The sequence below is a fragment of the Bradyrhizobium monzae genome (assembly GCF_021458635.1).
GTDB lineage: Bacteria > Pseudomonadota > Alphaproteobacteria > Rhizobiales > Xanthobacteraceae > Bradyrhizobium.
The window spans coordinates 1-55,686 of sequence record NZ_JAIRDQ010000017.1; the positions used below are offsets into that span (position 1 = coordinate 1).

At 62.2% G+C, this 55,686-nt stretch carries 55 protein-coding genes and 1 pseudogene (1 of these 56 only partly in view); 28 read left to right on the top strand and 28 right to left on the bottom strand.

Going from position 1 to position 55,686, the window contains the following annotated elements; translation table 11 throughout:
• Positions 1–785 precede the first annotated feature (785 nt).
• Together K3F49_RS37110 and K3F49_RS39565 are read left to right on the top strand one after the other, a co-directional pair.
• Positions 786–1,061, top strand: coding sequence for a response regulator (locus K3F49_RS37110; protein ID WP_234685816.1), 276 nt, complete (start codon positions 786–788; stop codon positions 1,059–1,061).
• A 128-nt stretch (positions 1,062–1,189) separates the two neighbouring features.
• Positions 1,190–1,947 (top strand): annotated as a pseudogene (locus K3F49_RS39565) (sensor histidine kinase).
• Between the two features lie 344 nt (positions 1,948–2,291).
• Here the strand turns inward: K3F49_RS39565 and K3F49_RS37120 are convergent.
• The 4 genes from K3F49_RS37120 to K3F49_RS37135 form a co-directional block, all read right to left on the bottom strand.
• Positions 2,292–3,590, bottom strand: a complete 1,299-nt coding sequence (locus tag K3F49_RS37120; protein WP_234685817.1) for a glycoside hydrolase family 130 protein — start codon at positions 3,588–3,590, stop codon at positions 2,292–2,294.
• A gap of 41 nt (positions 3,591–3,631) precedes the next feature.
• The gene (locus K3F49_RS37125) at positions 3,632–5,908 is read right to left on the bottom strand and encodes a glycosyltransferase family 4 protein (protein WP_234685901.1); all 2,277 of its coding nucleotides are present in this window, start codon (positions 5,906–5,908) and stop codon (positions 3,632–3,634) included.
• Positions 5,896–6,813, bottom strand: coding sequence for a class I mannose-6-phosphate isomerase (locus K3F49_RS37130; RefSeq protein WP_234685818.1), 918 nt, complete (start codon positions 6,811–6,813; stop codon positions 5,896–5,898). Before K3F49_RS37130 ends, K3F49_RS37125 begins: the two co-directional genes overlap by 13 nt.
• Before the next feature lie 309 nt (positions 6,814–7,122).
• Positions 7,123–7,863, bottom strand: a complete 741-nt coding sequence (locus tag K3F49_RS37135; RefSeq protein ID WP_346657398.1) for a transglutaminase family protein — start codon at positions 7,861–7,863, stop codon at positions 7,123–7,125.
• Positions 7,864–8,088: 225 nt separating this feature from the next.
• Here K3F49_RS37135 and K3F49_RS37140 point away from each other — a divergent pair, with 225 nt between their 5' ends.
• The 4 genes from K3F49_RS37140 to K3F49_RS37155 all read left to right on the top strand — a co-directional run bounded on the left by K3F49_RS37140 (position 8,089) and on the right by K3F49_RS37155 (position 9,834).
• On the top strand, positions 8,089–8,271 hold the full coding sequence (locus K3F49_RS37140; RefSeq protein ID WP_234685819.1) for a hypothetical protein: 183 nt from the start codon (positions 8,089–8,091) through the stop codon (positions 8,269–8,271).
• Between the two features lie 725 nt (positions 8,272–8,996).
• Positions 8,997–9,248, top strand: coding sequence for a type VI secretion system-associated protein TagO (locus K3F49_RS37145; RefSeq protein ID WP_234685820.1), 252 nt, complete (start codon positions 8,997–8,999; stop codon positions 9,246–9,248).
• A gap of 96 nt (positions 9,249–9,344) precedes the next feature.
• Positions 9,345–9,587: a hypothetical protein gene (locus K3F49_RS37150; protein ID WP_234685821.1), complete on the top strand. Its 243-nt coding sequence runs from the start codon at positions 9,345–9,347 to the stop codon at positions 9,585–9,587.
• A 40-nt stretch (positions 9,588–9,627) separates the two neighbouring features.
• Positions 9,628–9,834, top strand: a complete 207-nt coding sequence (locus K3F49_RS37155; protein ID WP_234685822.1) for a hypothetical protein — start codon at positions 9,628–9,630, stop codon at positions 9,832–9,834.
• Between the two features lie 575 nt (positions 9,835–10,409).
• Here the strand turns inward: K3F49_RS37155 and K3F49_RS37160 are convergent.
• From K3F49_RS37160 to K3F49_RS37180, 4 genes are all read right to left on the bottom strand, one after another.
• Positions 10,410–10,775: a hypothetical protein gene (locus K3F49_RS37160; RefSeq protein ID WP_234685823.1), complete on the bottom strand. Its 366-nt coding sequence runs from the start codon at positions 10,773–10,775 to the stop codon at positions 10,410–10,412.
• Between the two features lie 397 nt (positions 10,776–11,172).
• Complete coding sequence (locus K3F49_RS37165; protein ID WP_234685824.1) at positions 11,173–11,391, bottom strand: hypothetical protein; 219 nt, start codon at positions 11,389–11,391, stop codon at positions 11,173–11,175.
• An 854-nt stretch (positions 11,392–12,245) separates the two neighbouring features.
• A complete protein-coding gene (locus K3F49_RS37170; RefSeq protein WP_195790363.1) occupies positions 12,246–12,425 on the bottom strand; it encodes a hypothetical protein in 180 nt (59 codons plus the stop codon).
• Between the two features lie 364 nt (positions 12,426–12,789).
• A complete protein-coding gene (locus K3F49_RS37180; protein ID WP_234685825.1) occupies positions 12,790–13,059 on the bottom strand; it encodes a hypothetical protein in 270 nt (89 codons plus the stop codon).
• A gap of 192 nt (positions 13,060–13,251) precedes the next feature.
• Here K3F49_RS37180 and K3F49_RS37185 point away from each other — a divergent pair, with 192 nt between their 5' ends.
• Positions 13,252–14,058, top strand: coding sequence for a transglutaminase-like domain-containing protein (locus tag K3F49_RS37185; protein ID WP_234685826.1), 807 nt, complete (start codon positions 13,252–13,254; stop codon positions 14,056–14,058).
• A gap of 134 nt (positions 14,059–14,192) precedes the next feature.
• Here K3F49_RS37185 and K3F49_RS37190 read toward each other — a convergent pair whose 3' ends face one another.
• Positions 14,193–15,983 carry an adenylate/guanylate cyclase domain-containing protein gene (locus tag K3F49_RS37190; protein WP_234685827.1) on the bottom strand — a complete coding sequence of 597 codons (1,791 nt, stop codon included), beginning with the start codon at positions 15,981–15,983 and terminating at the stop codon, positions 14,193–14,195.
• Between the two features lie 301 nt (positions 15,984–16,284).
• Here K3F49_RS37190 and K3F49_RS37195 point away from each other — a divergent pair, with 301 nt between their 5' ends.
• From K3F49_RS37195 to K3F49_RS39770, 3 genes are all read left to right on the top strand, one after another.
• Positions 16,285–18,387, top strand: coding sequence for an alkyl/aryl-sulfatase (locus tag K3F49_RS37195; protein ID WP_234685828.1), 2,103 nt, complete (start codon positions 16,285–16,287; stop codon positions 18,385–18,387).
• Positions 18,388–18,473: 86 nt separating this feature from the next.
• Positions 18,474–18,770 (top strand): AMP-binding protein, encoded by a 297-nt coding sequence (locus tag K3F49_RS37200; RefSeq protein ID WP_234685829.1) that lies wholly within the window; start codon positions 18,474–18,476, stop codon positions 18,768–18,770.
• 26 nt (positions 18,771–18,796) lie between these two features.
• Positions 18,797–19,174, top strand: coding sequence for an AMP-binding enzyme (locus tag K3F49_RS39770; protein ID WP_452101157.1), 378 nt, complete (start codon positions 18,797–18,799; stop codon positions 19,172–19,174).
• 224 nt (positions 19,175–19,398) lie between these two features.
• Here K3F49_RS39770 and K3F49_RS37205 read toward each other — a convergent pair whose 3' ends face one another.
• From K3F49_RS37205 to K3F49_RS37240, 9 genes are all read right to left on the bottom strand, one after another.
• Positions 19,399–19,608 carry a MerR family transcriptional regulator gene (locus tag K3F49_RS37205; protein WP_234685830.1) on the bottom strand — a complete coding sequence of 70 codons (210 nt, stop codon included), beginning with the start codon at positions 19,606–19,608 and terminating at the stop codon, positions 19,399–19,401.
• Positions 19,609–20,869: 1,261 nt separating this feature from the next.
• On the bottom strand, positions 20,870–21,094 hold the full coding sequence (locus tag K3F49_RS37210; RefSeq protein ID WP_234685831.1) for a hypothetical protein: 225 nt from the start codon (positions 21,092–21,094) through the stop codon (positions 20,870–20,872).
• An 816-nt stretch (positions 21,095–21,910) separates the two neighbouring features.
• On the bottom strand, positions 21,911–23,155 hold the full coding sequence (locus K3F49_RS37215; protein ID WP_234685832.1) for a c-type cytochrome: 1,245 nt from the start codon (positions 23,153–23,155) through the stop codon (positions 21,911–21,913).
• Positions 23,156–23,165: 10 nt separating this feature from the next.
• Positions 23,166–23,777: a c-type cytochrome gene (locus K3F49_RS37220; protein ID WP_452101158.1), complete on the bottom strand. Its 612-nt coding sequence runs from the start codon at positions 23,775–23,777 to the stop codon at positions 23,166–23,168.
• A gap of 248 nt (positions 23,778–24,025) precedes the next feature.
• The gene (locus K3F49_RS37225; RefSeq protein ID WP_234685833.1) at positions 24,026–24,454 is read right to left on the bottom strand and encodes a hypothetical protein; all 429 of its coding nucleotides are present in this window, start codon (positions 24,452–24,454) and stop codon (positions 24,026–24,028) included.
• Between the two features lie 74 nt (positions 24,455–24,528).
• Entirely contained in the window at positions 24,529–25,092 is a 564-nt protein-coding gene (locus K3F49_RS37230) for a hemerythrin domain-containing protein (protein ID WP_234685834.1), read from the bottom strand.
• Positions 25,093–25,620: 528 nt separating this feature from the next.
• Positions 25,621–25,746, bottom strand: coding sequence for a hypothetical protein (locus K3F49_RS39325; protein ID WP_276575459.1), 126 nt, complete (start codon positions 25,744–25,746; stop codon positions 25,621–25,623).
• A gap of 400 nt (positions 25,747–26,146) precedes the next feature.
• Positions 26,147–26,776, bottom strand: a complete 630-nt coding sequence (locus tag K3F49_RS37235) for a TetR-like C-terminal domain-containing protein (protein ID WP_234685835.1) — start codon at positions 26,774–26,776, stop codon at positions 26,147–26,149.
• 19 nt (positions 26,777–26,795) lie between these two features.
• Positions 26,796–26,951 (bottom strand): hypothetical protein, encoded by a 156-nt coding sequence (locus K3F49_RS37240; protein WP_234685836.1) that lies wholly within the window; start codon positions 26,949–26,951, stop codon positions 26,796–26,798.
• 148 nt (positions 26,952–27,099) lie between these two features.
• Between K3F49_RS37240 and K3F49_RS37245 the strand changes: the two genes are divergently transcribed.
• The 6 genes from K3F49_RS37245 to K3F49_RS37270 all read left to right on the top strand — a co-directional run bounded on the left by K3F49_RS37245 (position 27,100) and on the right by K3F49_RS37270 (position 32,683).
• On the top strand, positions 27,100–27,675 hold the full coding sequence (locus K3F49_RS37245) for a cytochrome c oxidase subunit 3 family protein (protein WP_234685837.1): 576 nt from the start codon (positions 27,100–27,102) through the stop codon (positions 27,673–27,675).
• Position 27,676: 1 nt separating this feature from the next.
• Positions 27,677–27,943 (top strand): cytochrome C oxidase subunit IV family protein, encoded by a 267-nt coding sequence (locus K3F49_RS37250; protein WP_234685838.1) that lies wholly within the window; start codon positions 27,677–27,679, stop codon positions 27,941–27,943.
• Between the two features lie 103 nt (positions 27,944–28,046).
• Positions 28,047–28,499 (top strand): c-type cytochrome, encoded by a 453-nt coding sequence (locus K3F49_RS37255; RefSeq protein WP_234685839.1) that lies wholly within the window; start codon positions 28,047–28,049, stop codon positions 28,497–28,499.
• 39 nt (positions 28,500–28,538) lie between these two features.
• Entirely contained in the window at positions 28,539–29,885 is a 1,347-nt protein-coding gene (locus K3F49_RS37260) for a cbb3-type cytochrome c oxidase subunit I (protein ID WP_234685840.1), read from the top strand.
• 61 nt (positions 29,886–29,946) lie between these two features.
• Entirely contained in the window at positions 29,947–30,756 is an 810-nt protein-coding gene (locus K3F49_RS37265; protein ID WP_234685841.1) for a CbbQ/NirQ/NorQ/GpvN family protein, read from the top strand.
• Positions 30,757–30,766: 10 nt separating this feature from the next.
• Positions 30,767–32,683, top strand: coding sequence for a nitric oxide reductase activation protein NorD (locus tag K3F49_RS37270; RefSeq protein WP_234685842.1), 1,917 nt, complete (start codon positions 30,767–30,769; stop codon positions 32,681–32,683).
• Between the two features lie 199 nt (positions 32,684–32,882).
• Here K3F49_RS37270 and K3F49_RS37275 read toward each other — a convergent pair whose 3' ends face one another.
• The 4 genes from K3F49_RS37275 to nirK form a co-directional block, all read right to left on the bottom strand.
• Entirely contained in the window at positions 32,883–33,554 is a 672-nt protein-coding gene (locus K3F49_RS37275; RefSeq protein ID WP_234685843.1) for a DUF6544 family protein, read from the bottom strand.
• 42 nt (positions 33,555–33,596) lie between these two features.
• The gene (hemN, locus tag K3F49_RS37280; protein ID WP_234685844.1) at positions 33,597–34,949 is read right to left on the bottom strand and encodes an oxygen-independent coproporphyrinogen III oxidase; all 1,353 of its coding nucleotides are present in this window, start codon (positions 34,947–34,949) and stop codon (positions 33,597–33,599) included.
• An 89-nt stretch (positions 34,950–35,038) separates the two neighbouring features.
• Complete coding sequence (locus K3F49_RS37285; protein WP_234685845.1) at positions 35,039–35,902, bottom strand: SUMF1/EgtB/PvdO family nonheme iron enzyme; 864 nt, start codon at positions 35,900–35,902, stop codon at positions 35,039–35,041.
• A 61-nt stretch (positions 35,903–35,963) separates the two neighbouring features.
• The gene (gene nirK / locus K3F49_RS37290; protein ID WP_234685846.1) at positions 35,964–37,085 is read right to left on the bottom strand and encodes a copper-containing nitrite reductase; all 1,122 of its coding nucleotides are present in this window, start codon (positions 37,083–37,085) and stop codon (positions 35,964–35,966) included.
• A gap of 189 nt (positions 37,086–37,274) precedes the next feature.
• Here nirK and K3F49_RS37295 point away from each other — a divergent pair, with 189 nt between their 5' ends.
• The gene (locus tag K3F49_RS37295) at positions 37,275–37,460 is read left to right on the top strand and encodes a DUF1858 domain-containing protein (RefSeq protein WP_234685847.1); all 186 of its coding nucleotides are present in this window, start codon (positions 37,275–37,277) and stop codon (positions 37,458–37,460) included.
• On the opposite strand, the gene K3F49_RS37300 is transcribed toward K3F49_RS37295, so the two are convergent.
• The gene (locus tag K3F49_RS37300) at positions 37,457–38,179 is read right to left on the bottom strand and encodes a Crp/Fnr family transcriptional regulator (protein WP_234685848.1); all 723 of its coding nucleotides are present in this window, start codon (positions 38,177–38,179) and stop codon (positions 37,457–37,459) included. The genes K3F49_RS37295 and K3F49_RS37300 overlap by 4 nt on opposite strands.
• Before the next feature lie 186 nt (positions 38,180–38,365).
• Here K3F49_RS37300 and K3F49_RS37305 point away from each other — a divergent pair, with 186 nt between their 5' ends.
• Complete coding sequence (locus tag K3F49_RS37305) at positions 38,366–38,761, top strand: plastocyanin/azurin family copper-binding protein (protein WP_234685849.1); 396 nt, start codon at positions 38,366–38,368, stop codon at positions 38,759–38,761.
• Positions 38,762–39,016: 255 nt separating this feature from the next.
• Here the strand turns inward: K3F49_RS37305 and K3F49_RS37310 are convergent, their stop codons facing one another.
• Positions 39,017–39,202, bottom strand: coding sequence for a hypothetical protein (locus K3F49_RS37310; protein WP_234685850.1), 186 nt, complete (start codon positions 39,200–39,202; stop codon positions 39,017–39,019).
• Positions 39,203–39,365: 163 nt separating this feature from the next.
• Between K3F49_RS37310 and K3F49_RS37315 the strand changes: the two genes are divergently transcribed.
• The 10 genes from K3F49_RS37315 to adh all read left to right on the top strand — a co-directional run bounded on the left by K3F49_RS37315 (position 39,366) and on the right by adh (position 52,916).
• A complete protein-coding gene (locus tag K3F49_RS37315) occupies positions 39,366–40,544 on the top strand; it encodes an NnrS family protein (protein ID WP_234685851.1) in 1,179 nt (392 codons plus the stop codon).
• Between the two features lie 7 nt (positions 40,545–40,551).
• Positions 40,552–41,889, top strand: coding sequence for a hypothetical protein (locus tag K3F49_RS37320; RefSeq protein WP_234685852.1), 1,338 nt, complete (start codon positions 40,552–40,554; stop codon positions 41,887–41,889).
• Positions 41,890–41,901: 12 nt separating this feature from the next.
• Entirely contained in the window at positions 41,902–42,411 is a 510-nt protein-coding gene (locus tag K3F49_RS37325) for a DUF2249 domain-containing protein (RefSeq protein ID WP_234685853.1), read from the top strand.
• The gene (locus K3F49_RS37330; protein WP_234685854.1) at positions 42,408–42,722 is read left to right on the top strand and encodes a metal-sulfur cluster assembly factor; all 315 of its coding nucleotides are present in this window, start codon (positions 42,408–42,410) and stop codon (positions 42,720–42,722) included. The genes K3F49_RS37325 and K3F49_RS37330 overlap by 4 nt, the downstream gene beginning before the upstream one ends.
• Positions 42,723–42,726: 4 nt before the next feature.
• Positions 42,727–44,154, top strand: a complete 1,428-nt coding sequence (gene ccoG / locus K3F49_RS37335) for a cytochrome c oxidase accessory protein CcoG (protein WP_234685855.1) — start codon at positions 42,727–42,729, stop codon at positions 44,152–44,154.
• A 190-nt stretch (positions 44,155–44,344) separates the two neighbouring features.
• Positions 44,345–45,202, top strand: a complete 858-nt coding sequence (locus K3F49_RS37340; RefSeq protein WP_234685856.1) for a copper chaperone PCu(A)C — start codon at positions 44,345–44,347, stop codon at positions 45,200–45,202.
• 11 nt (positions 45,203–45,213) lie between these two features.
• Positions 45,214–45,783 (top strand): DUF2478 domain-containing protein, encoded by a 570-nt coding sequence (locus K3F49_RS37345; RefSeq protein WP_234685857.1) that lies wholly within the window; start codon positions 45,214–45,216, stop codon positions 45,781–45,783.
• A 605-nt stretch (positions 45,784–46,388) separates the two neighbouring features.
• The gene (locus tag K3F49_RS37350; protein ID WP_234685858.1) at positions 46,389–48,194 is read left to right on the top strand and encodes a methyl-accepting chemotaxis protein; all 1,806 of its coding nucleotides are present in this window, start codon (positions 46,389–46,391) and stop codon (positions 48,192–48,194) included.
• 2,042 nt (positions 48,195–50,236) lie between these two features.
• Positions 50,237–51,205, top strand: a complete 969-nt coding sequence (locus tag K3F49_RS37355; protein WP_234685903.1) for a GAF domain-containing protein — start codon at positions 50,237–50,239, stop codon at positions 51,203–51,205.
• Positions 51,206–51,398: 193 nt separating this feature from the next.
• Positions 51,399–52,916, top strand: coding sequence for an aldehyde dehydrogenase (adh, locus tag K3F49_RS37360; protein WP_234685859.1), 1,518 nt, complete (start codon positions 51,399–51,401; stop codon positions 52,914–52,916).
• 654 nt (positions 52,917–53,570) lie between these two features.
• On the opposite strand, the gene K3F49_RS37365 is transcribed toward adh, so the two are convergent.
• The 4 genes in view from K3F49_RS37365 to K3F49_RS37380 are tightly spaced (at most 34 nt apart) and all read right to left on the bottom strand, a layout consistent with a single transcriptional unit that may run on beyond the window.
• Positions 53,571–53,960 (bottom strand): c-type cytochrome, encoded by a 390-nt coding sequence (locus K3F49_RS37365; protein WP_234685860.1) that lies wholly within the window; start codon positions 53,958–53,960, stop codon positions 53,571–53,573.
• Between the two features lie 34 nt (positions 53,961–53,994).
• On the bottom strand, positions 53,995–54,990 hold the full coding sequence (locus tag K3F49_RS37370; RefSeq protein ID WP_234685861.1) for an FAD:protein FMN transferase: 996 nt from the start codon (positions 54,988–54,990) through the stop codon (positions 53,995–53,997).
• A gap of 10 nt (positions 54,991–55,000) precedes the next feature.
• Positions 55,001–55,552 (bottom strand): nitrous oxide reductase accessory protein NosL, encoded by a 552-nt coding sequence (locus K3F49_RS37375; protein ID WP_234685862.1) that lies wholly within the window; start codon positions 55,550–55,552, stop codon positions 55,001–55,003.
• Positions 55,549–55,686: the 3' portion of an ABC transporter permease gene (locus K3F49_RS37380; RefSeq protein ID WP_234685863.1), read on the bottom strand. It continues 690 nt past the right edge of the window; 138 of the gene's 828 nt are visible here — the last part of the coding sequence; its start codon lies off the right edge, out of view; it ends in the stop codon at positions 55,549–55,551. Before K3F49_RS37380 ends, K3F49_RS37375 begins: the two co-directional genes overlap by 4 nt.

The window sequence follows — 55,686 nt, forward strand, 5'->3', positions numbered from 1 at the left end:
CGACCAATACTGCGACGTGAAGATTCTCCTTGCCAACCCGGAGCCGTCCACACATGGGCCCATCAGCGAAGTAGCAGCGCACTTCGCTGAGGTCCGCGCGGACTAGATTTGCTCAGGTTGAGTTCTTCGCATTTTGAACCTAATGAGACATTCGACTGTCAATTCGAAGCCGCGTCCCGGAGCGGCTTATCGAATGTCGCGATCAGAACGGCAACCGTGGAGGCAAGCCAGAGATAGAAGCTTGCCCAAAGCCGCACACTCTATTGGCGCCGATGCAGCGTGTGACCCCGGCGATACAGCGCAGCGACAACGGCTCCTCAAATATAAGTTGTGCGACCGGAACTGTTTATCAGTTGGGTTGTTGTAAATGTTCAAGCGCAGCGGGATCGGCGATCAGCCAAGTAGAAATCCCCAAATGATCAAATCTCTTATGGCGCTGGCCATATTGGATCTGCTAGGCGGAGCGGCGATTGCAGTACCCGGTTTTGCGCCTCAAGCAAATGCGGACGAAGCAGTCACCTTGGCGAGTCGGACCGGCTTCCTAGTCCCCTTATTGTTCGAGGCTGCTCTAGCCAGATTTGGCCGCGCATTGAGGCATCCTGCTTGCACGACGTTCGGTCAGGCATGCCGGTGCGAGAAGCTAGCCTGATAGCGGAGCGCTGATCAGGCGTTTCGCGCGAACGTCCGTATTCGCATTCCGCCTGCGATGGATACAGCGTTGTTAGCCTGACGCCACTGAGCAATTGGCGTGGGCCTCCATTTTGGCTCCCTCCAGGAGCGGCCCTATGTCATCAGATTTAACCGGTCCGCCAGCCAACGTTCTCGTCGTCGAGGATGAAATGGTGCTGCGCATGCGCGCGGTGGACATTGTTGAAGATGCGGGCTTCACCGCCGTGGAAGCAGTCAATGCGGACGAGGCAATCTCCATTCTCGAAGCGCGCTCAGGTATCTCGCTGTTGTTTACAGATATTCAGATGCCAGGGAGCATGGACGGCCTAAAGCTCGCTCACGCGGTCCACGACCGTTGGCCGGGGATCAAGATCATTCTGCGGGTCAGGTGAAGCCATCGGAAGCGGAAAGGCCAACGGACAGCAGCTTCTTTGGAAAGCCGCTGGGTGTCCAGGAAATGGCTGCTGAGCTGCAAGTGATGATTGGTGTGGGGGCATTAAAGATTGTCCCGAACGCAGCGATGGTCGTAGCGGATGAGAGGTCTCATCCCTCAGCGCAAGAGGCGGTTTTGACGGCAGAGAATGACAGCCTTCGGCTATTGCTGGAACAAGCTGGAATTGACGCCAAAACCCTGCTTGCCCAAGCCGGCATTGACGCCAAGGAGCGCGAGGCAGCCGACAAGCTGCAGAAGCTTATCCTTGGCGAACTTCATCATCGCGTTAAGAATACCCTGGCCACGGTGAACGCAATCGCGTCGCAAAGTTTCCGAGCCGCGCCGCTGTAGAGCACGGACAAAAAGCCATGGAGGGTCGATTGATCGCGTTGGGACGCGCCCATGATCTGCTCATGCAAGTCAGTTGGGCAAATGCCAGTCTCACGCATACCTTAAGCGGGGCAACCGATCCCTATGATAGTAACGGCGGCAGGCGGTTTCATTTCAATGGGCCTGACATTCGAATTACTTCCGGTGCCGCTATTGCGCTTGCGATGACTTTCAATGAATTGTGCACCAATACCACAAAATTCGGCGCTCTTTCCAACCCGGCAGGCCGCGTAGAGGTCGCATGGACGATTGACGAGACGAAGCAGCGCCTTCGGCTGACTTGGACCGAAAGCGGCGGTCCTGCGGTCGAGGTGCCGACACGACGAAGTTTCGGTACCCGGATGATGGAGTCTCTCGGACAGCAATTGAGTGGCCAGGTTCATCTCGCTTACGAGCGATCCGGGTTTGTCTACTTGTTGGATGTCCCGCTCAACTCAGTCATCGCGGCTGTGTGATGCGCCACGGTAGCTCGCTCACCGCGCGGCAAGGAGCAGCCTGGTGCTCATAGATGACAGAAAGCGGCGTTACTGCATGGATCAGTTCGATCGTCTCGACGAGGAAGAGCACATGAAAGACGGCTGGATCGAGAAGCTAAGTGTCCGTCTATTGGCGCTCATGAACCGCGTAGCTCGCAGGCAGTTCGGAATTTGAATTCTGCCAGCCTCAGTTGGTGGCATCCTTCCTCTTGTCGGGATGTCTGTTTGCAAGGCACTTCACCGACATGCCGGCCGACCGATCTGCCTTTGGGGCTTGAACTCTTCCAGTCGAGATCAAACAAGATTAACGAACCGATTATCGTTCATTCCATGGCGGTTATCAGGTTGGCGACGTTGATTGTCGCGAAGTTGGAGAAGGTATCCGAGACGGCGTAAGGGAAGATGATCTTGTCGTGATGCCGCAATGCCCCACAGGTGTACACGACGTTTGGGACATATCCCTCGCGTTCGGACGGATCGGGCCGAAGCAAGGGTTCACGCAAGCGCAAAAGCACTTTCGAGGGATTGTGCTTGTCCAGCAACGCTGCCCCGATCGAATATTTCCGAAGCGGCCCGACGCCGTGGGTAAGCAGCAGCCATCCCTCATCCAGTTCGATCGGCGATCCGCAATTGCCGATCTGCACGAACTCCCACGGGAATTCGGGTTTCAGAATCGCTTGGCCGCCATCGTCCCATGTATGGAGGTCGTCGGAATAGATGAGATAGAGATTTTCATTGTCTTGCCGGGCGATCATGGCATATCGGCCACCGATTTTCTTCGGAAACAGCGCCATACCCTTATTGCGCGCGGCGCTGCCCTTCAGGGTGGACAGCCTGAACGACACGAAATCCGACGTCTCGATCAGCTCCGACCGGATCGCCCTGCCGCTATAGGCAGTGAAGGTCGCGTAGTAGATCTGCCGTTCGCCATCGCTGAACTGCACGAAGCGCGCATCCTCGATGCCATTCGACTGAGATTCGGTAATGGGAAAGATGACCCGTTCGCTGATATCTTCGCCGCTTTGGAAGGCGACCTCGACATCCTCCCCGGCCGGCCCCTGCGTCTGCGCGAGAATGGCAGGGCTCGAGGCCAGGCGCGTCGTCGGGTCGACGCTGACGGTTCCGTCTGCCGCGATCATTCCGGACCGAAAGGTCAGCGACGAAATGTGGCCTTCGCCGACGGCACGAAGGCTCAGGATGAAGCGCAACCCACCGGGAGGCGCGCCGGATTGATCGGGATGCGCTACGATACTCGGGTTGAACAAGGCAGACGCTTCGAACGAATATTCGTTGAGAAAATAGGCACCGACCAATTGGCGTTGCGCTTGCGTGAACGAGGCGTGGACGGCCAACGCATCTTCCATTTCGTTGGCGCGCGCCTCGAACGCCCGCAGCAAATTGCGGTGCCGCCCGAGGAAATTCTCGAGAACATCGTCGAGTTGGCGGGCTCCCGCATCGGCACTGAGTGCCAGAACTCGATCGACGATGTGGTTCGCACGGGTCTTGTCCGTGGGGTTGAGATCGCGCGGCTCAGTCGCCGGCTTGAAGGGGCGCACGATGACCCGTGTTGGATCGGGCCGCAAATAAAGCGTCTGACGGTTCAGGAATGGAGATTGCGACAAGGTGTCCTCGGATTGTTTTCAAGGAGAGGGAAAATAATGCGTCAGGCAACCAGCGGCGCGGGCTGCGCGCGGTTTTCACTCAGGCGGGCGAGTTGCCTGATCTCACAGAGGCCGAGCAGATACGACACGACCGATTCCCCGCCGCGGTTCTCGTTCGGACGCTCCGGATGCAGGCCGTCCCGGCAACTCCCGGTTTCCAGATCGACCAGAGACATCGAAAGGTCGTTGCTGCCGAGAAACCACGCGAACACACGCGCGGCTTCGGCCTTCCACTCGACATCATGGTCGGCGCGCCATGCTGCGAGACAGGCGGCGATGGTGGCCGTAGCCTCGAGCGGCTGTTGATCGAACGGCCTCGGCTTCTGGCGCGTCTCGCCAAAACCTGCGGTGCCGACGGGCCGGAATTGACCGCTCGGGGCAGTCTGCTGTTTCACCAGCCAGCGCAGCGATTTCAAGCCGGCGTCCAGATAGACGGCACCCTCGGTCGCGATGCCGGTCAGGATGAGGGCTTGCGGCAAACGGGCGTTATCGTAGGCAAGGCCTTGTTCGAACCAGGTCCAGTCCTGAGTCTCGACCGCATTGAAGATCGCGATCAATCGATCCGCCAGGCGAAGCCGGAGATCTGCGGCGTCGGCATCGCCCGGGACGGCGGCACAGTAGCCGTCGAGCCCGAGCAGGACGAAAGCCCAGGCACGCGGCGAGCGAAAGACTTCCACATTCCGCGCAGCCTCGGCGAACAGCGCCGCAGCCCATCTCCGCCGTGACAGGCTAGCGTCGGTCAATGCGCACACGCCGAGAGCCCATAAGGTCCGGCCGTGGCTGTCTTCCGAGCCGCTATCCTCGAGCCAGCAGCGGTTAAAGCCCATGAAATTGCGAAACCGCTTTGTGTCGGGATTCCATGCGTGCTGGACAAAGCCGGCAAACCGCGCCGTCAACACCTCCGGCAATCGTTCCTCGCCGGGAATGTTGAGCGCGCACGCCAGTAGCAGCGCGCGGGCGTTATCGTCGACACAATAGCCATGGGAGCGATCCGGCACGCAATGTACGGCGTGTTGAAACAATCCGGTGTCGTCGCACATCGACAGGAAATGATCGATGCGCATTTCCGGCGGCGCGCGGCTATCGCGCAGCAGCGTGCTGGTGTCCGAGCGCACGATTGCCTTTAAACGATGCCTGCGACCGGCATTATCGAACGTCGATACGTAACGTTCGGCTGTCCGCTCCCACGTCATGGGACGACTGCTCGAATAGGCGCGCTTCCGCATGGCCTGCCGCAACACCGCGTTGGTCAGCAGCTTCGCGATTTCATGGCCGATGGCTGCGGTATCTCCAAACGGAACCAGGATACCACGGCCGTCGGCCAACAACTCGCGCGCATGCCAGTACGGTGTGGAGACGACCGCCTTTCCCAGGCCAAAACTGTAAGCCAGCGTGCCCGACGTCATCTGGGCTTCGTTCAGATACGGCGTAACATAGACATCGCACATCGAAATGAAATCGAGCAGCGTCGGCTGATCGACGAACTGGTCGAGAAACACGACGTTCTTGTCGATATCGAGCTTGCGAACACGCGCCACGAGGCTGTCGCGATAGGCCTCGCCCTGGTCGCGTATCAGGTTCGGATGGGTAGCGCCGAGCACGACATAGACCGCATCAGGACGGCTTCTCAGGATCGCCGGCATGGCATCGATCATGACTTCGATGCCCTTGTTGTGCGACAGAAGGCCGAAGGTAAGAATGACCGCCCGGTCGCTGAAGCCTCGCCTGGCTTTGGCCTCGTCCGGTTCAACGAACGCAAATTCCGGAATTCCGTGCGCGATGACCTCGATCTTTTCGTCGACCACCTGATAAACGGTTCGGAGCAATTCGCGGCCCTTTTCGGCCATCACCACGATCTTGGACGATATCTCGGAAATCCGGACGATGACTTCGCGTTGCACCTTCGTCGGCTCGGTAAGCACGGTATGGAGCGTGGTCACGACTGGCATATTCAGGCGCGACAGCAGGGCCAGGATGTGACTGCCGGAGTCGCCGCCGAAAATGCCAAATTCATGCTGAAGAGAAACAACCTCGAATCGGCCGTCGTTCAAGAACTCTGCCGCACGAATATAGTCCTCCGGCTGATCGTCGTTGATCTGAAATCCGACCGTAGAAGGATAGTCATAGGCCTGGCCGTGGTCGGTCATCGCGACGACGACCGTCTCCAGATCAGGCCGCGAGGCAGCGACAGCGCGCTGAAGGTCGGTCGTGAACGTGGCTATGCCACACCGGCGAGGCAGCGAATTGCCGATGATTGCGACCCGATTTAGCGCGACCACGTTTGTACCTCCTCCGTTTTCGGCCGGGGATGCCCGGGCATGTCTGGGTATTGCTCGACGAGTGCAACTGAATCTGCATGTGGGCCGGGATAGGCGAGGAGTGCCCTCAAGCCTTCGGGGCCGACCTCGATCTTGAGCTGATCTGCCTCGAGAAAGACGGCCTGACCGGCGGACATTGTCGCTGCTGCCATCTGGCCTTGTCCTTTGATCAAGATGATCCACGCCTCGTTGTGGGCATCGAGCGTCCAGACCGAGCCAGCGGCAAGATCAATTTGTTCGAGGAAAAAATGGGCACTGGTGACGAGGGCCGTTCGCGTCTCATTGAGTCTTCGCGAAGGCGATTGACGCGGTGCCGGCGCCGCCTTTGCAGCGGCAACGGCATTTTCGAGATGCAGCTCACGCTGCCGTCCGTAGTCGAAAAGGCGGAACGTGGCGTCGCTGTGCTGCTGGATTTCGGCAAGAACGATACCCGCGCCGATCGCATGAATAGTGCCGGCGGGAACAAAAATAGCATCACCGCAGCGAACCGAACGCCACTGGACAAGGTCGACAATCGAGCCATCGGAAATGGCGGTTCGCAGCTCCGTCGACGAGAGCGAACGCTTCAATCCGATCGCAACCCGCGCATCAGGCACAGCGGAAAGAATGTACCATGCCTCGGTCTTGCCATTGGCCAGACCGATTGATCGGGCGAAAATATCGTCGGGATGAACCTGAATGGACAGCGGCTCGGTCGTGAAGAGCAGCTTGAGCAGCAGCACGCTCTCCGGAGAAGTCGTGTCCGCGCGCCGAAACCATAATTCGCCAATCGGATCGTCACCGGCTGCGATGTCGCTCCAGGGAAGCAAATTGCGGCTTCCCCACGGCTTGCGTCGGGCCTCTACGATGGCGCGCTCGATCGACACTCGGTCTCCCTGGCCTCTGCGGCGCAAGCCGTATCGCGCGCGATTCAGGCGTCGCTCTCTCTTCGAGAATGAGAGCGGCGTGGGCTTGGCCTCGGTGATGTGGTTGCGCTAATCTCGTTCGCTGCCAGCACCGTTTACGGCGACTCGCATGGCAGCTCAGTTCCGCAAGCCAGTTCTGCGAAGGATGACGTCCGGATTGGCATCATCGTTCGACGGGCGACGAAAACGTCACCGACTGTGCGCCCTTTCCTCCCGGATAGATATGACTATCTTCGGTCATGCCGCAGTCGATAGTTCGGCATGTTCTGGCTATGAGGTGACCGACACCGCGACATCCATGCTCAGGAAGCTGTCACCGCCGCCAAAGAAACTCCCTGTCACCGGCGTGCACTGGCTGATATCGCGGCCGACCGCAACCGGGATCAGGTTGCGGCCTCCGACGCTGCGGTTGGTCGGGTCGAAAGTGATCCAGCCCGCTCCTGGGACAAAAACCTCGCCCCAGGCGTGGGTCGAGCCCGCTTCGGCAGAGCCGAGCAGGTCGTGGTTCGGATCGTGCAGATAACCTGACACGACGCGCGTACCGAAGCCGAGCTTGCGTGCTGCTTCTGCAAACAACACCGCGAAGTCACGGCACGAGCCCCAGCCACGGTCGAGCGTCTCGGTGGGCGATTGGGTGCCCTCGACTTCACGGCTCTGGTACTGGATGCGTTGCGCGACACCTGCATTCAGGTCCTTAAGCAGGGAAAGCGTATCGGTCGGATTGCTGCGGACGAAACCTGTCGCCCAGTTCTGCAACCGCTCGGCCGGATCGGGGTATTGCGCAGTAGTCAGTGCTCCGAGGTCGGTCCATTCGTCGGCGGAGTAGCGGAATGGGTAGGAGATGGCCGAAGCTGCGATGGCAAAAATTGGCCAATCAGCCGTGTTGAGCGAGATATTCGCCACGCTATCGATAGCGAGCATGTCGGTCATGCCCGCGAAATTGGCCACAGCGACTGCATTACCGAAGACGTCATGTGCCCATGTCAGCACCGCTGCCGGCGTTATCGTCAAGTCATGCGATGCCAGACGAAGGTCGCGACTTTCGCGTGGGCGGAAGCATCAAGCGGTGTGGTCCAAGGCTCACCAACCCACGGAAACGATAGATGGTTTTATGTTGAATTCGAAGCGCAACCAACAGGAGCTCCAATAATCCGCCGGCAAGCAGTTCGCGACAGACTATGCGATCGCGGCGCACGGCGCACTTGTATCTGCGGAACTCAGGCGCATATTGCTGTGATGGCCAAATTCCCAGTTCGCCTGCTCGACGTCGCCGTGTCGCAATCCGGTCAGGGACGTTGGAAGTGGAACGTTTCAGACGGTACAACAGAGATCGCGGCGGGTTTTGAAACTACGCGGGAGGCTGCTCAAACTCAGGGTGATTCTGCCCTGTTCGCGCTGCTGTCCATCAACCGGCAATAAAAACGGCTGAGTATGGCAAACAGCGGTCTCCTGCGCGCGAACAATTACCTCCCGCCAACGGTCGCGCGGAGGTGCCGTATGTCTTTCTACCTGCATTGATCGCGCTTACAAGAGCGGAGAGGTTTCGGCCGGACCTCGACGGGACTTCGGCCTTCGGATTGCGCGGCGCGCATTTTGGGTGCCGACGCTCCGAGCCGATTCCTTTCATGGGCGACAATCTACTCTCAAGTTCGGGGCGCGACACGACGGGCGCTGATTGCGGAGTCCACGACGGCGGCCGCGTTTTAAAGTTCGCTATTCTCACTGGGGAAGCGTAGGGTTGCGACATCACCGCCCTTCCCACGGCTTCGACCGGTGACTGAGGGTGACGAGCGCTCCCGCCGAAGAGGAGGAGCGCGCATGTCGCGGTTTCGTCTGGCCGACTGGATCGTGCCCCCGGTGATCGTTCCGCTCTTTCTTTTGTTCCTGGTGTTCGCGGCGGCCGTCCTGCATGGATAGGGCGACACAGCTGCAATTCCTGGTCAGCGGGGACCATCAATCGGGCCGCGTCATTTTGGCCACGACACGACCGCTGCGGCCTTGAAGAAGGCGAATGAGCTCCTGGATAGGGGTATTCGGACGTGCGGATTTGCACGCCGCGAGGCCGCATCCTGCTGTCCGACGAGTTCGATCAGCTCAAAGCATGAGGGCCGCATTGAACCTCATGAGCGTTGTCGGAAAGGCACATGATGAAGATGTCTCTTGCGGTGTTTGTGCTCTGCACTTTTGCGCAAAACGCTCTCGCCCGGGAACTCGACTGCCGAGCGATCGAAAACACAAGCGGGCGCCTCGCTTGTTATGACGCTGCCTTTCCTCCAAAAATCAAGGCGCCCGTGACGGTCGAGAGCGACGCATCGCGAGCGGCATACAAGGACCCGTTCACGGCGGAAGAGGCCCGAACCGCAGCGAAGCTGAAGAATATCTGTCGCGGCTGCTGAGATTTGCGACATGGCAGTGGGGAAGCGCGAGACAGGGAGCGGGGCGAAACGACCCGTCGCGGCCGTTGGCGTTTGTCAGCACTCAAGGGAGCCTTTATGGCCCGCGAAACGACCTATATCGTGCAGGCGTTCAACGCCGGCAACGGCGGACATCTGAAGCCGGACTCTCCGATAGTCTGCAAAACGGAAAGTGCCGCGCTCCGAACGGCGGAGCGCCTCGCGTTGAGCAAGCTTGCTGTCGTTGCATTCTCGTCGAGTGGCGATCCCGAAATGGGCGACTATGACGATGAGCCTACGGTTATCTTTCGCGAAGGTGAGCTACCGGCGGCCTTCAATTGAGTCTTCGGTTCGGATCAAAGCGACAAGAAGGCGAATATTGATGAGTGCGCGACTTGAAATACTCAAGAAAGCCCGTAGTCGCATGATCGAGGATAGGGACGCGTATGCGACCGTGCTGGCCGCTCCCTTTGATCGCGACAAAGCCGAGCGTGCACGCAACAAATTCGTCGAGCTGCAAACGCTGATCGACGCCTTGGACCGCGCCATAAGCGGAGAGATGTCGATGTCGTCGGAAAACTCGCCCTAGAACTGATCCGCCGTAAGCCGACGTTCACCGGGATCACCGTGCCCGCGATGTACCGCGCGCCGGTGACGCCAGACACATCGCAAGCTCGGCGAGATCTTCCGGCTCGCCCCAATGATGGGAATGGTTGGCGATCGGAAGTGAAGCGCGTCCATTGCGGTCATTGTCGGCTCATTGGCTAGCCGAACTGACTACGAGGGGCCGCATAGTCCGCTCTCAGAGGAGAACCGGACCTGACAAACAGAACGGCCGGACTGCTGCTTGTGACCGCAAAGCGAACATTCTCGGGGCGGGCACCGATGTACGCTATCGGATGCAAGCCGATGGATCGCCGCCTGCGTAGCCTTCCAGACAAACGAGGCGGCGGATTCACTCGCCGGCGTGGACGTGCCCGTGTGGTTCCCAATGAAAAAACGCGCGAGGCGTCAACGATTGAGTGTCAGGGCCGGGGCCATGGTTGCGGAATTCGTTTTGACCGCCGAATAGGATGACGGCCAACAAGCCATATACAAGGTAGGACGGCCGCCCGGACCCAAGAGCGCTCATTTCGCTGGACCCCTTCTTGGCGAAGCGACCGCTCAGCTCTTTGTGGCCGTCTTTGAGAGTTCAGCTTCTACGCCGGCTGCGCACGCCTTGGCGAATGAATAGTCCATACTCGTGGAGGCAACGGTCTTCACAAATTCGCCGATGACGTTGTCCCTTGAATAGGAGCCCGCCGCCTTGAACTTGGCGACGGCGCCGTCGGCCGCTGTGAACTGCGCGACACATATCGGGACCAGGACAGACATCCGACCGTTGGTCTCCGCCATTGCGGTCATGGTTTGGGCGGTACCGCCGGTGACCCAGCCGCCCCAGGAAAATCCGATCGTTATCGCCGCAACAGCGCCGAAAGCGATTCCCTGGAGGAAGCGAGTCCGCGCCTCACCTTGCAAAATGTCGGGCATTCTCATGATGGTCTCCTTATTTTGCGCACAAGCGGGTTCGCAGCCACAGACGCCGCTCGCGTCCGCGCTTGGCAAACATCCAGCTGTGTGAGATTGCGCCTTCCGATGGCACGCTAGCTGCCGCTACGACGACGAGCAGCGACTTCGGAAGTCACCGCTTCATGGACAGCTTCAAGGCGAACAACTGCCACCTTCCCATTCAACGATAGTCTGTTGGCCTAATGCTGTACAGCACCTTCTTAGTTCCAGTCCTAAGGTAGCAGTGCCGTCGTCTCTGAGCGCGGTCTCAGGCCGTGATTGCAGCTATCAGCGGCTTGGTCCCGACGACGTTCATGACCGCTCCAGATTATGGGCCAGGCAGAGAGGTGTCTCGGCGATCACCATTGTGGCAGGGCCTTTAAGGACTGACTCTGGCGGAGAATAGCTTGTCAGTGGAACGATCGAGCCGCCTATCGGTGCCTTGCGTCCCGTTTAGATGGCCGACCAACTCGCCGGAAAGTCGATAGATGTTGATCCCTTTTAGATGATAAAGTTCTTGGCGGTTAAGGCTGAATATAGTCGCGCCATCCACCACCCCAACGCGGGTGCCATTGCTATTAAAAATATTGCCGCTCATGACTGACCTCCCAGAGGCCCCAGAACCAAGCTGCGCTTGTTGTAACCAGATAGCGAGACAATTCGGACGCCACGTCGGACACTTGGGAATATCCAGGCGACCATCGCCATAACCAACGGAGGCAATTTAGCTCGGGATGCTAATTCGACCGTGAGAAGCTGTGTGACCTCCAGCAATTTAAGGAGACCTGTTACATCGCAATCGACGCAGCGGAATTTGCGCCCTCCCGTTTTCACGAGCACAAATCGCATAGGCCTGCTGCACCTCGGGCAGATGGGAGGCGGGGTATTCTGGGGCATAGGATCTCCCTTTCACCACGGCGGGAGCTCAACACTGTCAGTCACCGACAACAGCCGAAAGCGCGAAACGGTGATAAATCACCCTGCGCCTTTTAACGGTCTAGTAACGAGACAACTCCGAGCAATCGACACGGTATTCAAGCACTCCGCCATTTTTAGATCGGCGCAATCACGGTTTCGATCCGCAGGGTCAGAATTGCGCGGCTGGCGGCTTCTCAACGATCAACATTGATTGGCATCGACAGTAGCGCCGCGATATCCGATCTCATCTTTACCGATATCCGTCATTGGCACCAAAGCGGACACGGCGGTTATGGTGATGCTGCTGATAGCGTTCGTCGAGATTGGCATCTGTATCGGCTAACCACTCTTTACGGACCTTCTTGGCGCGCTCGGGCAACGTCCCTTGTCTCAAACAATAGCAAGAGGCGATCAACGGCCCTTCACTTCCCTAGCGCCGTTCAGCATAAAAAGCAGCAGGCCCATCTGTTCGTCGTCATACCCCGGATGTTGCCGCGTGCGAGCATCAAACCTTTCTCCCGAAACAGAGCGGACTTAGGTCTTCTTTTTCGCTGTTGGCGGATTGATTTCTGCGATCCTGCGCAAGCAGTCGGCTTCGGAAGAATGCGGGCCCGAGACGAAGGTTCCGCTGACTTTGGTCGAGTACCAGCCGGATTCCACACCGAGACGAAGCGATTCTTCTGTCATGACGTGACGAGGCGAGAGATTTTGCATCATGGTGCTTTCGGTTAGGCCGTCCCATCGTGGCACGAACGGGCAGGATGAAGTGCTCACTTGAGCGAAACACTGGTTTGTTCAGATCTCTTCCCCGAAAGTCGGGTAAGGTCCGCAAGCACCGCGGACCCAGGTCGCGGTGATGGGTGTCGGCGGCCAGTAGGCCGGCGGAATACAGATTGAGCACGAAACGCGCCTTGGCCACCGCCTCGGACCACGAGGTGGCCGGAGCGGCGAGGATCTCACAACGCCCTGCTTGTCACGCAGCAGCTTCGCATTGGCCTCGACTTCGGCGATTACGCGACGGATATCGGTGGCTTTCTGCGCCGCCATGCCGTGATGTTTGTCGAACTCGATCGGGGTCTCAGTCACGCGGCGCACTCGCATCGATGCGTTGCGCGTCGGACAGATCGATCGAACTGATCGAGATCATCTCCATCGCGGATCGTTGCGGCGGCGCGCCGGGCACCATGATCATGGTTGCGACCCGCCGGTAGCACGGAAACGAAAGGCCTTCGATCATCTCCTCGTCGGTGATGATTTCGTAAGCTCCCGATGCGAGCTGCCGGTCGATACCCTTGATGCGGAAGGGATGCCTGAAATGAACCGTTTCCCGTCGCGTGCGCGTGGTCATGCCGGCAGCCCGGCGAATCTGCGCGCGAAGTCATGAGGTTTTGCGGACATCGTCACAGCCTGCGCGCTTTTGCGGCAATTAGCTATCGTTTTTTCCGCTGCCGGCCGCATTTGACCGAATAACCCAGTCGAAGCCTTGTACTGGTTCGTTTCGTAGCCATTTCAACTGTAAGGAGTTTGAAAGGCATTTCGAATGAAGATTCGCGTCGGATTCGAAATGCTCTACGATTTTCCGCAACCGACGCCGATGATCATGGTGCTGGGCACACACTTCACGCGTGCGTCCGATGTGATCGTGCCGGACTTCCTCATTACCGACCCCGCCATCGAGATCGGCCCCTATCGCGACATGTTCGGCAATTGGTGCAGCCGCATGGTTGCGCCCGCCGGTCGTGTGCGTCTCGCGGCCGATGGCGTCGTTCGCGACAGCGGCCTGCTCGATCCGGTGCTTGCTTCTGCAGTTCAGCATGCGGTCGAGGACCTGCCCGCGGATACCCTGGTCTATCTGCTCGGCAGCCGCTATTGCGAAACCGAGCGGCTTTCGGAAATCGCCTGGCAATTGTTCGAGAAAACACCGCCGGGTTGGGCGCGGGTCCAGGCGATCTGCGATTTCGTGCACCGTCACATCGCATTCGGATACGAGCATGCGCGCGCCAGCAAGACGGCGTGGGAGGCTTACGCGGAAGGCAAGGGCGTCTGCCGCGATTACGCCCATCTCGCCGTCGCGTTCTGCCGCTGCATGAACATTCCCGCGCGCTATTGCACGGGCTATCTCAGCGACATCGGCACGCCAAAGCCTTGGGCCGCGGGCGATTTCGCCGGCTGGTTCGAAGCCTATCTCGGCGGCCACTGGCGCACCTTCGATCCGCGCAACAACGTGCCGAGGATCGGCCGCATCCTGATCGCGCAGGGCCGCGACGCCTCCGATGTGCCGATCACCCAGACGTTCGGGCCAAACACACTGGTCAGCTTCAAGGTCTGGACCGAAGAGATCGTGTGACGAAGGAAGATCTCACTTCCGAGATTGGCCCATCAGCGAAGTGACACCCCGTCTGGTGCAGGTCTGCTTATTGGGGCATCGCGGACCAGATTTTGCTCACCCTGAGTTCTTCGCATTTTGACCCAAAGGCGACATCACCCCTCCGGCACACCGGCCTTGCGCATACCCTCGCAGATGCGATCCCGCCCAGCAAGGTAAGTTGGATTATCGCTCAGTCGCGTTGCGAGGAGGCGCCGGATAGTAAAGTTCGGGTCCAGCGCAAGTCCTGCCGTCACGGCGGCGCGCGCTTCATCGAGAGCACCGAGCAGACCAAGGGCGGCGGCCAGTCCAAACTGACCGAAAGCAAAGTTACGGTTCGCCTCAATACCTCGCCGCAGCCAACCGGCGGCTTCGGCATCTAAGCCGAGCTGTATCTTGGCCACGCCAACAACGGCCATCCACGCAGCGGCGCCACTGTCCCGAGGAGAGAGACGGAGGGCATCGAGTACATGACCTTCGGTCTGGGCAGGACGACCCAAGTAGTATTTTGCCAACCCTATTGAACTATGCGCGTAGGCCTCATTGCGATCAAGTCGCAATGCCTGTTCGCACTCTGCGATCCCTTGGACAGCGCGGTTGGTATAAATGCAGACGCTACCCAACATCATGTGAGCCGATGAATGGTCGGGCGCTATCGACAACGCTTCGATCACCTTTGCTTCAGCTGCTGCAAAGCACGCGATGCGATCATCAGCCAGCAGACTGGACGCCATGCGAAAGTCGCTCGCTGCCATACCGAGCAATGCTCCGACATTTCGGGGATTGATAGCCAATGCACGTTCGAAAAAGCTACGCGCTTGGATTAACTGCTTGGCGGTGGTCGCCTCGTACAAACATGCCTTGCCCTGAAAAATTAAGTCCGTCGCGTCGGGATGCATCGACCTCTCTGCCAGACGCGCTTCTACCGTTATGAGCTTCGAGGTCAGTGTGTTAGCGAGCTGCGATACGATCTCATCCTGCATGTCGAACAAGTCGGAGACGGGTTTGTCGAAGCGATCGGCCCATAGATGTGTGCCAGTTTCGGCGTTGATTAGCTGCACGTTGATGCGCAGTCTGCTGTCGCGGCGCTGCACTGACCCTTCAAGCGCGTACCGAACGTTTAGCTCGCGACCGACCTGCTTAAGATCGACTGCCTTGCCCTTGTACGTGAATGCGGTGTGTCGGCCGATAACGAACGAGCCACTGATCCGCGATAGGTCCGTGGTCAAGCTTTCAGTTACACCATCAACGAAATATTCTTGCTCCGGATCACCGCTAAGATTGGTGAAAGGCAGCACAACAATAGAAAGACGAGGCGGAGAAAGCGGCTTAAGCTTCGGGCGCGTAGCTTGTGCCGCCGAGCTAGGCCCATTCGGGACTGCCGCATAGACCCGAACCGGCCGGGCGATGTTTTTGAGGTTCTGCTCACCTAGATCAATGAACTGAACGCCGACCTTGCCCCGGATATACTCGTAAGCAGAAGACGAGATGCAGATGCCTCCGGGCTCTGCGATGCTCTCAAGTCGCGCCGCAATATTCACCCCGTCGCCGAAGATGTCATGCGGCTCTACAATTACGTCCCCGATATTGATGCCCATGCGGAAAGCAATGCGATTATCTTCCGCCTCATCGATTGTAAGTTCATGAATGCGGGTTTGGAATTGCAAGGCAGCTCGAACCGCTTCGACCGCGCTCGGAAACTCCGCTAAGAACCCATCGCCAGTGTTTTTGACAATGCGGCCTCCGTGTTCACCAATTGCCGGGACGATAACCTCGGTGAGGAGCACCGTTAGTTTGGCGTGCGTAGCCTCTTCGTCATTGTGCATGAGCCGCGAGTAGCCAGCGACGTCGGCGGCCAATATCGCCGACAATCTTCGCTCGATCCGGACTGGCCGCTCCTGCACCATCGCTCGCAACCCAAACCACAGCCTACGACGGATCGGACAACACGGCCATGCGAATTTGACGTATTAGCCACCTAGGCGATATCGGCAGTTGGCCCATCGGCGAAGCAGCGATGTCCATCCACGAGGTCCGCTCATTGGGGTACGGCAGACTAGATTTGCTCAGGTTGAGTTCTTCGCATTTTGACCCCAAGCCGACGTCCCGGTGCCCATCGAGCCCTCAGGAATGTCCTTTCTGCCGACTTTGCATAGTCGATGTGCTAAAATGTGGTAGCCACAGTCTCAGCATCATAGCGGGGTTCAAATGACAAGAATCGCTCAATTGCTGCTCGGCTTGCCGCTCTTGTTTGCCGGTCTGTTATCAGTTGGCGCTGGCGCGCAAGGCCAGACCCCCGGTACCTCATTGCTTCCGCCGGACGGCGGAGCGACTGCGCATTTCGATCCGCTTGGAAAGCCGCCGTCGAAGTTCACGCTCGAACTGCGCAACGGCCAGAAGGCCGAGCTTCCGTTCGCCGACAAGCGCGATTTCGACGAGGCAAAACGAGGGTTCATCGCCGAACCGCCATACACGAAGATCATGGCCGATGCCGGGCACGTCGCGTGGGACATGGCCAGCTACGGCTGGCTCCTGACGGGGAAGGATTTCGAGAGCATCCATCCCTCGCTGCAGCGGCAGGCCGTCCTGAATATGGCCTACGGCCTATACGAGGTCGTCCCCGGTCGTATCTATCAGGTGCGCGGCTATGACCTTGCCAACATCAGCTTCATCAAGGGCGATACGGGTTGGATCGTCTTTGATCCGCTGACTGCGCAGGAAACTGCGCGCGCGGCGCTCGAGTTCATCAATGAAAAGCTTGGCAAGCGCCCCGTCGTTGGTGTCGTCTACTCGCACTCGCACGTCGACCATTTTGGTGGAGTGCGCGGCGTAGTCGACGAAGCCGATGTCGCCATCGGCAAGGTGATGGTCATCGCGCCTGACGGTTTCTTGCAGGAGGCAATCGCCGAGAACGTCTTCGCCGGCAACGCGATGTCCCGCCGCTCGCAGTGGCAATACGCGGTACTGCTGCAGCGCAGTCCGTTCGGCCATTTCGACCAGGCGATCGGGAAGAACGTGGCCAACGGCAACACAGGCCTGATCGCGCCTAATCGGCTGGTCAAGAACGAGAGCGAGGAGATCACGCTCGACGGTGTGAACATGGTGTTTCAAAACGCGCCCGACACCGAGGCGCCCGTGGAGATGAACACCTACTTCCCGCAGTTTAAGGCGCTCTGGACCTCGGAAATTGTTACCGGCACGATCCACAATATCTACACGCTGCGTGGTGCGCAGGTGCGGAACGCCCTGAACTGGTCGAAGGAGATCAACCGGGCGCTGTACGTGTTCGGACAGGAGGCGGAAGTGATGTTCGCGTCGCACAGCTGGCCGCGCTGGGGCAACCCGCGTATCCAGGAGGTGCTCCGGGCGCAGCGCGATGCCTACGCGAACCTGAACAACCAGGTACTCCACTACGCCAACCAGGGCGTGACAATCAATGAAATCCAAAACGTATATGAGGTACCGAAAAGCCTGCGCGACCAGTGGGCTGCGCGCAATTACCATGGCGATGTGCAGAACAATGCGCGTGCGGTGATCAACCGTTTCCTCGGTCACTACGACGGCAATCCAGTTAACCTAATTCCGCTGTCGCCGAAGGATTCCGCGCCGCTCTATGTAGAGATGATGGGAGGCTCGGCGAAGATCGTCGCCAAGGGTGAGGAACTGATGGGGCAAGGCAAGTACCTGCTCGCCACCGAGATCCTGAACAAGCTGGTTTTCGCCGAACCGCAGAACCAGCGGGCGCGACGGCTACTCGCCGACGCTTACGAGCAGCTTGGATACCGGTCGGAAAGCACAAGCGTACGCAACAGCTTCCTGCAGGGTGCGTTCGAATTGCGCAATGGCCTGCCGGGGGGCGTCCCGCCGCGCAGCACGGGCCCGGATGTAGTGCGAGCGATGTCCACCGAGCAATGGCTCGACTTCATTGGCATTAGCATGGATCCCAAGAAGGCTGAGGGCATGCGATTTACCTTCAACCTTGTGACGCCGGACAACGGCGAGCAGTACGCGGTCGAACTGAGCAATGCGACGCTCACCACCATCAAGGGTTTCCAGGCGAAGAACCCGGACCTAACTGTGACCCTGAACCGCGCTGATCTCAACCAGGTGATGATGGGGCAAGCATCATTTGATGATTTGCTCGCGTCCGGCAAGGCTCGGTTCGAGGGCGATCGGGGTGGATTCGATAGCCTTCGCGCCATCCTTGTTCCGTTCACGCCCGACTTCGAGGTTCTGCCGGGCACCGCCGGGAAGGTATCTACGCCCGCGCCGAAGCCTTTTGAGGTTCGCGATCTCGTCGAATATGACTGAACGCTGGCGCGGCGCTGGAAGGCTGCTTCTGGCCGATTTTGTTGCAAAAGTCGGCTGTAACCGACGGATGCTCTTTCGGCCAATCGGTGACCGAGAATATCCTCGTTAGCGCAACTAAGCCGGATGATCCCGAGCACAAGGTCTATGAAACAGATGGATATCCGACCGTCGGCCTGGCGCTCCGCGTCGTCGATGCCGAAGGCGAGCCGCTGCAGGCGGGCAGCGCCGGTCGCTTGCTAACGCGCGGCACGAGCACTTTCGTTGGCTATCTCAAGCGCCCGGAACTCTACAACGTTGATGCCGACGGCTGGTTCGACACCGGAGATCTCGCCCGTCTTGATGCAGAGGATACGTCACCATCACAGGCCGCTCGAAGGATGTGATCATTCGCGGCGGCGAAAATATCCCGGTGATCGAAATAGAGAACGTACTCTACCGCCACCCTAGCGTGCGGCAAGCGGCGATTGTCGCGATGCCGGGTCGGCGACTTGGCGAACGCCCTTGCGCGTTCGCCGTCTTGCAACCTGAGAAATCATTCAGCTTCACCGAGATGCAAGCTTTCCTGAGGGAGTCGGGCGTAGCCAGATCCTACTGGCCGGAGCATCTCGAATTGGTCGGCACGATGCCAATGACTGCGACGGGAAAGATACAGAAGTTCGTTCTTCGCGAAATGGCGGGGACGTTACGATCCGCTGCGGATCATGCGCCGCGAATTGGCTCCGGCGGCAACCCCTCCGCGCATGCTTGCCGCTCGCCTAAGTCGACCCTGTTCAGGGGGTGCGTTTGACGGCGATGGAATGGAAGCCAGCTTGCCCGTGACACGAAGAAAAAAGTACCTGCGATGCGACGAGATGGGTGCGGCGCCAGCATGACAACGACAAGGAAGGGACCTGCAGCATCCATAATGGTGCTGCCCATTGAGCGGAACGCTGCGTTGAATTCAGCGCTAGCCTGGCCGCCTCGATAGCTTGGGCAAGGTGTGTCCGCCATCTCGCTGCGCAAACTGGCTTCCTAGCTTGCTCTCGTTTCGACCCTCGGCAGCGAAGCGTGATATTCATCCACGCTGTCGAGATCGATCATGGTTTTGCCTCCCATCTTGTAGGCCCTGATCCTCTCGTGAGCGATCAGCTCATAGGCCTTAGTCTTTCCGAATTTGCCATAGCGGCAACCATCCTTGAACTCGACGAGCCGGCGCCGGCTGTTGTTATCATTGTCAACCATAAGTCCCTGCATGCACTTCGATGATTTCCCGCAATCGGGATCAAAACCCCACTGAGTGAGATGCGCATAATCCATGGCGCGACGCTGTCGATGCGGGCTCGCCAGAAGGCCTGCCGTTGTGGTGGCTGACGAGGTTCCTCCTAACCCACTTTGGCGTCATTTGGGCGTTATCCAATTGCGCGAGCTGCACCGATCTAAGTTGCCCACGATGCCAAACAAAGGGAACAAGATGTGGCCGCCGAGTCCAGAGTACCGTAGGGTGCGAATCGGACGGGCGTGGAAGCGCAGCTCGCGGACGCTTGTCTTGTCACCTAGTGCTTTTGACTTGAGAGGTTGAACTGCAGGTCGGTGGTTCGAGCCCACCCAACTGTACCACCGTTGCGGATAACCCCGCATTCTCAGCATCTTATTGATAGACCTGACCTATTTGCGCCGCCTAAAATACAAAAGGCGCTACAAATGGCATTGCGTATGGTCGGGTTGAATAGAGCTTCTGATGGTCGGTGATTTGCGCGCAAAGGCATCCCCGAGGATGTCCGCGAAGACTACCAACGTCTTTACGGGACCAAGCGTGAAGCGCATCTCAAACTCGCGGCTGGCACACCTAAGCACGAAGCTAAGGCCCGACTTGGCGAGTGGGAAGCAGAGGTCGAAACGCGCATTGCGACCCTGCGAGCCCAAAGAAACGGCGAGGGTCAACCACTCACGAGGCTAAACGCAATCGCTCTTGCGGGACGTTGGTACAACTGGTTCGTGAAGCAGCATGAGGACGACCCGCGCCGCGCAAGCCATTGGCGAGAGCTAAGCGACCTCTGGGTATCGGACGTGTTGCTTCCCCATAGGCCCGATGACCACGAAGAGCACCACCACCGCTATAACGATTGGGAAAAGGCCCCAGAGGTTCGAGAGGCAGTGCGGCCCCAAGCCGCCGAGTGTGCGCGGGTGGCGACGTTTCTCGCCAGCGAAGGAATGGCACTCAATTCCAGCGCCTATGCTCTCTTTGTGGATGCCGTTAGCGACAACCTCCTGCAAGCACTTTCGGTGCTAGAGCGGCGCGCCAATGGCGATTACTCCCGTGACGATACGCCGGACAGCTTCCCGCTGTTCACAGAGGGGCAAGCCCGCGCGGCAGGCGTGAGTTGCTGGGAATTGTTCGAGGCTTTCGTTACGGCAACGACGCCCGCCCCTAACACTGTGTCGCGCTGGCGAGCCGTATTCCTCGAAATGCAACGCGAGTTTGCCGAGGTGGGGGCGGATGGGATCACCGAGGACGCTGCGCGCAAGTGGGTGCGTGGTCTATCCGTTGGGACTGACTCATGCAGATACTGCCGCTCCCCTGCGTGCTGCCATTTGGGACTTCGTCGAGTTGCTGGTTGGCCTCAATGACCGCCCTTACGGCGACGGCCATGTCGCTGCATTCCAACACGGGCAGCTCATCCGCAAAAATGAGGAATGTCTCGCCTTTCGGCTTGATGCTGATTGCCATTGCACGTCCAGTCCGACCAAGTCTGCGACCTTTGGTCTTGGACGGTGTCTGGGTGAGGGCAAGCGTCCTTGTCCCCAGTTCGCGTAGTTGAATTGCCCTTACGCGATTGGCGGCATTTTGATCCAACTGAAACCGCGGGGATCACGCGTCAGCCTCTCTGTCCGCAACCGCCCGCACGAAATTCTCGGCGCCCTTAATCGTCGCGATGGGCTGCGGGTGGGCGAACTACCGATCGCCAGGCTCCCGATGCCGGAACGGGTCGGCGGCGTCGCATGACCGCTACGGCTGCTGAAAAACAGCAGGGCCGTGAGGCCGCAGCCGATGAGGAGAGAAAAGAAGGTTCCGAGGCCAAATGCTATCCAGCCGTGCTTGCCCATTTCGACGCCGCCTGGGCCTCTTCGTGTTCCCGATTCGAATGAACTCGCGCCTGATGGAGGCGACGCCGGAGTAGCGACGTGCGTTCGGACTGATGCCGAAGCATCCGCTGGTCGAAAACTGGGAGACGACTAAAGGTTAGTTCGATTGCGCTTGCCGTGCGATTCAACCCGTGAGACGATTCTGCTGTTTTCATGCGCGAAGCCAATCGAAACATCGTCTAAGACACAACGAAACGGGCAACGGAGAAAAAGCGCAGGTTTTTGGACGACATCGAAAGCGTATGGGATCTGACTGCGCCCGCTTGAGGTCCATCACCACCTCCGGGGACTCTAGCCAGAATGATTCTGCTAATTTGGTCCGGCGGCCACGATCCGGTTCACGCGATCATCGGCCGTGTGGTCGATCTGTTCAGGGAGTTCCGAGTTGATCATTTCGGCCTCAGTTCAGGGGCACCGAGCGCAGTTCGTTGGCTTCCCGGGCGCTCACGGGCGCGCCGCGGTTGCCCCAGGCGGTGCGGATGTAGGAGACGACGGCAGCCACCTCGTTGTCCGACAGAAGGCCTGCGAAGGGTGGCATGCCGTAGGGACGGGGATTGCCTTCCGTGCCCGGCGGATAGCCGCCGTTCAGCACCATCCGGATCGCGTTGACGGCCGATTCCATCTCGATCGACTGGTTGTTGGCGAGCGGCGGCCAGTGCGGCGGCTGGCCTTCTCCTTGCGCGCCGTGACAGCTCGCGCAGCGGGCGTCGTAGACCGTCTTGCCGAGGCTGATCAGCAAGCTGCTCTCGGTCGTCGGTAAAGCCGTCGAACTTGCGGCGGGCCGCGTTGTCGGCTCGGCGATGCTCTTCAGGTAGACCGCCATGGCGTTCGTATCTTCGTCGGTCAGGTACTGCAGGCTGTTGTGCACGACCTCCGCCATCGGGCCGTAGACGACACCCCGTGCCGAAACGCCGGTCTTCAGGAGGTCGGCGATGTCCTTGAGGCTCCAGTCGCCGAGTCCGGCCTCGCGGTTGAAGGTCAGCGACGGCGCGTACCAGTTCTGCATCGGAATGAGACCGCCCTTGAACGCGTCGGACTGCGAGGTGCCGCCGAGCGCGTTGATCGGCGAATGGCACATGCCGCAATGGCCGAGTCCCTCGACGAGGTAGGCGCCGCGATTCCATTCGTCCGATTTGGAGGGGTCGGGCTTGTACTCGCCCTCGGTGAAGAACAGCGTGCGCCAGCCCAGGATCAGTTGGCGGTTGGAGTAGGGGAAGCGGAGATCGTGCTCGCGGTTCCTCTGGTTCACCGGCGGGATCGACTTCAGGTAGGCGAAGATCGCGGCGCTGTCGGCCTGCGTGACCTTCGTGTAGGAGGCGAACGGCATCGCGGGATACATCAGACCGCCGTCGGGGAAGCGGCCGGTATGCATGGCCTTGTAGAAGTCTTCGGTCGTCCACTTGCCGATGCCGGTCTCGCGGTCGGGCGTGATGTTGGACGAGTAGAGCGTGCCGAACGGCGTCGGCATCGCGCGCCCGCCGGCGAAGGTGCGGCCTTCCGGAGCCGTGTGGCAGGCGATGCAGTCGCCGGCACGCGCGAGGTACTCGCCGCGGTTGACGAGGTCGCCTGGTTGCTGCGCGCGAGCGTCGGGGCCCGCGAGGAGCGGAAGCAGGAGCAAGCCAAGGATTCGTGCGCGTGAAAGCATCGCCGTCTCCTCAGTCCGGCTCGCTTCCGCACGCGAAGGGCAGCACGTAGGCTCCCTTCGGTGCGGGCGCGATGGCAACCGGAGCCGGTCGGTTTGCGAGGTAGGCCGCCACCGCGGTCACGTCCGCCTCCGTCAGACGGGCGGCAACCTGCTGCATGCAATCCGGAGACTTGGCCGTGCGCGTCCCGTAGCGCCAGGCGCCGAGTTGCGAGCTGATGTAGTTCGGCCGAAGACCCAGCAGGCCAGGGATTCCCGGCTCCATGCCCGTGAGTCCCGGGCCATGGCAACTGCCGCACGCGGGAATCTGCCGCGCGGGATCGCCGCGCCCGACCAGGGTCTGGCCATGCTGGAGAACCTCTTTGCTGACGTCGTTTGCGGCCGGCGCGGGTAGCGGTGGACGCTGCTCGGCGAAGTAATCAGCCATCTCCTGAAGGTATGGGTCGCCCAAGTATTCGAGCAGGTAGTTCATCGGCGGGTATTTCCGCCGCCCGTTCTTGAAGGCGAGAAGCTGGTTGTAGAGATAGCCGGCGGGTTTGCCTGCGAGCCGCGGAAAATAGACGTCGCTGGTGCCTTGACCCTGGTTGCCATGGCATGGCGTGCAGGCTTCGACCCGTGCCGCCATCGTATCCGGCGGTTGCCCAGGTGCTTGAGCGGAAACGGGAAATGTCAGGGCGAAAAACCCCAGTCCCAGCCCGATGATGATGACCCTTAGCAACACGCGGCCTCCCCAAAGCAGCGCAATGAGGGAAGCTAAACGGCTTAGGAACGCGTTTGTTCCGCAACGGAACTAAAGTCGAAAGCTTGTGTCGCGCGGGGCGGTCGCAGCGGGACTCCGGAGTACCTAGGAGTCCAGAGCCGCGCCATTTCAGACTATCCGCAAGGTTTCTGCCGACGCGGGAGCGCTTTCAGCGCGTCGATAGCGAAGGCGTTGGCGCAATATTCGTGAATGTGGTGCGTGGCGCTCCCAGACTTCAGCTCGCGATTGCACCGCGATTTCGCTACGCAGAGCGAGCATACGAGCGTCATGTCGCGCAACACGCCCGGCTCCTCGCGGGCGAGCTCCGACTCGACGATGCCGCACGATGCAAGCAGCTTCGGCAGCTCATCCGCCGTCTGGCGTCCGCGGGAAACGAGGGTTTCGAGCTCGGCCCGAGACACTCGAAGATCTTGGGCGATTAGGTCCACATCGCCGGGGCGGAGGCCGCGACTACCCGCGTCATCATACAATCGCCAGAGCCAATCCGAGAAACCGCTCAAGATCCTGCCTGCGATCCGATCCGATTTCATCGCCGATTCCATAGCATCCTCCCATCGTAGTTCGTCCCGCGGTCAGCATCGACAGACAACAAGTCCGGAGCCAGATGACCCTGCCGTCATTTTCGTTCGAGCTCGGCCTCTTGCTCGAGCCGAAGGATATGTGCCCGTAGCGCATCGAAGCGTTCTTCGGCCACATCGCTGAACAGCGGATCCTTGTGAACGGTGACGGTCGAAGCGATCTCCGCCCAATCCTGCGGTTCGAGGGCTTTGATCGCGGCCGGAAAGGAGTCACGATCCTCCATCGCCATGTGACGCCGTTCATGTTCGATGAACTCGCGAACGACGGCATCCACGTCATCGCGAAGAAGCTCACGGTCCGCGAGCACGCTGTCCACCGTCCGAGCGACTTGGCGCAACCGGTCGGCCCCTTTCCGATGTTCGCGAGCGAGATCTCCGACCCCCGCGGCCGCCACTGGATCGCGCGTTTTCAGTTTGGCAAAGACCAAATCCTCCTGGGGGTGATGATACACCTCCGGATGGACTTCGAAGTAGCTGATCACAGCGTGAATCACTTCGTAGTCGGGACGATTTCCGCGGTCGAACACCTCGAGTTCTTGCTCGAGGATGGCGAGCAACTTCTCGATGTTTCGGTGCTCTTGGGACAAGCGCTCGATGATCATGATGGCGCTCCGCAATCCACCTTGAAATATAGTCTCGAGCGCTACCTCGGTCTTTGAGCCAGATCAATGATCATGTCGGGAGGCGAGCACTCGCCCCGCCACGACTGGTGAATGAGTTTACGCGATGAGCAATTGAGCCGCATTCCGACAAACGAACGGCCTCGCCTAGTGCGGCCGCCGCACGATAGGAGCGTCCGTCATCGGGGCGTCGCAACCGAGAAGCTTATGGGTCCGCCGATTCATGACGTGCCCCATTGCGCAGGCTGGACACTCGATCTACTCGAACGAATCCGCGGGTGCATCGGGGGTCTCGTCCGCCCAGCGCTGAACATTCAAGCCGGTCTTGGGACAACGGAAGATAACGGCGGTCATGCTGCCAGCATGACAGGATTGCCGAGATCGAATCTGATCCGGCGCAAGGATTCCTATCCTACCCTGCGTCCAGACATGCGGCGCGAAAGGGCCGAGGCTCAGTTCCCGTCGTCGGCTTCGCCATCGGCGTTCTTGCCGACGGCCCGGGACCGGACTTCAGATGTCGTACGCGCGCGCGATTTGCTTGAGCATCGTGGCGGCGGCATCGGTGATTTGGCCACGATTGGCGACCTGACCCGCACCTAGCGGCACCAAGAGTGCGATTGCGGCGCCTTTGAACATGTGGGCCTCTCCTTCGGAAAGGACCGCCAACTGGGCCGGTCATTAAAGCATTTCGAAATTCGCTGCCGCTGATCGCGACCTATCGCAATGCCGGAATGCTGGCAGCAATTGGTAGCCCAATTGTTACTTGAGAGAGGCGATCGAAAAAGATCGGTCGGGAACCTAGTTTGGTAATGTTTCGTCGGGAAGCGCGAAAACGGCGGCTGGAGGATCCTCAAAGGTATTGGGTCGTGTTGATCTCGCAGAAGCTCGGGGACATCACGCTTAGGCCGTCCCCCCGTCGGCGAGAACGGGGGCTGCGGATGCGACCCGCACTCTTCTGCGAAAGAGAGTTCATTTCCCGTCGTCGGCGTTGCAATCGGCGTCGTTGCCGACGACCCGATGCGGCAATCGCGCTTTTCTACACCGGTCGGAAACGGAAAGCCGACGGATCGTCCCGCTCGGCTGGAGCCCGGCGTCCGCGCCCCGTCACTTGGGCGGGCTCCGGCGGAACGAGAGCCGGGAGGCCACGGATCAATACCCTGACGGCGCTATCGAAGGACTCGTCGTATGAGGAGACCCCGATGAACGTATGCATGACTTCATGGAGGACGTAGCCTCGAACGAGGCTTCGGAGCATGTCGAGAGCGTTTTCCGCCGCGTCGCCGACCAGTCCGCATTCCGCCAGAACGTCGCTCATGAAGGCATGCAGGTCCTCATGCGCCTCCCGCCACTCGGGACAATCCGCAGCGGCCGTCCGGAAGGCGGCGGCGGAAAGTGCCGGCCTCTCCAGCGCATAGTGGCGCATCGCGTGGACGACTGCCGCGAGCGCATCTTCGGCGTCCTTGCCTTCGCGCGCCTCACGAAGACGTCCAAGCAGTTCCCGATATCCCTTGAGCGCCAGAAAACGGCGCATCTCGTGCACGGTGCCCAGCCTGTCGCCGGTACAAATCCCGATCTCGTCCGCCAGGTCCTTCGCCAGCTTCCTGTCCCAGGACGTCGCGAGGATTTCGTCCACCGGGTATCCGGTGCCATTGGCGGTCATGGTCATGCGCTTCAACTCCGAAGGTCTATTGCGTGGTGAACAGCACCACGGCGATCGCGGCCGACAGCGCTACCGCCGAGACCGTCGCCACCGTGGACAGGACTCCCTTCGCCCTGAGCACGCCCGCGAAGACGATGATGATGGGCGTGGCGGTGAGAAGGCCCAGCTGTGCTTCGCTCATGATGTCGCTCCGGCATCAGATCGCCGCGATCTGCGATCGTACACAGCGGAACTTCGTTCAGCGGACCGGATCTGTCTTTGTCCGGCGACAAAGACCGCCCCAATCGTTCTCCGTAGTGATCAAGCCGTGCGCCGTGCCCGGAGGATCAATGTCGGCTCAAGAATTGGAACTTCAGGACGGCGGCTGGGGCATTCTCGCCGAACTGCCCGGCCACCCGATGATCTGGATCCTCATCTTCAGCGAACTCGCCGTGTTCGGTCTCCTGCTCGGCGCGTTCGCGGTCGCCCGCGCCATCAATCCGTCCGTGTTCGCCTCCGGACAGGGGCTGCTGGATCCACGCCTCGCTGGCTTGAACACCGTCGTCCTGGTGACGAGCGGCTGGACGGCAGCACGCGGCGCTCTGGCCGCGCGGGAAGACCGGGCGCCGGCCTGCCGGCGCTGGCTTCTGATTGCGATCGGACTTGGCTCCGCGTTCGTCGCGATCAAGCTTGTCGAATATGCCAAGGAAATCTCCATGGGTGCGGGGCTGGAGACCAGCACGTTCTTCACCCTGTATTTTCTGTTGACGGGCTTCCACCTGCTGCATGTCGTGCTCGGGATGGCGATCCTTGCGGTGGTCCTGCGCGGAGCGGATGCGATCGCCGTCGAGACCGGGACGTCGTTCTGGCACATTGTCGACATCGTCTGGGTCGTCATGTTTCCGATCATTTATCTGGTGCGCTAAGATGATGAACCGACACCCGCTCGAAATCGCGCTTGCCGTCTTGCTCGGTCTTGCGATCGCGACGCTTCTGGCGTCGTGGCAACTGATGGCGGGACCACTCGCGACCGCCGTGGTGCTGGGGTTGGCCGCACTGAAAGGCCGCCGGATCCTGCTCGACTTTCTGGGGCTGCGCACGGCGCCGTCGGTCTGGCGCGGCCTGGTCACCGCGTGGGTGTTCGCCGTGGTGTCGTTCGCCTGGGCGGCCTCCGCCGCCAGGCTGTTCATCTGAGGCCGCAACGGCTTCGGTTGTTGCGCCAGCACAAAGAACGGTTTCTGCCGCTGCTTAGGTTGCCGGACACGCTCGCACCAATCAACACCGGAAAGGATGGGCGATGGCTGAACGCCTCACGAAAACGGCCGCGCGGAACGTCTTCTACGGCGGCTCCGCGTTCTTCCTCGCGATCTTCCTCGGGCTGACGGCCCACAGTCACTACTACATGGTGACCAAATCGACGGATAGCGCGACGCTGACGGACTCCGTCGCGCGCGGCAAACACGTCTGGGAGAGAAACTCCTGCATCAACTGCCACACCCTGCTGGGCGAGGGCGCCTATTTCGCCCCCGAGGTCGGCAACGTCTGGGACCGCTGGGGCGGCAAGGAGGACCCGGCGGCGGCGCGCGAGACGCTGAAGGCCTGGATGCAGTCGCAGCCCTCGGGCGCGGAGGGCCGGCGGCAGATGCCGCAGTTCAACCTGACCGACCAGGAGCTCGACGATCTCGCCGACTTCCTGCAATGGGTCAGCACGATCAAGCGTCAGGATTGGCCGCCGAACAAGGCGGGCTGAGCGGCCTGCATTCTTCTTTCAAGACAGAGAGAACCCGAGATGAAATATCAGACCCAGAAAGTCGCGATGCTGTATTTCTACGGCGCGCTGACGCTGTTCCTGGCCCAGGTCGTGTTCGGCCTGCTTGCCGGAACCATCTACGTCCTGCCCAATACGTTGTCGGTGCTGCTGCCGTTCAACATCGTCAGGATGATCCACACCAACGCGCTCATCGTGTGGTCGCTGATCGGCTTCATGGGCGCGACCTATTTCCTCCTCCCCGAGGAAACCGAGACCGAGCTGTACAGCCCGCTGCTGGCCAAGATCCAGTTCTGGATGTTCTTCGGCGCAGCAGGCGTCGCCGTGGTCGGCTATCTCTTCCACTATCACGAGGGTCGTGAGTTCCTTGAGCAGCCCTTCGTCATCAAGGTCGGCATCGTCGTGGTCTGCCTGATGTTCCTGTTCAACGTGACCATGACGGCGCTCAAGGGACGGAAGACCACGGTGACCAACATCCTGCTGTTCGGCCTGTGGGGCGTTGCGATCTTCTTCCTGTTCGCCTTCTACAACCCGGCCAATCTCGCGGTCGACAAGATGTACTGGTGGTACGTCGTTCATCTCTGGGTCGAGGGCGTCTGGGAGCTCATCATGGCTTCCGTGCTCGCCTATCTCATGATCAAGCTCAATGGCATCGACCGCGAGGTCGTGGAGAAGTGGCTCTATGTCATCATCGGCCTTGCGCTGTTCTCCGGCATCCTTGGCACCGGTCATCATTTCTACTGGATAGGCGCGCCCGGCTACTGGCAGTGGATTGGTTCACTGTTCTCCACGCTGGAGGTCGCGCCCTTCTTCACCATGGTGATCTTCACGGTGCAGATGACCTGGAAGGCCGGCCGCAAGCACCCGAACCGCGCCGCGCTGCTGTGGTCGGTCGGCTGCTCCGTGATGGCGTTCCTGGGAGCGGGCGTCTGGGGCTTCCTGCACACGCTGTCGTCGGTGAACTACTACACCCACGGCACGCAGGTCACCGCCGCGCACGGCCATCTCGCCTTCTTCGGCGCCTATGTGATGCTGAACCTGTCGGTGATGGCCTACGCGATCCCGCAACTGAAGGGACGTGCGCCCTACAACCAGTGGCTCTCCATGACGAGCTTCTGGATCATGTGCACGGCCATGATGGTGATGACCTTCGCGCTGACCTTTGCCGGCGTGGTCCAGGTCCATCTCCAGCGTGTGCTCGGCCAGGGCTACATGGACGTGCAGGACCAGCTCGCGATGTTCTACTGGGTCCGGCTCGGCTCCGGCGTGTTCGTGGCGATCTCCGCGCTGATGTTCGTCTGGGCCGTGCTGGTGCCGGGTCACGAGAAGCGGGCCGCCATTCCCGCCGCGCTGCAACCGGCTGAATAAACGCAAACGGCGGTCGCGGTTGACCGCGGCCGCCTGCTTCCTGGAATTCCGGAGAGACATCATGAAACCAGCTCTTCACGCCGTGACCTCGGCGCCCGCACTGCCGGCCTACGTTCCGAGCGGCAACGAATGCGCGCTGTTCGAGCACGCCTGGCGGCATCAGCTGCCGGTTCTGCTGAAGGGGCCGACCGGCTGCGGCAAGACCCGCTTCGTCGCGCATATGGCGGCGCGGCTCGGCCTGCCGCTCCACACCGTTGCCTGCCACGACGATCTCACCGCGGCTGATCTCACCGGCCGCTATCTCTTGAAGGGCGGCGATACCGTGTGGACCGACGGCCCGCTGACGCGGGCGGTGCGCGAGGGCGGCATCTGCTATCTCGACGAAGTCGTGGAGGCGCGTAAGGATGTTACCGTCGTCCTGCATCCGCTCACCGACGACCGCCGCATCCTGCCGCTGGAGCGGACCGGCGAGGAGCTCACGGCCCCGAGCAGCTTCATGCTCGTGGTCTCCTACAATCCCGGCTACCAGACGTTGCTGAAGGCGCTGAAGCCGTCGACGCGGCAGCGCTTTGTCGCCATCGAGTTCGGCTTCCTGCCGCCGGAGCAGGAGGTTGCGGTGGTCGCGGCGGAAAGCGGGCTCGCTGCGGAGCGTGTGCGGCCGCTGGTCGTGCTTGCCGGTCGGCTGCGGGCGTTGAAGGGCCAAGACCTGGAGGAGGGCGTCTCGACCCGCCTCGTCGTCTATTGCGCCACCCTTATTGCGGCAGGCGTCTCGATCGCCGATGCCGTGCTCGCCGGCATGATCGAGCCTTTGACCGATGATGCCGACGTCAAGGCGGCGCTGCTCGACGTCGCGCGCGCCGTGATCTCCTGAGGGCAGTCCCATGCTCGACTTCCTCGAGCTCGAAGAAACCGTTGGCCGTGCTTGGCATCGCCTTGTCGGCGGCACCACGAGCTATCCGGTCCATGCCGACCACGCGGTTTCGCTGGCGGACGTCCGTCCGCGTATCGCCGTGATGTTCCGCGCGCTCGGCGGCGAGACGGGCGTCCAGATCGCGAGTGCCGGCGCCCGTCGGTCGGGTCATCGACTTGGCTGGCGGCAGCGCATCGGACTCGGCGACGAGCGCATCGAGCAGCCGGGGCGGGACGCTGCGACCATCTTCCTGCCCGATAGCATCGCGATCTTTGCCGACCATGCGCTGAACGCCGCGCTGTACCGGTGGCTCGCAGCGTGGTTCGCGTTTGCGCCGACCGAGGCTATCGCGGAAGCCGATCCATTGCGTCGCGATCTCCTGAACTTGCGGCGGGTGAGCGAGATCGCGGTCCTCGTGTTGACTGAATGCCCGGGCCTTGCCGAAGACTACGCGCGGCTGGCTGCGGCAATGGCGACGGCTCGGCCGCGCCGGCCATTGCCGCGCATCGAGCAGGACATGGAGCAGATCGTGCTCGCGCTGCTCGGCGCCGATGCGCCGCCGGCGGGCAAGCTTTGGCCGGCCATGATGGGCACGGGGCCGCTGCCGGACAAGGCCCCGCCGGGATATCAGGCCATCCTGCCTTGCCCACTGTGGGGCGATTACTGGACCCGCGAGGCGGTCGCCGCCCAGGATGACGATGACGACGTGCAGGCGCCGGACGCGCAGGAGCAAGCCGGGACCGACTCGCGCAAGCGCTTCGCGGTGCGCGAGCGCGAGGACAGCGCCAAGCGCGACCCGTTCATCCTCAACCGCTTCGAGAAGATCCTGGCCATGGCGGAGATGGTCAACGTCGATCGTCCCTCCGACGACAGTGACGACGATGATGCACGCAAGGCGGCCGACGATCTCGACGAACTTGCGGTCTCCCGGCGCAAGGGCAAGCCCGCGAGCAAGCTGAAGTTTGATCTCGATCTGCCGCCGGAAGCCGTCGACCCGGCGCGGCTCGACGCCGGTCGGCTGTACCCGGAATGGAACTACCGCAACGGCAGCTACATGCCCGACCATTGCCGCGTGCTGACGTCAGACGCGAGCGAGATCGGCGAAGCTTGGCAGCCGGACCATGCCACGCGCCGCCGGATCCGTCAGGTGCGGCGGCAGTTCGAGGCGCTGCGGCCACGACATGAACTGATGAGGGCGCAGCCCGACGGGCACGATCTCGATCTCGACGCACTGGTGCGCGCGCGCTGCGACTTGCGCGCCGGCAGCGGCGCGCTCGACCGCGTGCATCTGGCGATGCGCCCTCAAGGTCACGATCTCGCGGTCACGTTGCTGGTCGACGTCTCGCTCTCCACGGACGCCTGGGTCGACGGTTATCGTGTGCTGGACGTGGAAAAGGAGGCGCTCCTCGTGCTGGCGCATGGGCTCGCCGCCTGCGGCGACCATCACAGCATCCTCACCTTCACCTCGCGCCGGCGCTCATGGGTGCGGCTGGAGACCGTCAAGGCGTTCGGCGAGCCGATCAGCGAGCAGGTCGAGCGGCGCATCGGCGCGTTGAGGCCGGGGTACTACACCCGCATCGGAGCCGCCGTCCGCCACGCTGCGTCCGATCTGGCCGCGCAGCCGCAGCGGAAGAAGCTTTTGATCGTCCTGACCGACGGCAAGCCGAACGACGTCGATCACTACGAAGGGCGCTTCGCCGTCGAAGACACGCGCAAGGCCGTCCAGGAAGCGCGTCGGGTCGGCATGGCCGTGTTCGGCGTCACGATCGATGCCGCCGCCCAGAGCTACTTCCCGACGCTGTTCGGAAGAGGTGGGTACGCGATCGTCGGCAACGTGCGGCGGCTGCCGGCCGCCTTGCCAGCGCTATATCGCCAGCTCACCCAATAGCGCGTCGGATCCGCGGGGCGGCGTAGACTTGCGTGCGAAAAGGGAAGGCCCGGCGCGGAGTTGGCCGAGCCTTTTGAGTGTCGAGACAACCTCAAGGGCGTGTGCTCGTTTCATCGACGGTCATCAAGCGCAACGTGATCGGATTCGATTTAAGCCAGCGCAAACAAGCCCGCCAATTCCGGCATCGACCAACAATCGGTCAGCCGCAGGCTTCCCATTCGGTGATCGTTCCCTCCCAAACCTTCGAGGGGATGCCATCGATGATCCACGCGACCTCACCTCGAAAAGGAATCCATCGGGATTGACGCTCGCGGTAGTCCCAGAATCGCCCCTGCCATGGGCGCTCGATGAATTTGCCTTTCTCCATGCAAGGCCGTCCGTCCGCCGTGGCACGGCGGATGCGCCCCTCCTCGTCGAGCTCGAGCTCGACGCACCAGGGTCGGGAGTGTCCCGGACTCGAAACACGGATGAGGGCTCCCTTCGTCTCCCAATGTAGCGATGCGTTCCGTAGTATGGCGTCGGGCGCCCAGGCGATCTCGGCAAGGTAGCGGAGCGTTTGCCCTTTGCGGAGCGCGTCCTGGTCGGGAGGCGGCCGAGACAGGGGGACGACGCCCAAGAACCGCAGTTCGGATCTAGTCTCGTCGCTCGACAGGCGATCGACCACGGTGAGCGCGGACAAGGGTCCGATCCGGGCGCGCCAATCGAACATCACCGTGGTGAGGTCGATGGTCTCCGTCGCACTGAACCGCATCCAAGGCTTGCCCCGTCCGGCGCTCATGCTGCCGGACTGCTTCAATCGGACGCGCTTGAAAGAGCCGTCGGCCCCCAGCCGGGCAGCCAGCGCGCGGACCGGTTCGGGGAGATCTACCACAGCCGTTCTCATTGTTGGGCCAGGCTCGCTGTCCGGACGGCTCTAGACCGCCCGGCTATGCGTGGCGGCGGAGCGCGCCAGATGCGCGTCGAAGGCTGACGCGACGCTCCGGACCAGGAACTCTGCGCCGTCGCTGACGGATATCCTGTCGTCGATCATCGTCACCGCCCCGTCGGCGACGAGACTGTCGATCCTCGATCGATCGACGATCGCCGATCGCGGATCCCGACCATGAAGACGGGACACCTCGGGCAGATCGACGGCCATGTCGCACATGACGCGCTCGATGATGTCGGCGCGGAAGCGGTCTTCCTCGGTGAATGCATAGCCCTTCGTGGTCGCGAGACGGTCCTCGGCAATATGCGCGAGATAATCTTTGGTGGCGACGACGTTCTGCACAAACCCCTGCGGCATGCGCCCGATCGAACTCGCGCCGAGGCCGATGAGAGTTTCGGCGGTATCGTCCGTGTAGCCCTGGAAGTTCCTGCGCAACCGGCTCTCCCGCTTTGCCACGGCGAGGTTGTCGTCGGGCAACGCGAAGTGATCGAAGCCGATACGGACGTAGCCGGCATCGATCAGCGCCTCGGCGATGGTCTCCGAGTGCAGGTGGCGCTCGATGCTGTCGGGAAGGGCGCTTTCGTCGATCTTGCGCTGATGCTTCTTGAAGGACGGGATATGGGCATAGCCGAACACCGAGAAGCGGTCCGGACGCAGCTCGATGCACTTGGCGACGGTGTCCAGACAAGAGTCGACGGTCTGCAGCGACAGGCCGTAAAGCAGATCGAAATTGAGCTTGCCGACGCCGGATCTCCGCAGCCGCTCGACGCACTGGGCGGTCTGCTCGAAGCTCTGCAGGCGATTGATGGCTCGCTGGACTTCGGGATCGAAGCTCTGCACGCCCAAGCTCGCGCGGTTGACGCCGCTAAAACCCAAGGCCTCCGCCATCGGCTCGGTCAGGGTGCGCGGATCGATCTCCACCGCAACTTCGGCGTCCGGCAACACGAAGTACGAGTAGCGCAGCGTGCCGACGAGGTCGGCGAAGGTCTCCGGCGTCATGATCGTCGGCGTGCCGCCGCCGAAGTGGATGTGCGAGATCGGAAGCCGGTGGCCGATCGTCTCGGCCACCATGTGCGCCTCGGTGCGCAAGCCCGAGGTGTAGACAGCGATCGGATCGTCCTTCTTCGTGATGGAGGTGTGGCAGCCGCAGTACCAGCACATGGACCTGCAGAAGGGGACGTGCATGTAGATCGATGCGGGCTGCCGGGCCGGCAGCGATTTGAGCCATTTCCGATAGTCGGCTTCAGCGATCGTCGTGGAAAAGTGCGGGGCCGTGGGATAGCTCGTGTATCGGGGAAGCCGGTCCTGTCCGTACGATTGCGCCAAGTCCGATCTCATCTCAAGTCTCTCCTTCGTCTTGCGGATCGTGTACCGACGTTGGGAAGGAACGACGTTGCTCTGGCGCAATCCAGTCAGGGATAGGAACCTCAGGTCCGTCCCAGCAGCTTGGTCACGTTCCTGAAGGTATCGGCGACGACCGAGTGCGGCGCTTCGATGACGAGGCGGAAGCCCAGATTGGTCGGCGGCACACCCGCTGCGCAGCCGCCCGACTTCGGGTCGCGTATGAAGTCGGTCATGTAGGCGCGATGAGCGCCCTGCACGACGCGAACTCCGCAGTTCGTGTTGGTGATCCGCTCGCGGCCATCGGCGAGGGTCGCCCGGACGAAGCAGGTGTCGGTCCATTCCCAGACATTCCCAGCGAAGTCGTCCAATCCCTTGCTGTTGGTGCCGAATGTGCCGCCAGGCTGCGGCGCCATCGCCTGGGGCCTCTCGCGGGACGACTCGGCTTCGTAGCGTGCGAGCCAGGCCCGCGCGGGGTCGGACGGGTCGATGAGCGGCAGTGCCTCGTCGCGCGCCTTCTCGGCGGCCGCGAACGTCCATTCCTCGTCGGTCGGCAGGCGGTGGGTGACACCCGTCTTGCGCGATATCCAGGCCGCGTAGGCGGTGGCGTCGTGCCAATTGACACCCACGACCGGAACGTCTTGCGAGCCGCCGGCTACGACGACGCGGGGACAGGCTCCATCGTCGACGCAACGCGCGTACTCTCGGGCCGTGACCTGCCGCTTCATGACGACGAGATCGGCGGGAAGGCGGAGGTCGTGCACCGGCCCTTCGACGGGTCTGTCGCCGCGCGAGAAGTCGCCGGCGGCCCGGTAGGTGAAGGACGCGGCGACGAGATGGCGGCTGCCGTCTGGATCGTGCGGGGGCGTGGGCGCCAAGACGGTCGCCAGGACCGGCGCGACGAGCGCGCCGGCGAACATCGCCGTCTTCACTTTCATCAGGATCAGCATGAGGTCTCCTCCTCGGTGAAACGGCCCGCGGCGGAGCCGCGGGCCGTTTCTGTCGCTCAACCTAGCGGATGACGCTCCCCGGGTCGGCGGCACCGAGCTTCTGGGGCGGGATTGGGCCCGCCGGCGAGAGCTGCTTCATCAGGTCCTCGTTCCACTTGCCCTCGACCTTGATGTGGGCGGTGGCGCCGAGTTCGACGGCCTCAATCAGGTTGTGGTTGACGTAGGCGTAGACGCCGGGCTCGCGGAAGGTGTAGAGCGCCGCCCCCGCCGAGCCGCCGCGCACGAACCAGGTCTCGAGATCGCGTTCCGGAGGGTTGTTGAACTTGCCGGTCTCCCAGACGTAGTCGCCATGGCCGCCGATGATGTGCGGGCGGGTGTCGCGGTTGGCCTCCGAATGCACGAACAGCACCGTCTCGCCGACCTTGGCGGTGAGTGCGTTCTTTCCGGTCAGCGCCCCGACCCTGCCCTCGAACACGACGTGGCTCGGGATCAGCTTGCGCATCACGTCCATGGTGTCGGAGTAGGATTCGCCGACCGAGTCGTAGGTCTTGTACTTGCCGGTCTCGTCCTTGGGCACGTAGAGGTCGTTCTCACCGATGTAGAAGACCTTGTCGTAGTGCAGTGGCTTGCCGGCGCCGTCCTTCAGGCCGTCGCGCGGCAGCACCATCACGGCGCCGTGCATGCCCGAGACCACGTGCCAGGGGATCATGCCCTCCGGCGCGCAATGGTAGATGAAGACGCCCGGACGGGTCGCCTTCCAGCGCAGCACCGTCTGCTCGCCGGGGTTGACGTGGGTCAGGGCGCCGCCGCCGAGCCCGCCGGTCGCCGAATGCAGGTCGATGTTGTGCGGCATGGTGTTGGTCTCGGGGTTGACCAGCGTCAGCTCGACGTAGTCGCCCTCGTGCACCACCATCATCGGTCCCGGCATCGAGCCGTTGTAGGTCATCGCCCACATCTTGGTGCCGGCATCGTCGATGACGACCTCCTTCTCCTGTACCGTGAGCTTGAATTCGACGATCTTCGGTCCGGCCTTCGTCGCCTGTTCGTGAGCATGCACGAAAGGCGGCGCGACCAGTTCGACGTACTCGCGCGGCAGGCTGAGGTCGTCGGCGAACGCTGCCGGCGCGGCCATCATCAGCGCCGCGATCGCGGCTCCCATCAAGGCGGTCCTTCTCGTGAGCATGACGCTCTCCATCGCTTGTGCGCGTGGATGATGAGCGATCGGAGCGCGAGTCTCTTTGCGCTGCAACAAGGAAGGCTTGGATTCCAAAACGGACAGGATCGTGCGGAAAATTTGCGCGGGAGCAAAGAGAGCCGGGAGTCGAGGGCTTAGTCTGGTTGCATGCGAAATGATGCAATTCCAACTGCGCAGATGACGGTCGACGAAGTGATGCGTCGGTGGCCGTCCACCATCCGCGTCTTTCTGGACTTCAGGATGCGATGCGTCGGCTGTCCGATCGCCGCTTTCCACTCCGTCGACGAGGCATGCGAGGAGCACGACGTCGATGCCGACGTGTTCCTGTCGAAGATCCTGGAGACAGCGAAGGCGGCGGCCTAGGAGCTGCGCTTGCGGGACTGGATGGCTTCCTCACCTTCGGCGAGGGCATGCAGCCTGTGAGCGTCGCGCAGAATGATGCGCTGCCGTCCGCCTTCGACGAGTCCCTCGTTCTCCCAGGCGCTGAGAACCCGGCTGACCGTGTGCAGCGTCGTTCCAGTCATCTCGGCGATGTCCTGACGGCTGATGGGGAAGTCGATCTCGACGCCGGTATCGACCTTCCGTCCCGCTTGCTTTGCCAGGCGCAGCAGCGCATGCGCGACGCGCTGCTCGACCTGCTCGTTCGAGATCTCCATGACGCGGGCCTGAGTGTCCTGCAGGCGGCTGCCGACGGTCTGCAGCGCGCTCGCGGCGAGGCTCGGATATTTGACGATGAGGCGCTGCCAGGAAGACGATGGCCAAGCGAGGGCGATGCTGTCGACCGCCGCGACGGCGGTGGCGGGATAGTGCGTCAGGTTCATGGCCTGTGCCACGCCGAAGAGTTCGCCGGCGGAGACGTAGCGGACCACGGATTGCTGGCCTTGGGATGTCGTCTTCTCGACGCGAAGATGTCCGTGGAGGAGAAGAAAGAACCGGGCGGCCTCCGCCCCCTGGTCGAAGACCGCGGTGTCCTTGGGGTACCGGATTGAACGCGCCTCGCGCAGCAGCTCGTCCTGTTCGGCAGGCGAAAGCCCCGCGAACATCGGCAGATTCGCGACAAGGGACCGGTCGACAGCGGCCATCGTATCCTCGCTTCAAATGCGCAGCCGACAGTACCCGGAGCGCGCGCAAGCCTCAACGGCCCACGGCCTCTTAGCAGAAGGAACCCGCAGGGAGCTTGAGCTGGCGCAATCTCCGGCGGGCGCGACCGGCGTATCTGTTGCCTGGGGAGCCCGGCCTACCCCGTGCTAGTTCCAGGAAACGGAAACATGAACAAGACTGCGATGCTGACCGCCGCTGCGGCGGTTCTGATCCTGGCCGGCGGCCTTGCCAAGGCGGCCGAGGTGGAAGTCAAGCAGTTCAACAAGGGCGCCGACGGCGGAACGGTGGTGTTCGAGCCGGCGTTCGTGAAGATCGCGCCCGGCGACACCGTGAAGTTCGTTGCGGCCGCCAAGGGCCAGAGCGCCGATGCCATCAAGCGCATGCTTCCGGAGGGCGCGACGCCCATCGTCGGCGAGAACAGCGGGGACATTGCCGTCAAGTTCGGGCAGGACGGCGTCTACGGCGTGAAGTGCCTTCCCCATTACGGCATATGCATGGTCGTGATGGTCGGGACCCCGGCGAGAGTTGACCATGCCAAGGTCGGCAAGGTGGCGTCCAAGTGACGGTCCGTCGGCGTCGGCTTCTCCGGCGAGTCGGATGGGCGAGCGCCGGTTTGTTTGCCTAATTGTGCCAGACGCCTGATTTGCGTCGATGCCGGGAGCGCAATGTCCCGATCTCCGTCCTTGGCGGATCTGGTCGGGCTCGAGGTGCGGTTGAGGCAACCGCGATCGGAAACTAACTATCGCGCGGAGTAGCATTGCACATCGGCACCTCGTCGTCTGCTGCCGCTCGCAACGATCGCGCATTCATTTGGCACATTATTGACGGGTCGTTTCATCCCCCGAACAGCAGGAACAGCACGTCGATTTGTTGTCAAGCGACACCGTAACCTCGGTCCGATCCTCCATGCGGCGCAGGAGATCGCCCGCGATCGCCTCGACAAGCTTCCGCTCGATGCCGCTTTCGCTCCGGTCCCGTCCGCGCAATCGCTCGAAAATCCGCATCTTATCCTCCGTTGCTGACGGTCCGGAGATTGCCGGCTCGGACCGAGTAGATCTTTGTCGAAGATCAAACACATGCGCGAACGAAGTCGTAGTTTGTGCCTCGACAAAGAGATAGCGGTCGCCCCGGGCCTATGATGTCTCCAACCTATCGGGAATGACGTTCATGGCGACGATGCAAAAATTGAGGGACTATCGCGGGCCCGCGCTGCTGTCACACGGGTTCCGCCCCTTCTTCCTGTTTGGCGCGGTCTACGCCGGCGCCATGGTTCCGTTGTGGCTCGCCGTGTTCGCCGGCCACGTTTCGCTGCCGACGGCGTTCGCGCTGCGGGACTGGCATGTCCACGAGATGCTGTTCGGCTACGTCGGCGCAGTCGTCGCCGGCTTCCTGCTGACGGCCGTTCCGAACTGGACGGGCCGCCTGCCCATCCAGGGCGCCCCGCTCGGCTTGCTGTTCGCAACCTGGGTCGTCGGAAGGCTGGCGGCGACCTGTTCGGATCTGGTCGGGTGGCAGGCCGCGCTGGCGCTCGATGCGCTCTTTCTCCTGCTGCTCGCAGCGGCGGCCGCGCGCGAAATCATCGCCGGCCGCAAGTGGAACAACCTGAAGGTCGTCGCCATCGTTTCGCTTCTCGCGACCGTCAACATCGCCTTTCATTTGGAATCGCACTTCCGTGGCCTGGCCGAGTATTCGACGCGCGCCGGCATCGCGCTCGTCGTTACGTTGGTCTGCGTCATCGGCGGGCGGATCGTGCCGAGTTTCACGCGCAACTGGCTCGCCCACCGCTCACCTGGCCGGTTGCCCGTTCCTTTCAACCGGTTCGATGCCGTCGCAATGGTCGTTGGCGTCTGCGCGATGCTGGCTTGGGTGTTCGCTCCGTCCGGATGGTTGGTGGCAGGTGCGCTCTGCATCGCCGGACTGCTTCACCTCGTCCGGTTGGTCCGCTGGACCGGATACCGGACCTTCTCCGACCGGCTCGTCCTGATCCTTCACGTCGCCTATGCGTTCGTGCCGGCCGGCTTCCTGCTCTCGGCGCTGTCGGCTCTCGATCTCGTCGCACCGGCAGCCGGCGTGCACGCCTGGACCGGCGGCGCGATCGGTTCGATGACGATCGCCGTCATGACCCGCGCTTCTCTCGGTCACACCGGACAGGCGCTGTCGGCTTCCGTCCTCACCCAAGCTGTCTACGCCGCGATCGTGATCGCCGCGCTGACGCGGGTCTGCGCGGCCCTCGAGCCGAGCCATTCGGTCGAGTTGCTGGCGATCTCCGGTCTCGCCTGGGCCGGAGCGTTCTTTGGTTTCGCGGTCGCCTACGCGCCGCTTCTGTGCCGCGCACGAAAGTTCTGAGGTCGCGATGATCGGCGCCAGCATATCACGATGGACAATGAGCTACTTTGCGATGGCGCTCGCGTGGCTCTTCCTCGCATTGAGCCTGATGATGGCTGGCGTCGGCTATCCCTTCGCCGAGGTCGCCTCGCCCGATACGCTCGTTCTGGTGCACGCCGTCGGCATCGGGTGGCTCAGTATTGCGATGTGTGGCGCGCTGTTCCAGTTCGTGCCCGTCCTCGTCGCCAAGCCCTTGTTCTCCGAAAAGTGGGCTTTGCCGGCTCTGGTCCTTCTGACCGCCGGTCTCGTCTCGCTGATTGGCGGCTTCTTGTCTCTGGGAGGCCGCCTGCCGCCCTCGCTCTGGCTGCTTCCGCTCGGGGCGATCCTGCTCGTTGCCGGATTCGGCCTGGTCGTCGTCGATCTTGGGCTTACCGCTTGGCTGCGACCCGCGGGGCCAGCGCGCTTCGTGCTTGCCGGCCTCGCCTCGCTTTGCGCAACCGCCGCCTTCGGCGCCGTCTTCGCGTTTGCGCTTGCGGGGTGGGCGGGATCGGCAGGGAATGCACTTCTGGCCGCCGGCATCCCGTTGCATGCGATCGCCGGCCTCGGCGGGTGGCTGACGCTGACGGCCATGGGCGTGAGCTATCGGCTCTTGTCCATGTTCATGCTATCGCCCGACGTGGACGAGCGACAGAGCCGCATGACGCTCGGAGCCGGCGCGCTCGCCATCGGCATGACGGTCGCAGGCGGGATCCTCGCGATCGGACTTGCGTCCGGATTGAGCGTCGTGCTGTCGATCGTCGCCGTTTTCGGCCTGGCGTCCGCCGCTCTGTACGGGCGCGACATCGCCGGTATTTTTCGCGCCCGCAAGCGGCGGCAACTCGAGCTCAACATGCGTATGGCGACGCTGTCCTTCGCGAGTTTGGCGGCGACGGCCTTGCTGGGAATTGCGCTCGTGGTGACGGACGGTTTCGCCGCCCATATCGGCCCCTTCGCCTTCCTCGCGGTGTTCGGTTGGTTGTCCGGATTGGTGCTCGCGAAGCTCTACAAGATCGTGGCCTTCCTGACCTGGCTCGAGACCTACGGACCGGTGATGGGACGGGCGCCCACGCCGCGCGTCCAGGACCTCGTAGCGGAGGGCCGGGCAACGAAGTGGTTCGTCATCTACTACGTGGCCGTCTGGGCCGGAACGCTGACGCTGCTGGTCGGCGAGCCGTATGCCTTCCGGATGGCTGCGGCGGCGATGACGGTGGGTGTCGTCGGCATCGTCCGCGAGGTGATCCGCACCCGGAGGCTTGCGGACGTCGCAAGCCCGGTGCGGCTTCCGGGCGGCGCCATCGCGCCCCATCTGTTGTTCGCGAGAAACTGAGAGAGGAAAAACATGCCCGAATATGTCGATGTCGACGTCCGTCCGATCCTGCGCGCAGGCGGTGAGCCGTTCTCGGTCATCATGGCCGCGCTCGAGCGCCTGGCGCCGGGCCAGGGGCTTCGCCTCTTCGCGACCTTCAAGCCGGTCCCGCTGTTTGCCGTGATGGCGAACAAGGGGTTCGCGCACGCGGAGCAGGCACTCGATGGCGGCGAATGGGAGATTCTGTTTACGCCGACCGAAACGAAATCGGAACCGGCGCCGACCGCAGCGGACGGCCCGGGGCTCGACGATTGGCCGGCGCCAACCGTCAACCTCGACAACCGCGACCTCGACCCTCCGGAACCCATGGTCCGAATCCTTGCTGCCGCGGACAACCTCGGACCCGGCGAGACCTTGTCTGCCCTGCTGCGGCGGGAGCCGGTGTTTCTGTTTCCGCAGTTGGAGAAGCGCGGCTTCCGTTGGCTGGGCGGGTTTACCCCGGACGGGGCCACCTACGAACTGACGGTGAGGGCTCCGTCATGACGGACCAGCTCGTCGAACGCGTTCGCGACGCGCTACGCGCCGTGATCGATCCCGAGTTGGGCGAGAACATCGTCGATCTCGGCTTCGTCTACGATATCGCGGTCGCTGGCGGGGCAGCCCGCATCACGATGACGGCGACGACGCCAGGGTGCCCGGCGACCTTTTTCCTGAAGGAGGGGACGCAGGCGGCCGCGTCCGCCGTCCCAGGGATCGTTTCCGCCGACGTGACGATGACGTTCGAGCCGCCGTGGACCCCGTCCATGATCGAGCCTGCCGTCCGGGCCTCGCTCGGCTTTGCCGCGGTGAACTGACGTCATGGCCCTCACCATCGAGATCGATCACGCCAAGACGCGCGCGAAGGCTGCGGCGGCGGCCGGCCAGCCGGTCGTGCCCCAGGCCGTCAAGGGCCCGATCCGCAAGGTCAAGTGGGGCATCCTGCTGTTGACGCTGTCGATCTACTACGTGACGCCGTTCATCCGCTGGGACCGCGGCCCCCATGCGCCCGGCCAAGCGGTCCTGCTCGATTTCGCGAACGGACGACTCTACGCTTTCTTCGTCGAGATCTGGCCGCAGGATCTCTACTTGGTCACAGGACTTCTTATCCTTGCCTCAACCATTCTGATCCTGACCAACGCGCTGGCCGGACGGCTCTGGTGCGGGTTCGCCTGTCCGCAGACGGTCTGGACCGATCTGTTCCTGCTCGTCGAAAGGCTGATCGAAGGCGACCGGCGGCAGCGTCTGAGGAACATCGGCGCGCCACTGACGACGAAGCGCATCGCGCAGATTTTCGCCAAACACGCTGCCTGGCTGACGATTTCGCTGGCGACCGGAGGCACGCTGATCTTCTATTTCACCGACGCGCCTGATCTGCTGCGAGGCTTCGCCTTCGGCGAGGTCTCGGCTAACGCGCTGACCTGGATCGCCGCCTTCACCGGCACGACCTACGGCCTGGCGGGCTTCGCGCGGGAGCAGGTCTGCACTTTCATGTGCCCATGGCCGCGCCTGCAGGGCGCGATCTGGGATCCGGAAGCCTACACTGTGAACTACAGGGATTACCGCGGCGAACAGCGGACGTCGGCGAAGAAGGCCGCCGAGCTGCGTCTGCAGGGTAAGCCGGCGGGCGATTGCGTCGATTGCGGCCAGTGCGTCGCGGTCTGTCCGATCGGCATCGATATCCGCGAAGGCCCGAATTTCGCCTGCATCAATTGCGGACTTTGCGTCGATGCCTGCGACGGCGTCATGTCGAAGCTCGGCCGCCCGCGCGGCCTGATCGACTTTGAAAGCTGGAACAACATCGAGCGCGGCCGCCGAAAGGAAGCGCCCGTCAATCGGTTGGTGCGGCCGAAGACGATCGGCCTGACGGCGGCATGCCTGGCCTTGGCCGGCACGATCGGCGTCGCGTTCACGACCAAGACGACCGCCACGCTCTCGGTTCAGCACGATCGTGATCCCGTCGCCGTCAGGCTCTCGGACGGCTCGGTGCGCAACGCGTACACTATCAAGTTGTTGAACAAGTCGTCGGTCTCCCACGCCTACACGCTCGCGGTCAGTGGCGTGGATGCCAAGATGGCCATCATCGGCAACGACAGCCTGGCACCGATCGAGGTAGCCGCCGACGCTTCCGAGACGCTGCGGGTCACGCTGACGGCGGCCGATGCCGGGCGTGGCGATGTGGTGTTTACGGCCCAGGATGAGACCGGAAGCACGGTCCTGTCGGCCAAGGACAGGTTCATCGAGCGCTAGGAGAGCAACTTCAGTGGAATATCCGACGGGGCCTATTCGTCATGCGGTACTCGTCTGGTGTGTGGCGAAGCTGAGGGAAAATCATCGCGCAAGTCAGGCAAGTTTGCGCGGCGTCAACGTGGATGACGCGAATATTTGAGACCTTCCGGTGCAGAGGTAGGCAAGCTCGTCTGGTAAGTCGGAGATCGTCATGTTGGGGAAAGTCGAGACAATCACCGTGGTCCTCGCGGTCGCTTTGACATTCATCGGGGCCGTCCCTACGCGCGCCGATCCCGCCGGCATCGTCGTCGGCCAGGCATGGAGCCGAGCGACCCCGAAGGGAGCAAATGTCGCAGGCGGCTATCTCACCATCGAGAACCGCGGCGCAGCGCCGGATCGTCTCCTTTCCGCCACCAGTCCGGCCGCCGCCAAGGTCGAGATTCACCAAATGACAATGCAGGACGGCATCATGACGATGCGTCAGCTCGATGAGGGACTAGTGATCCCGCCGGACGCGACGGTGACGTTAGCCCCGGGCGGCGAGCACATCATGTTCGTCGGATTAGCCGCGCCGTTCGAAGAGGGGCAGCGCATTCCGGTCTCGCTGATCTTCCAGCGTTTTGGTAAGATCGAGACGGTCTTCGACGTCGGCAGTGTGGGTGCCAAGGGCCCGCTGCTACGGATCGCCTCTACCGAGGCGGCGCCGGTCCCGTCTTCGCCGCCCGCGAAGGCCTCCGCATCGACAGATGAACCCTTCTTCACGCACATCTGCGGCACGCGGCTGATGGCGGACGTGACCGTCACGCCGGGCCGCAGCGGACCCGTCGAAGTTCTGGTGCAGCTCTACGATGGAGACGAGAAGCCGCTCACGGTCGACTCCCTTTCCGTGACCCTATCCAATCCGGACAAGAACATCGTTCCCTTGGCCGCACCGGCCGAACGAATCGCCGCGGACAGGTGGCGGGTCAGCATGACGGCCGCGGCGACCGGGAAGTGGTCGCTTGCGCTGGGCATCGACATGAAGAAGGACGACCGCATCGACATCGCGGCTCCGATCCTTATCGAGTGAGGTCAATCGCGATGTCCGTCTCTCCTACCGCCTCCGAGGACGAGGTTTCGTCGCCGGACGCTCCGCGGCTGACGGCGCTCGTCTATCCGCAGAACAGTTATCCAGCGACGGCGTTCGAAGCGCTCGTCGCCGCTTGCCGTAGCTCCGATCTGTCGCTCGCGGGCGTCCTGCAGCATGTGGTCGACGCCGCACCGGAGCGACGCTGCGACGTGGTCTTGGAGGATCTCGCCACGGGCCGCCGCACGCCGATCTTCGAGTACCGGGGCGCTGGGGCCGCAGGTTGCCGGCTCGACGAAGCGGCGCTCGCAGATGTCGCGGCTCGGATCGAGGCGAGCCTAGACGCCGCCCCGGACGTGCTGATCCTGAACAAGTTCGGCAAGGCGGAATGCGAGGGGAACGGCTTGCTCGATCTCGTCGGGCGAGCAATGCAGCGGAATGTCGCGGTGGTGATCGGAGTGCCTCAGGGCAATCTTGCCGCATGGCGCGACTTCGCCGGCCGCTTCGCGGTGGAGCTGCCCCCGGATCGCGGCGCGATAGACCAGTGGCTGGAGCGACTGCGCCATAGCCGTCAGTCCGGCTGAGGCGGAGCGGAGTTCGCGGGCCCCTGAGACGTCGTGGCCGGCTTCTCCCCGAGCAGCCTTCCGGTCCTCGGGTTCAGGAAATGCAGCCGCGCACAGGCTGGGCATTGAACGCTCGTGTACGCGTCGCAGTGCTCGGATTTTAGCTCGTCATCGAGCCAATGCTGAACGTTCTGCTTCGTGACTGGACAGGTGAAGACGAGAGCGCCCATCGGAGGTATCGACGTTCGGGTTATGCCGAGGCGGAGCGGCGCCGGCGTGCTTAGGAGCCCGGATCCATAGCTGCCCTGCGGTCTGGCGATTCGGTTTGCGACCTCATCGTAAAGTGATTCACGTTGAGCTGGCTCAACGGCCCCTGTTAATCACGCAAATCGAACGTGCCGTACACCCTCGGGAGCAAGGGCGGGATGACGAGAGGACACGGCCGGTTCCGCGGCTTGGTCGGGAGCAGCATCGTCTCGGCCCCCTTGGCATGATTCGTAAACAACCAATTAATATCAAGGGTTGCTCTATAAGTTAGTTGCTTCAGGAGGTTGTGGCAGCGCAACGACGGGTGCGTTCTGGCGTGAGACACTGCGACGAATTCTCCTCTTTCCGGTTAGATGACCATGTCGCGTATTCTCGGTAGCCTTCGCATTTCCACCAAGCTCGTCTCTTCCTCGCTCATCGGAATTCTCTTCGTAGGCGCTATGATCGCCAATCAGATCTTCGTCAACGGGAGCGTCGAAACGGGCATCGACAAGGCGATCGACCAGCAGGAGATCGTCAGGCTGGCCATCGAGACTAAGGCCGACGCAAGGCGGATGCAGGTCGCCGTACGGGATCTCCGCCTGGCCAAGACAGAGGACGACATCCGCGATGGCGAGGACAGACTGGCCGCGGCGCGCAAAGATGCGCAAGCAATGGCCGACGATATGTTCCCTCGTTCGCTCTCCGCGGAGAACAAGACCCGCATCGCCGAGCTTCGAAGGCAGATCGAGACTTACGCGGCAGCCGGCGGACGTGTCGCCGTCAATCGGCACAAAAATGTCGTTGCGACGGCCGAAGGACGAAGTTCTGAGATTGCAACGCTCGAGGCGGAAGTCGCCGATCTCGGGCGGAACGTCACGGTTCCCGCCTCGATGAAAGTCGATGAACTGGCGGCAGAGATCGTGAAGGTCGCTTCGTCTAGGGCGGAATCGGAGAAGGCCGATGTGCATGCGCTCCTCGCGCGTTCCGCCACGACTTCGGCGATCGTCGGCGGCATAGCCATCCTGGTGCTCGTCGGCGCCGGTCTCATGAGCGTCTTCGCTGTGTCCCGACCGATCGGCGCTTTGGTCCTGAGCATGAAGGCGCTCGCGGACGGTCAGCTCTCCGTCATCATCGGAGGCGTGGAGCGGCGCGACGAAGTCGGCGACATGGCTCGCGCCACGCAGGTCTTCAGGGAAGGCCTTCTCGAAACGCAGAGATTGCGCGCCGATCAAGCCAAAGCGGAAGCGCGAGCCGCCGCGCAACGCAAGCAGGACATGGAGAACTTCACCGCGTCCTTCGAGACCGCCGTGGGCGGGATCATCGACCGGGTGTCATCGAACTCGGCGAGCCTCGAGCAGGCGGCTTCGGCGCTCGCGAACACCGCCTCCTCGACCCGAGAGTTGTCGACCACCGTCGCGTCGGCGTCGGAGGAGGCGTCCGCGAGCGTCCAATCGGTCGCCGCCGCGAGCGAGGAGATGGCCGCCACCGCCGCCGAAATCGGCCGTCAGATCGAGGGGTCGTCGAAAGTCGCCAAGCACGCCGTCGCTCAGGCGACGAGCACCGATCAGTCGATGGTGAAGCTCGCGGGCGCGGCCGAGAAGGTCGGCGGCATCGTGGGGATGATCACGGCCATCGCAGAGCAGACCAATCTGCTCGCGTTGAACGCGACGATCGAGGCGGCGCGCGCAGGATCCGCCGGACGAGGTTTCGCGATCGTGGCCTCGGAGGTAAAGGAGCTTGCGGCTCAGACCGCAAATGCCACAAAGGACATCTCCGTGTACATCGCCGAGATCCAGTCGACCGCGTCGACTGCCGTCGGCGCCATCAAGGAGATCATGGCGACGATCGACAGCATATCGGAGATCACCGGGGCGATCGCCGCGGCCGCCGAGGAGCAAAGGCAACGCCACGCGAGAGATCTCGCGCAACGTGCAGCAGGCCGCGGTCGGCGCTTCGCAGGTTTCGTCCGGCATCGCCGACGTCGAAGCGGGCGCCACCGAGACCGGGGCCGCTTCTTCGCAGGTCCTGACCTCCGCCCAGTCCCTCTCCGGCGACGGTCAGCGTCTCAAACAGGAACTGGGTATCTTCCTTGCGAAGGTACGGGCGGCATGAGCTTGACGGTGCTGTTTCCGATCGCGGATTTTGTCGGTGGTTACGCCAAACGGCATACGGCGTTCAGGTAGGAAATTCCGCAATTCTCGCGAGACCGCACAAGACTGCGGATCGGAGCGACGACCGAGCTAACAGTTTAGACTGACGACAGCGTTCTCACGCTTTACGACAACATTCGCTGGCAGGTCGAAGCCGACAATATCCTCGGAGGACGACACCGCTTGGTTGGTGAGGCTGCAAAGGAGCGGGCGCGGCTTCTGCAGGACGAGCTTGTCCGTCGAGGCTTGAGTTTCATCCCGATCCAGTGGCCATAGAGCCCGGAGCGCCGACCGCCGGACTCGTTCCCGGTAAGCGTCCTCGCGCGCATCCGCGAGATCACCGACAGCCCCCCGAAACCGAAGTCGAGATCGCGGGCGGCCTGGTCGAGCCGTCATGTCGGATCTGATCGCCTTTCGGCGCCCAGGATGGAACCGGGCACGGAAGGTTTCCCGAAGGCACACCGCAATGGCGTTTGTCGTGGCGCAAAGATCGGCGTCGGCGCCGTAGCTATCGTTGTGCGCGTCCAGAACGATGGAGCCCACGATGACATCCCGTTCAAACTTGGCCATCCGCGCGGCGGTCGATAAGTTTGGAGTTTGGCGCAGTCGCCGTCGAGAGCAACGGGAACTGGCCGGACTCGGTGACGCAGAGTTCTCCACCGTTGCGCGCGATCTGCGCCTCTCGCTCGCAGATCTTGAAATGCTGGCAAGGAAGAGGCGAGGTCGAACAGCGAACCTCGGTCGTCTCCTCGACTCGCTCGGAATCGGTCCGGCGATACTGCGGGCCGAGCCGGCCGTGGTTCGCGACATGGAGCGCGTATGCGCCTTGTGCCCGGCGTCGGCAAAGTGTGACGGAGATGTCCGCGCGGGTACCTTGGGCCGGACCTACAGGGCGTACTGTCCAAATAGCGACACGATCGAAGCGCTCGCAGCGCACCCGATCGCTCTGCATGAGAGCGTATCATGATCGTCTCACCGAAGACCATCGCGGTCGCCATGAAGCACGGAATTGTTCGGGGAGCCGACCATCCACTGAAGCGCCCCGTTTGCGGAAGAGGCGGTCGGGAGGTTCTCGTGTCACAAAAAAGCCAGGCGGAGGATCTGAGTTCGGCGGTCCACTACGTTCGAGACGACTCACGCGGTAGCGGTATGTCCCTTCCACCTAGATGTCGTCATCCGAACAGGCGACGATGCCGCCGAAACCCATGCCTTTCTGCGCACGAAGACTCTCCGCAGAAGCAATGGCAGGCCGTGGAAGGAAAGCGTTCTTCGGAGGGAGTTCAAACGACAACTCGGCGCTAGGCCTGTTCATCAGAGGCAACTAACCTCGGTCCTAATGGCCGAGGTTCCAGCCTGGCTGGCGTTATCCTGTTTCGGGCGGCCGGCAGTCCGGCTCGGTTCACAGGCCAACCCCGAAGTCCACTGGTTGGAATCCCTGAATGGGAGGTTTGGAACTGGCCGCTGAAGGGCGAGCATTTTTCCGACCAGGTCGGAGCCTGTGCCAGACGAGCGAAACCTTCCGAAGTTTGAACCGCAACAAAGAAGGCGGGATGTCTTCCGTCTATTGTCGACCCAGCAAAAGAACAAGCGTTGAGGAGGAGAGGCCGTAGCGGCGGAGCAATTGCTGGCCAGCGATCGAGCGGATCGTCCGGCATGGGTGGTGTCCGAACGCTCTTTCCCGAGCCGGCCGCCAGCGCCGTCTAATCCAGCTCCACAAAGCCCCGTCGATTTTGCTCTTGGACATGCGCTCTGCGGCACCCGAACGGGGGGAGGAGGCGTCAATATGCCTTCCAATTTTGATTATCGGAAATGTCCGAACTGCGCTGGCAGCACCATGCGGCTGATCCGGGTCGAACCACACCGTCCCGACGGCAAAGACGGTTATGAGCGGCATTTTTTCGGCTGCACCGAATGCGCGAACGTCAGCCGGTTCGTTTTCGAAACCTCGTCCAGGCATGAACGTGTGACTTTCCGATGAGGAAAACAAGCAAGAGCGGGGGGCTGCGGCCCCCGTAGCTTGACCCGGATCAAACGAGACTGCCGGAAAGACCATAACCTTCGTGACGGAGGACCGCATGGGAGCGACGAACGAGCATCACCACGCCGATCGCATTGAGGCTGCGATCGGCGCGGGCCAAGCGGCAAAATCCGCGCTGGTCGCATCCTGGCGCCGCTCTTCCCGCCTGCATCGTCTCGATCCATCGGTCATCCGACCGCCGCTGCGACTAACCGAACCCGAGGTGCGGCAAACGATCGAGCGAAATGAGCCATTGATCGGTGCCGCGCGGTCCGCAATGAACCGGCTTTATCAGGCCGTGGGCACGATCGGCTGCTGTGTGCTGCTGGCCAGCCGCGAGGGCGTACCGGTCGATCGACGTGGAGCTCCAGCCGACGATCCCTCCTTCGAGCGTTGGGGGCTTTGGACGGGCTCGCTCTGGAGTGAGGAGCACGAAGGGACCAACGGCATCGGCACCTGTCTGGCAGAGCAACGCACGTTGACCATCCACCGCGATCAGCATTTCTTCTCGCGCAACACGCTGCTCAGCTGTACGGCGGTTCCGATCTACGACGGCAACGCAAGGCTTGCAGGCGTTCTCGATGTCTCCTCCTGCCGCGCCGATCACACCGACGCCGTCGCAACTCTGATCGCGCTCGCGGTCGGTGACGCGGCGCGGCGGATCGAGACCGAACTGTTCCGTTGCACTTTTGCGGACGCCCGGATCGTGCTGACTCCGCCGACCGATACTCGTGGTGGTGGATTGCTGGCGATCGACCGCGACGACCTCGTCATCGGCGCCACGCGCGACGCTCGCTTGGCGTTGGGCATCCCGCCCGACGGCCAGTTGCGGCCGGTTCCAGCCGTGGACCTGCTCTGCTGCGACGAAGGAATTCATGAGCAGCTCGGTGACGCTCAGCGCGCGACCGTATTGCGGGCGCTGACGCGCGCGCGGGGCAACGTCTCGGCGGCGGCAAAGGCGCTTGGCGTTAGCCGCGCGACCTTGCACCGCAGGCTCAAGCGTTTTGACCTCAAGCTGCACGCGTAAGCCAGTATCCCCGTTCTGTCGGCTGTACGAAGAAGTATGCGAAGCACAGCGATGGATGTCGCAGCTTTGAGACAGGTTGCAGGTGCTATCCGAAACCACCCCGCTGACATCTTCCGCTCCTCTCGACATGATCAATTTCGACATCGCGCTGACGCGACGTCGGCAATCATCAATGCAACAGCGGGAGTGAATCATGAACAAGCCGGAATTCCTCACGACATCGCAAAATCCCTTCGCCGAGCGCTATGACAATTTCATCGGCGGCAAATGGGTCGCGCCCCGGTCGGGCAAGTATTTCGACAACGCTTCGCCCGTGACCGGGCAGGTGGTCTGCAAGATCGCGCGTTCGGAGGCGCCGGACATCGAGGCCGCGCTCGACGCCGCGCATGCAGCCAAGGACGCCTGGGGCCGCACCAGCGTGGTCGAACGTGCCCTCGTGCTAAACCGCATCGCGGACCGGATGGAACAGAATCTGGAGCGGCTGGCGATCGCCGAAACCTGGGATAACGGCAAGCCGATCCGCGAGACCCGCGCCGCCGATTTGCCGCTGGCGATCGACCATTTCCGCTATTTCGCCGGCGTCGTGCGCGGCCAGGAAGGCAGCCTCGCCGAAATCGACAACGACACGGTAGCCTATCATTTTCATGAGCCGCTGGGTGTGGTCGGCCAGATCATCCCCTGGAACTTCCCGCTGCTGATGGCGTGCTGGAAAATGGCGCCGGCGCTCGCGGCCGGCAACTGCGTCGTGCTGAAGCCTGCGGAGCAGACCCCGGCCTCGATCATGGTCTGGATCGAGCTGATCGGCGATCTCCTGCCGCCCGGCGTTCTCAACATCGTCAACGGCTTCGGCCTCGAGGCCGGCAAGCCGCTGGCATCAAGCCCGCGCATTTCCAAGATCGCCTTCACCGGCGAGACCTCGACCGGCCGGCTGATCATGCAGTATGCCAGCCAGAACCTGATCCCGGTGACGCTGGAGCTCGGCGGCAAGTCGCCCAACATCTTCTTCAAGGACGTTGCGGCCGAGGACGACGACTTCCTCGACAAGGCGATCGAAGGCTTCGTGATGTTCGCGCTCAACCAGGGCGAAGTCTGCACCTGTCCGAGCCGGGCGCTGGTCCAGGAATCGATCTACGAGCGCTTCATGGAGAAGGCCCTGAAGCGCGTCCAGGCGATCGTTCAGGGCGATCCGCGCAACGCCGCCACCATGATCGGCGCTCAAGCGTCGGGCGAGCAGTTGGAGAAGATTCTTTCCTATATCGATATCGGAAAGAAAGAAGGTGCCCAGTTGCTGACCGGCGGCGCGCGCGCCGATCTGGGCGGCGATCTCTCCGGCGGCTTCTACGTCCAGCCGACCGTGTTCCACGGCAACAACAAGATGCGCATCTTCCAGGAGGAGATTTTCGGCCCCGTGGTCTCCGTCACCACCTTCAAGACGGACGAGGAGGCGCTCGCGATCGCCAACGACACGCTGTACGGCCTCGGGGCCGGCGTCTGGAGCCGCGACGCCAATCGCTGCTACCGGTTCGGCCGGGCGATACAGGCCGGCCGCGTCTGGACCAACTGCTACCATGCCTATCCGGCCCATGCGGCGTTTGGGGGATACAAGCAGTCGGGCATCGGTCGCGAGACCCACAAGATGATGCTCGATCATTATCAGCAGACCAAGAATCTGCTGGTCAGCTACAGCCCGAAGAAGCTCGGCTTCTTCTGAGGGCAGGTGCTGCGCGCGGACCCATCTGTCCGCGCGCATACTGGCGGGCGGCTTTGCGCGCATTCGAGCCTTCGAACGACGTCCCGAGACTTGGGTTCTCGATGCACCCGTCTCAAACGCTACCTTGCGTCTGCTTCGCCTGGAAATGAATGGTGAGCAACAGGGATGCGTCTTTGATCCCTTCGACCGAATGCGTCACCCCTCCATCAAGATAGACCCATTGGCCAGCCGTGAGCTCAATTTCCGTGTTGGAATGGCCAAGCCGCACGTGTCCTTCAAGGCAAAACAGGGTGATCTCCCCTCCACCCGATGGGGTGGAATTTTGTGTCCGGCAGGAACAATCAGGCGTACGGCCTCAAAAGTGTCCGACTTCACGATCGCAGTTGTGCGTGCGTCCTGAAGTTTAACCCCGAGCGGCCGAAGGTCGACGACTTCTCCTGAACCCGCATGATGTACGGCCATTCCACTCGTCCTCTGCTGCTATCGTGAACACATGGCTAGTGTGAGGGTTCCGTTCCGTCCCCCGAACTCGAATTCCGCGCACATATTGGACTCAACCGCGGCCTCCCGGGTGCGGAATGCACCTGAGACGGAGCGAGATCGCGCGCGACGCTCGTGCGCGATCTGTTTTTCGTGGGTAGCCGTATAGCCGGACTATTGTGCCAGCTTGACCGGCGCCTTGTCGTACGTGTGAAGGTAGGCGATCAGGTCCTTGATCTTTTGCTCGTCCTTGATTCCGGCGAAGGCCATCTTGGTGCCGGGGATCTTCGCCTTCGGATCCTTGATGTATTCGGAGAACGTTGCCTCGTCCCAGGTAATGCCCGAATTCTTGTTGGCGGCGGAATAACTGTAGCCCTCGACCGACCCGGACTTCCGTCCGATCAGACCGTTGAGCACGGGACCCACCACGTTCTTCGCGTTGTCGCCGATCTGATGACAGGCCTTGCAGACCACAAAGACCTTTTCGCCGGCGGCCGCATCTTGCGCGTCGGCTTGGCCGAATCCGGCCGCGACGAACACGGCGGCAATAGCTATTCGCTTCATTCACTTCTCCTTGGGCTGCTTATGGAACTGGGTTTCAGGCGACGAGGTCGGCAACGCTTCCCGCCGCATCGATCAGATGGACGCGTTCGATGCCGGCCGGTGACATCAACGCCTGGATCGGCATTTGGTCCATCAGGCTGAAGGCGGTGGACAGCGCATCCGCGGCCGTTGCGGTCTTGGCAATGGTGGTGACGCTCCGATAGAGACGACCGCAGGCCCCGGTCGCTGGATCGAAGAGGTGATTGAAGCGCCCGGCTGGATCGAACCTGAAGCCGTATGCGCCGGAGGTCGAGACCGCAAGGTCGACGACCTGAAGAACGGCTTGGGTCCGCTCGGGCAGCTCCGGATCGGCGATTCCGACGTCCCAGGAGGCGCCGTCCGGGCGCGCGCCGATGGTGCGGGTCTCCCCCATGTCGACGAGGGTATGAGCGATGCCCTGCGAGCGCAGCAGATCGACGACCTTATCGGTGATGTATCCTTGCGCGATGCCGTTGAGCGTGATCGCAGTCCCCTTGGGGGCGACGATGCGGTCCCTGCTGACCGACAAGCGGTCGTAACCTACGCATGCGAGCGCCGCTTTCACGGACGCCTGATCGGGTCCCGAGGGGTCCGCGTCCGCCTTCGCGAAATGGTTTGCGTAGAGCTCCCACAGCGGCTGCACCGTGGGATCGAACATGCCGCCGGTGAGTTCCGCGTATCGCAGCGCCGCCCCAAGAAGCTCCACGAACTCCGGGGCCGGGTCCACCAGGATCCCGCTGCGGTTCAACCGCACCAGATCGGAGTCTTCAAGATACAGACTGAACAGGCGCTCGAGGCGCCGTGCCTCCGCACAGGCCGCGGAAATCAGCCGTTCGGCCTCGCCGCGGTCGCGGTGGTGGATCTTCATCGTGGCGACGGCGCCCAACATGGTGCCGCGCCAGACTACCAGACCGGCCTCGGAAGCCGCCCCACGGACGGGTGCCGCAAGGGCGAGGCCGGCTACAGCCCCGCTGATCCGGATGAAACGTCGTCGGGAGATCGCGCCAACCATCATGTTCTCCTCAATCGAGCGGAGCTCGCCCGGCAGCGCCGTCTTCCGGAGCCGCCTCGCTCTTTTCTCCGTCCGACCCGAGCACGTACTCGCGCGGCACCTCCCCGAACGGGACGATGCGCCCGCCGTTCTCGGCGACGAATTTCTCCGCCGCGGCGCGCTCCGAGAACGGGACGGCCTCGTCGCCTCCCATTCCTCCCCTCGCCCGGCTGCCGATCACGAACAGCGCCTTGCGCGCCTCGACCCAGTTGTCCTGACCCGGCTTCTCCCAGCTCGGCGCCCGGCCCATGTCGGACACGTAGATGGCCTGAATGTCCTTCGGCTCGTCCGGCAGCACGGTAAAGGCGATGGTGTCCCGGGCGGAGGAGAACCAGACCGGCTCGATCAGACTGGCGACGAAGATCTGCCCCTTCGGTCCCGGATGCTCGAGCACGTTCATGCCGCAGTAGTGACCGAACATTTCAGCCGTCATCTTGTGGGGCGGTGGCGCCTGCGCGGTCTGCTTCTCGCCGCAGCCAGCGAGGGCGAGCAGACCCAGGAACGCTAGGACGAGGCGTCTCATAGCTCCCTCCGCGAAAAAGCGGCCGCGGCAAGTCCCAGCGGCACGCACGTCCACACCAGCAGGGCGATAAGGAGCCCCTGCGCCGACAACGTCGTGCTCTGAGCGAGCCCGGCCATGCCCGCGAAGCTGCTGAC

What these genes read in the sequence shown, in the direction of transcription:
- K3F49_RS37110 (WP_234685816.1), top strand. Translation starts at nt 786, where the DNA reads ATGTCATCAGATTTAACCGGTCCGCCAGCCAACGTTCTCGTCGTCGAG.
- K3F49_RS37140 (WP_234685819.1), top strand. Translation starts at nt 8,089, where the DNA reads ATGGCCAAATTCCCAGTTCGCCTGCTCGACGTCGCCGTGTCGCAATCC.
- K3F49_RS37145 (WP_234685820.1), top strand. Translation starts at nt 8,997, where the DNA reads ATGATGAAGATGTCTCTTGCGGTGTTTGTGCTCTGCACTTTTGCGCAA.
- K3F49_RS37150 (WP_234685821.1), top strand. Translation starts at nt 9,345, where the DNA reads ATGGCCCGCGAAACGACCTATATCGTGCAGGCGTTCAACGCCGGCAAC.
- K3F49_RS37155 (WP_234685822.1), top strand. Translation starts at nt 9,628, where the DNA reads ATGAGTGCGCGACTTGAAATACTCAAGAAAGCCCGTAGTCGCATGATC.
- K3F49_RS37160 (WP_234685823.1), bottom strand. Translation starts at nt 10,775, where the DNA reads ATGCCCGACATTTTGCAAGGTGAGGCGCGGACTCGCTTCCTCCAGGGA.
- K3F49_RS37165 (WP_234685824.1), bottom strand. Translation starts at nt 11,391, where the DNA reads ATGAGCGGCAATATTTTTAATAGCAATGGCACCCGCGTTGGGGTGGTG.
- K3F49_RS37170 (WP_195790363.1), bottom strand. Translation starts at nt 12,425, where the DNA reads ATGCAAAATCTCTCGCCTCGTCACGTCATGACAGAAGAATCGCTTCGT.
- K3F49_RS37180 (WP_234685825.1), bottom strand. Translation starts at nt 13,059, where the DNA reads ATGACCACGCGCACGCGACGGGAAACGGTTCATTTCAGGCATCCCTTC.
- K3F49_RS37185 (WP_234685826.1), top strand. Translation starts at nt 13,252, where the DNA reads ATGAAGATTCGCGTCGGATTCGAAATGCTCTACGATTTTCCGCAACCG.
- K3F49_RS37190 (WP_234685827.1), bottom strand. Translation starts at nt 15,983, where the DNA reads ATGGTGCAGGAGCGGCCAGTCCGGATCGAGCGAAGATTGTCGGCGATA.
- K3F49_RS37195 (WP_234685828.1), top strand. Translation starts at nt 16,285, where the DNA reads ATGACAAGAATCGCTCAATTGCTGCTCGGCTTGCCGCTCTTGTTTGCC.
- K3F49_RS37205 (WP_234685830.1), bottom strand. Translation starts at nt 19,608, where the DNA reads ATGGTTGACAATGATAACAACAGCCGGCGCCGGCTCGTCGAGTTCAAG.
- K3F49_RS37210 (WP_234685831.1), bottom strand. Translation starts at nt 21,094, where the DNA reads ATGGCAATCAGCATCAAGCCGAAAGGCGAGACATTCCTCATTTTTGCG.
- K3F49_RS37215 (WP_234685832.1), bottom strand. Translation starts at nt 23,155, where the DNA reads ATGCTTTCACGCGCACGAATCCTTGGCTTGCTCCTGCTTCCGCTCCTC.
- K3F49_RS37220 (WP_452101158.1), bottom strand. Translation starts at nt 23,777, where the DNA reads ATGGCGGCACGGGTCGAAGCCTGCACGCCATGCCATGGCAACCAGGGT.
- K3F49_RS37225 (WP_234685833.1), bottom strand. Translation starts at nt 24,454, where the DNA reads ATGGAATCGGCGATGAAATCGGATCGGATCGCAGGCAGGATCTTGAGC.
- K3F49_RS37230 (WP_234685834.1), bottom strand. Translation starts at nt 25,092, where the DNA reads ATGATCATCGAGCGCTTGTCCCAAGAGCACCGAAACATCGAGAAGTTG.
- K3F49_RS39325 (WP_276575459.1), bottom strand. Translation starts at nt 25,746, where the DNA reads ATGTTCAAAGGCGCCGCAATCGCACTCTTGGTGCCGCTAGGTGCGGGT.
- K3F49_RS37235 (WP_234685835.1), bottom strand. Translation starts at nt 26,776, where the DNA reads ATGACCATGACCGCCAATGGCACCGGATACCCGGTGGACGAAATCCTC.
- K3F49_RS37240 (WP_234685836.1), bottom strand. Translation starts at nt 26,951, where the DNA reads ATGAGCGAAGCACAGCTGGGCCTTCTCACCGCCACGCCCATCATCATC.
- K3F49_RS37245 (WP_234685837.1), top strand. Translation starts at nt 27,100, where the DNA reads ATGTCGGCTCAAGAATTGGAACTTCAGGACGGCGGCTGGGGCATTCTC.
- K3F49_RS37250 (WP_234685838.1), top strand. Translation starts at nt 27,677, where the DNA reads ATGATGAACCGACACCCGCTCGAAATCGCGCTTGCCGTCTTGCTCGGT.
- K3F49_RS37255 (WP_234685839.1), top strand. Translation starts at nt 28,047, where the DNA reads ATGGCTGAACGCCTCACGAAAACGGCCGCGCGGAACGTCTTCTACGGC.
- K3F49_RS37260 (WP_234685840.1), top strand. Translation starts at nt 28,539, where the DNA reads ATGAAATATCAGACCCAGAAAGTCGCGATGCTGTATTTCTACGGCGCG.
- K3F49_RS37265 (WP_234685841.1), top strand. Translation starts at nt 29,947, where the DNA reads ATGAAACCAGCTCTTCACGCCGTGACCTCGGCGCCCGCACTGCCGGCC.
- K3F49_RS37270 (WP_234685842.1), top strand. Translation starts at nt 30,767, where the DNA reads ATGCTCGACTTCCTCGAGCTCGAAGAAACCGTTGGCCGTGCTTGGCAT.
- hemN (WP_234685844.1), bottom strand. Translation starts at nt 34,949, where the DNA reads ATGAGATCGGACTTGGCGCAATCGTACGGACAGGACCGGCTTCCCCGA.
- K3F49_RS37285 (WP_234685845.1), bottom strand. Translation starts at nt 35,902, where the DNA reads ATGCTGATCCTGATGAAAGTGAAGACGGCGATGTTCGCCGGCGCGCTC.
- nirK (WP_234685846.1), bottom strand. Translation starts at nt 37,085, where the DNA reads ATGCTCACGAGAAGGACCGCCTTGATGGGAGCCGCGATCGCGGCGCTG.
- K3F49_RS37295 (WP_234685847.1), top strand. Translation starts at nt 37,275, where the DNA reads ATGACGGTCGACGAAGTGATGCGTCGGTGGCCGTCCACCATCCGCGTC.
- K3F49_RS37300 (WP_234685848.1), bottom strand. Translation starts at nt 38,179, where the DNA reads ATGGCCGCTGTCGACCGGTCCCTTGTCGCGAATCTGCCGATGTTCGCG.
- K3F49_RS37305 (WP_234685849.1), top strand. Translation starts at nt 38,366, where the DNA reads ATGAACAAGACTGCGATGCTGACCGCCGCTGCGGCGGTTCTGATCCTG.
- K3F49_RS37310 (WP_234685850.1), bottom strand. Translation starts at nt 39,202, where the DNA reads ATGCGGATTTTCGAGCGATTGCGCGGACGGGACCGGAGCGAAAGCGGC.
- K3F49_RS37315 (WP_234685851.1), top strand. Translation starts at nt 39,366, where the DNA reads ATGGCGACGATGCAAAAATTGAGGGACTATCGCGGGCCCGCGCTGCTG.
- K3F49_RS37320 (WP_234685852.1), top strand. Translation starts at nt 40,552, where the DNA reads ATGATCGGCGCCAGCATATCACGATGGACAATGAGCTACTTTGCGATG.
- K3F49_RS37325 (WP_234685853.1), top strand. Translation starts at nt 41,902, where the DNA reads ATGCCCGAATATGTCGATGTCGACGTCCGTCCGATCCTGCGCGCAGGC.
- K3F49_RS37330 (WP_234685854.1), top strand. Translation starts at nt 42,408, where the DNA reads ATGACGGACCAGCTCGTCGAACGCGTTCGCGACGCGCTACGCGCCGTG.
- ccoG (WP_234685855.1), top strand. Translation starts at nt 42,727, where the DNA reads ATGGCCCTCACCATCGAGATCGATCACGCCAAGACGCGCGCGAAGGCT.
- K3F49_RS37340 (WP_234685856.1), top strand. Translation starts at nt 44,345, where the DNA reads ATGTTGGGGAAAGTCGAGACAATCACCGTGGTCCTCGCGGTCGCTTTG.
- K3F49_RS37345 (WP_234685857.1), top strand. Translation starts at nt 45,214, where the DNA reads ATGTCCGTCTCTCCTACCGCCTCCGAGGACGAGGTTTCGTCGCCGGAC.
- K3F49_RS37350 (WP_234685858.1), top strand. Translation starts at nt 46,389, where the DNA reads ATGTCGCGTATTCTCGGTAGCCTTCGCATTTCCACCAAGCTCGTCTCT.
- K3F49_RS37355 (WP_234685903.1), top strand. Translation starts at nt 50,237, where the DNA reads ATGGGAGCGACGAACGAGCATCACCACGCCGATCGCATTGAGGCTGCG.
- adh (WP_234685859.1), top strand. Translation starts at nt 51,399, where the DNA reads ATGAACAAGCCGGAATTCCTCACGACATCGCAAAATCCCTTCGCCGAG.
- K3F49_RS37365 (WP_234685860.1), bottom strand. Translation starts at nt 53,960, where the DNA reads ATGAAGCGAATAGCTATTGCCGCCGTGTTCGTCGCGGCCGGATTCGGC.
- K3F49_RS37370 (WP_234685861.1), bottom strand. Translation starts at nt 54,990, where the DNA reads ATGGTTGGCGCGATCTCCCGACGACGTTTCATCCGGATCAGCGGGGCT.
- K3F49_RS37375 (WP_234685862.1), bottom strand. Translation starts at nt 55,552, where the DNA reads ATGAGACGCCTCGTCCTAGCGTTCCTGGGTCTGCTCGCCCTCGCTGGC.